A 57671-nucleotide genomic window follows, 5' to 3' on the forward strand; every position below is an offset into this window, starting at 1 on the left:
ATGGTATTTACCACGTAATATAATTTAATTTTATGCTAAAGAATCTAAAATTTGAATTAACACGTATATAAACTGAACAAACAGACACTTTATTAAATTTAAAATTATGACTGAAACAAAAAACAACAATGGTTTAAAAGTTTTGACCGCTCTTTTAGGTGTTGTGCTTTTAGCAACTATCATTTATACAGTAAGTCTTTATCAAGATAAAAAGAAGACAGAGGTTGTTCTTTCTAAAGAGAAAGAATTGGTGGTTGAAGATTTAAATAGCTTAAAATCAGAATATGATAAAGCTATTTTGGAAAGTAATGCTACTAACGAAGAATTGGTTAGCGCAAGAGATAATATTGCTAAATACATAGACTCGGTAAAAACTATGAAAGCGGATATTAGTTCTTTATCTAGATATAGAAGACAAGTTAGTGTTCTTAAAGCGGAGAGAGAGCAGTTGTTAAAGCAAGTTGATTCTTTAACTCGTTCTAATAGTATGATCGCTATGCAGCGTGATAGTACTTATGTTGAGTTGGAAAAACAAACAGTTTTCAACGATTCTTTAGTAGTGCAAAACACAAATTTGGCTCAAGTAGTTGAAAAAGGGTCTGCATTGAATTTATCTAAATTTAATGTTGATGCAGTTAAGGAGCGTAACAGCGGAAAATTAGTTTCTACTCAACGTGCCAGAGCTACTGACAAGTTTAAAATTTGTTTTACCGTAGCGGATAACGTAATTGCTCAAGCTGGTGATAGAGAGTTCTTCTTAGAAGTTTTAGATCCACAAGGTAATGTTCTTGGAGGTGGTAACTCAATGACCAACGATAACGGAGCATCAATTACTTATAGTAAGCAAACAGGATTTTACTATGAAAACAAATCTTTAGATGTATGTGATTACATTAGTAAGCCAGCTGGTGATTTTAAAGATGGAAATTACATGGTAAATGTATATGACGATCAGTTGAAATTATTAGGAACTTCTAAGTTCATGTTGAAGTAATTTTTCCTATAATTATATAATACAAAAGGCGACCAATTTGGTCGCCTTTTTTTGTTTATTGGTTTAGTTTTTAGTCTTTTAAACTACCCACCATATTTTCAGGTTTTACCCACTCGTCATAATCTTCAGCAGAAACGTAACCTAAATTAACAGCTTCTTCTTTTAATGTAGTGCCGTTCTTATGTGCGGTGTTTGCGATCTCTGCAGCTTTGTAATACCCAATTTTGGTATTTAAAGCAGTGACCAACATTAAAGAGTTATTCAATAATTCTTTGATTACACCGTGATTTGGCTCAATACCGGCAGCACAATGCTCTTCAAAACTTACACAGGCGTCGCCAATTAGTTGTGCAGACTGAAGAATGTTTGCTGCCATCATTGGTTTAAAGACATTCAATTCATAATGTCCCTGTGTACCACCAACGCTTACAGCAACGTCATTACCCATAACTTGAGCGCAAACCATTGTCATTGCTTCACATTGAGTAGGGTTCACTTTACCTGGCATTATTGAACTACCTGGTTCGTTGGCAGGAATAATGATTTCACCTATTCCTGAACGAGGTCCAGATGCCATCATTCTAATATCATTTGCTATTTTGTTCAATGACACTGCCAACTGTTTTAAAGCTCCGTGGCTTTCAACAATGGCATCATGTGCCGCTAGTGCTTCAAATTTATTTTCAGCGGTTATAAAAGGCAACCCTGTGAAGTCTGCAATATATTTTGCTACAAGCACATCATAGCCTTCCGGTGTGTTTAATCCAGTTCCAACAGCAGTGCCACCAAGTGCTAATTCACTTAAATGTGCTAAGGTGTTGTTCAATGCTTTTAAACCATGGTCCAATTGAGAAACATAACCGGAAAATTCTTGACCTAAGGTTAGGGGAGTGGCATCCATTAAATGGGTGCGACCTATTTTAACCACATCTTTAAATTCTTTTGATTTTTTATGTAATGTATCTCTTAACTGAGTTACACCAGGAATGGTCACTTCTACAATCTTTTTGTAAGCGGCAATATGCATACCGGTAGGGAAAGTATCGTTAGAAGATTGAGATTTGTTGACATCGTCATTCGGTTGAATGGTTTTTTCTCCCTCGCCAATTACTTTACCGGCAATTTCATGGGCTCTATTGGCAACTACTTCATTAACGTTCATATTACTTTGCGTACCAGAACCAGTTTGCCAAATAACCAATGGAAATTGGTCATCGTGCTTTCCTTCTAAAATTTCATCGCATACCTGGGCGATCAAATCTCTTTTTTCGGCAGCTAAGACACCAAGCTCACAATTGGCATATGCGGCGGATTTTTTTAAATAAGCGAATCCGTAAACTATGTCCAACGGCATAGATGCCGATGGTCCTATTTTAAAATTATTACGCGAGCGTTCTGTTTGTGCACCCCAGTATTTGTCTTTGGGTACTTCAACATTGCCCATGGTATCTTTTTCGATTCTGAACTCCATAATCTTATATTTTATATGAATCTTAAATAAACTTTTATATACAGCATCAAAAATAAGGTTTACATTTATTTTTCTTACGACAAGATTAAAGGGAAATGTGAAATTAATTTTGCAGAACGTTTGCAAAAAATAATTGGTTTATGGTATCTTTGTCATATATAAGCAAGAAGATATGTTTGATTTTGACCAATATTTAGGATTTTTAGCTTTTTTGACCATCTTGACAATAGGGTTTTGGCTAATGATGTTTTTGTTATTATTTGTTGTGCCTTACTGGTTAGGTGGTAACATTATAGAGTTATTGAAAGAAAGACGCGACAAGAAAAAAGCTGCGCGAAAAGCATAAAAGATATTATTAAATAAAAAAGGAAGCCAATTGGCTTCCTTTTTTTATACCATTTATGGGTAACTGCTTACCCTTCAATTTCTTCGTCACCTTCATCATTATTATTTCCTCTGCCATTTTTATTTCTTTCTTTTGGTTGATTAAAGCGGTATACAAAGCCCATGGTTATCTGGCGTTGTCTCCATTGAAACTCACTGTCAGACGTAAAGAATTCCGTTTCCGTATAAGAAGTTCTTTTTCTGGAATTTAATAGATCGCTAACGTTCAGGGAAATTGTTCCATTGTCTTTTAAAATATCTTTACTGAACGCTAAATTTAAAGAGAATATACCTCCATTTTCCGTTTGGGCGGTTGATGATGGGCCTCTATAAAACACATTGGTCTGCCAGTCAATTTTTGCAGGTAAAGATACTTTAGAGCTAAATCTGGCGAACCAGCTGGTATTTGTGGTGCCATAATCTATACCGTTGAATGCGCCATCCGTCTTAAATTGAAAGAAGTTGAAACTGGAATTTAAACGTAACCATTTTGCAGGACTATATAGCATACCGGCTTCAACACCTATTCTATCATTTGTAGATAGGTTAATAGGAATTGATCTAATTATTTCAATTCCATCTGTGGTGGTTTCACCAGTTTCTTCTTGTATACGTTCAAATGAATCTGTTTCTCGTTGGTAATACACAGATGATGTAAGGGTTAGCTTATCCCATCTCTTTAAGTAACCAACATCAAAAGCATTGGAGAACGCAGGATCAAGATCCGGGTTTCCTTGAAAAATATTTGTTCTACTAGATCTTGAAGGAAAAGGGTTTACGTACCTTCCTCTTGGTCTATTTATCCTTCTATTATAGCCTAATGAAATATTTTCATTTTCACCCAGTTCGTAAATGACGTTCACAGTTGGGAAAAGCCCTAAATAGTTTTTATCGAAATTTGCATCAACATCTACTCCTAATTGTTCCTCTAACTCAGAAGAGTCATATAAAGAGGTCAATTCTCCTTTTAACTGGGTGTTCTCTAAACGTAATCCTAAAAGAAAAGAAAATTTACCGTATTTGTTACCATATTGGGTATATACGGCATTTACATTTTCAGTATAGGCAAATAAGTTGGTCAGGTCTTGGTTGATATCGAACAGACCGGTGGTTTGGTTTAAAGAGTCTAATCTATAATCCGTTTCTGTTTTTTCAAAAGTACCTCTATACCCAGCTTCAAATTGTGCATCGCCCATAGGTAATACATAATCTGCTTGTACTAAATATTCATTTTGGGTTTCTTTTTCAAAGACATTTTCCAAGACTATTAAATCATCATTAGGCAACGTATTGTTTTCTTGTATGATGTTGGTCTTATCTTCTACCCCGTTAGAGTATTGAGCGTCTACCGTTAGTTTTTGTCCATCATCATCAAGATTATTAATATAATTCAAAGAAAATTGATAGTTCTCATCATCTTCACCTTCATCTTCAGTTCTAAAGGTTTCACTATCTAGTGTGCTATTAATAAACCTTTGGTTGGTATTTTCAGTTTCATCTTCACTTTTAGAGGTTCTATAAAATACACTTCCTGTAATTGAAGATTCCTCTGTAATAAAATACTCAAGTCCCAAATTAGTGTTGAATCCTTTTCTAAGTCTAAAATAGTCTCTGTCCTCTATAATCCTATCATATGATCCAGAAGTATAGGTGTTATCATAAAATGCATTTCCTGGGGCATCTCTATAGTTATACCCTGTTGTGTTGAACAAATTAAATTTGTCTGTACGTAAATTGGCATTAACGGATATACCACTATTTACTGGGTAACCGATCGTAGTGTTTACAGAACCGTTAAAGCCCAGTGTTTTTTCCTTTTTAAGAACAATGTTCAAAATACCTGCGGTACCTTCTGCGTCATATCTTGCAGAAGGACTAGTAATCACCTCAACCTTTTCAATGGCATCTGCAGGAAGTTGTGTAAGAGCATCTGTAGATCCAAAACCCGCTAATGCTGACGGTTTGCCGTTAATAAGAATTCTAACATTCTCATTACCCCGTAAACTTATGGCGCCTTCAACATCTACATCAACAGAGGGTACATTATTCAAGGCGTCGGTAATAGTTGCGCCACTATTGGTTAAATCCTTACCAATATTATAGATCTTTTTGTCTAAACGTACCTCTACGGTAGTTTTTTCGCCAACGACTTCAACGGCTTCTAGTTGAGCTACATCTAAAGCAAGTTTAACCGTACCCAAATCTGTAGATTCGGTCAATGTTTGATTTGGTAATTTGTAAGTTTTGTATGAAATGTATTCTATGGAAATATTGTACTTGCCTGGTGTGGTTTCAACCTGAAAGTTACCATCAATATCTGTAATGCCACCTGTAATTTTATCAGGGTTATTTACACTTTGTAGTACCAGTGTAGCATATTCTAAAGGAAGATTATCGTCTTTGTCTACGACTTTACCGCTAATGATAATTGGACCTCTTTCCCGTTCTCCTCCGGGTCTTTGACTGTATATATAATTAAATGATAGTGTTAAGAGTAGGAGTAAAGGGTAAAGTTGTCTCATTAAGTCAGTTTTTGGATTTCTTTCGTTTTTCTTTTTTCTTCTTTTTATTCTTCTTCAAAGTTTTTGAAACACCATCTTTTTGTAATGCAACAAAAGCTTCATACTTTTCTAATGGCAGACCGGCTTTTAATTCCTCATCTTGCCTTTTAGTTATATTTTCATATACTTCGCCCATTTTTTCTGGCGGAAGTTTTAATATTTGAGCCTCTATACGCTCTTGTACATATTTTTTAAGTACAGAGCTTAATACGGCCTGTTCAAATTCATTTAGTTCCAATGCCTCTGTAATTCTGGGCATTTCACCATCTACCAGTTCTTCGGCAGTTTTTGGTTTGGGCTCTTCGGCCGGAGTTTGTGCTTGGGGAATAGAACTTCTTTGACTTCCATAACCATAACCTCCTCTAGATCCATAACCATATTGCGACCCATAACCATATTGTGCGTAAATTGCTGTAGTGCCAAATAAGGCAACCAACAATGTCAATACATTTAGTCCACTATGCTTTAATACTTTTTTCATGTCTTTAGATTATAAAGTTATACTATGGTTTAACCGAAAATGGTTAATTGTTTGTTAAGATAATATACTTAACAATTATAATAAATTCTATTTCAACAAAGAGTTAATATTTGAAGCCGGTCTACCAATAACCGCGCTATTTCCATTAATTACAATTGGTCTTTCTATTAATTTTGGATGCGTGATCATGGCATCGATCAACTCTTCATCGTTTAATGATAAATGTTTGAATTTCTCTTTCCAAACGGTTTCTGACTTACGTATTAAGTTAATTGGTTTAATGTCCAAACAACTAATAATATTTCTAAGTTCATCTTTTGTTGGTATATCTTCTAGATATTTTACCACTTCAAATTTCTTGCCAGACTCTTCTACAACTTTTAAACCTTCTCTAGATTTGCTGCATCTAGAATTGTGATATATTTTAATCATATTACTTTTAGCTTTATGTTAAAACCCTATCTATTAAATATAATAAATAGGGATTAATAATTTATTCTTCTTCTTTTTGTCCCATCATCATTAGAAAGGCTTTCAGAAACTGGTCAATGTCACCATCCATGACATTGTCTACGTTACCTGTTTCTTCTCCGGTTCTTACATCCTTAACCAATTTGTACGGATGCATAACGTAGTTTCTAATTTGAGAGCCCCATTCAATTTTCATTTTAGAGGATTCAATCTCTTGGCGAGCCTCCATTTTTTTACGTAGCTCAATTTCATATAGTTGAGATTTCAGCATTTTCATCGCCGTGGCCCTGTTATCATGCTGGCTTCTACTGTCTGAACAAGATATTTGAATTCCTGTTGGGTGGTGGGTCAATTGGACTTTAGTTTCAACCTTGTTTACATTTTGCCCACCAGCACCACTGGATCTTGCAGTGGTAATGGTAATATCTGCAGGATTGACATCTACTTCTATACTGTCATCTACTAACGGATATACATACACGGAAACAAATGAGGTATGTCTTTTGGCATTACTATCAAAAGGTGATATACGTACAAGACGATGAACGCCATTTTCTCCTTTTAACCAACCAAAAGCAAATTCACCGTCAATTTCCAAGGTTACGGTTTTAATGCCGGCAACATCACCATCTTGATAATTGAGTTCTTTGATTTTGTAACCGTTCTTTTCGGCCCACATCATATACATACGCATGAGCATAGCTGCCCAGTCGCAACTTTCGGTACCACCTGCCCCTGCCGTAATCTGCAGTACCGCTGGTAATTCATCACCCTCTTCTGAGAGCATATTCTTGAACTCCATTTTTTCAATGGTGTTCACTGCTTTCTCATATTGCTTTTCAACTTCGGCTTCAGAGACTTCGCCTTCTTGCTGAAACTCAATCAATACTTCTAAATCTGCAACCAATAGCTGGGCGGCATCATAATCATCTACCCATTGTTTTTTAGACTGAATGAATTTCATATGTGCCTGTGCCTCTTGCGGATTGTCCCAAAAGTCAGGAGCCAAGGTTTTTTCTTGCTCGTTTTCTATTTCAATTAATTTGGCATCAATGTCAAAGATACCTCCTTAACGCACCAAGGCGATCTATAAGACCTTTGTAGTGGTCTGTACTTATGTTCATACAATTTTAATTTTGAGTAAAAATAATACTCTTTTAAGTAATGTTTAAAGATATTTTTAGATTAACTATTGCTGGCTTTGCAATGTGACCGAGTGTGTGGTCTTATTTGTGCCCAAAGAATAAATAATACCTTTTAATGGAGCACAATCGTTATAATCTTTACCGTGGCAGACTTTTATGTGGTTCATGTCCGCTAAAATATTATTGGCAGGGTCAAAACCTTTCCAGCCTATTCCTGGTATATAGCATTCTACCCAGGCATGCATTTGTGAATCTCCTTTAAAACCATGGGTTTGGTCTAGGTATCCGGAGACGTACCTTGTTGGTATGCCATTAATTCTTGCCAAGGCACAGAAAAGATGTGCAAAATCTTGGCAAACGCCTTTTTTATTAGTTACAACGTCATTTAACATTGTACTTACATCTGTAGCTCCTGTTGAAAATTCAATGAAATTATATACCCAATGGTTTAGGTTTTCTAGATTTTTGAATAAGGAAATAGTTGAATTAAAGGCGTATAGTTGCTCTTGTGCAAAACTTAGGTTTGTAAATGTAGTCGCTTTTAAAAAGCGTTCGTAATTAATTCTAAAATCAAGTTTTTGTAACTCGGCATGTGCTGCTGAAACGTTAGGGTTGATTTTAAAATCAAAAGGGTCAATATCTTCTTTGGTCAGTTTGAATTTTGCTTCAAAAGTTACCTTCTTGAATTTTTTCTTCGGATGTATTCTTAGGGTTTTAAAGCCATAACCGTTAATGGAATTTTCGGTAATGGCAAATAATGAATTGTTGAATTCTATCTCTACATTATGTTGGCTATCGTTCTCTACCGGTATAATAAGAAACTGCCAATATGCATTATGTACCCAATCGTCATAAATATTTTTAGCCCTATATGTAATCTCAATATCTCTTGGCATAAGAGCGCAAAGATACCTTATTTAAATGGGCTAATAATTAAAAAATTCCTCATCTACCTTGTCGCTGATATCAACTAGACTTTCTAAAATATTTTCAATGAAAGATTTTATGTCTTGATCTATTTCCTCAATATATTTAAATTCATATTCTGATCTTACCCTGCCGATTAAAAAAGCCGTAGAATTTTTGTTATACCGTTTTTCGGGGTTTAAAATTTTTACATGTTGATTTACCTGGTTCAAAGAATTCATTACCGATCTTGGGCAATTAGGGTTAAGAATTAAGAACTCTAATGTAGTTATGCTTGTAGGGGTTTTTTTGTAGAACCTACGCATCATATCATAAGATTCGGCGCATTTTAGTAATGTGGTCCATTCAAAACTTTTACTGAACTTTTCATTTTCACCACCTTGAGAAAGTAATGCATCATTGTATTTAGAATTGATCATTCTAGTAATTTGTGTAGCCCTTTCAATGTTTATGCCCATTGATATTATGGCATAAGTGGCATCATGTAAGAGTGTACCGCGTATTTTTCCACGAAGTATATCTGTCATTTCAGCAACCTGGGTAGTGAAATCATGTAGACCATTTTTAACAAAAACTTCTTTAGGGTAGTTGACGACAAAATGATAGAATTTATTGATCGCTTCATAAAGCTCAGTTGAAATTAAATCCCGTGCGCTATTTGCATTTTCCCTTGCAAACTTAATATTGTTTATGATAGATGAGCTATAAGTGGGGTCTAGGCCAATTTTATAGAGTACATCTTCTTCTTTTAAAAATTTTTCTGAATCCTCTTCGGGATCTCCGACCATAAATAACATAGAACGTAAAACAAATTGACGATCTTGAGATTTTAGATTTGGAGCATCTAAAGAAGAGAAATAATTTACATTTAAATATCTTGCTACGTGTTCAGAACGTTCAATATAACGTCCCATCCAAAATAGATTATTGGCAACTCTTGCTAACATATAGAATTTTTATTTTTTTAATACCCAGGTGTCTTTTGATCCGCCTCCTTGAGAAGAGTTTACAATTAGATTTCCTCTCTTAAGTGCTACGCGTGTTAACCCGCCCTTGAGAACAAATTCTTTGTCTTTCCCGAGAACGGTAAACGTTCTTAAATCAACATGGCGTTGTTCAAAAGATTCGGTATCGTCTATATAGGTAGGGTGAACGGACAATGACATTATAGGTTGGGCTACATATTTTCTTGGGCTGGCCTTTACCTCTGCCTTTACCATTTCAATTTCTTCTTTACTTAGCTTGTTTCCTATAGAAATACCGTAGCCACCGGCTTCATCAACAGGTTTAATAACTAGTTCATGAATATGTTCCAATACATATTTTAATTCATCGGGTCTGCTGCAATGATAGGTATGTACATTGTTTAAGATAGGTTCTTCGTCTAAGTAATATTTAATAATTTCTGGCATATAGGTGTATACGGCTTTATCATCAGCTACACCAGTGCCAGGGGCATTGGCCAACGTAACATTCCCTTTTTTATACGCGGCAAATAAACCGGGTACGCCAAGAACGGAATCTGGATTAAACTCCAGAGGATCTATGAACTGGTCATCTATTCGTCTGTAAATAACATCAACCTTTTCTGGACCCTTTATTGTCTTCATGTAAACAAAATCATTTTCTACAAATAGATCACGACCTTCTACAAGTTCCACGCCCATGGTCTTGGCTAGGTAAGAATGCTCATAAAATGCAGAGTTGTACATACCAGGTGTAATGACTACTACATTTGGTATGTCCACGCCCTTAGGTTTTACGGATTCTAGTAGTTCTAAAAGGTTTTCTGCATAATTGGTTACCGTATGTGTCTGGTAATGATTGAACACACCAAACAATGCCTTTTTAAGTGCTGTTCTGTTGCAGATTACATAACTTACCCCAGATGGACATCTAATGTTATCTTCAAGTACATAATATTTACCGTCTTTATGTTTAATGACATCTGTACCCGAAATGTGATTATAGATTCCTCCTGGTGGATTTACACCGTTCATTTGATCTAAGTAATTGGCTGAAGATGTAATGAGTTCTATGGGTACAACCTTATCTTTTAATATTTTTTTATCATGATAAATATCCCACAGGAATAAGTTCAAAGCCTTACTTCTTTGTATGGAGCCGCGCTCTATAATATCCCAGTCTACGGGATCAATAATTCGTGGAAATAAATCAAAGGGAAAAATCTTCTCTTGCACGTTGTTTTCCCCGTATACTTGAAAAGTAATACCTTGATTAAAAAATGAAGACTTCGCTTTATTGTTTAGCGTAACGTAATCTTTAATAGAATGTTCACCATAGAGGTTGAATAACTTTTGATAAACCTCTTTTACCTTTCCTTTCTTATCATGAATTTCATCATATAAATCTGGGTTTCTTTGATAAGAAGAAAAAATTTGATTTTCAATGTTCTCCATAGAATTAGTTTTGTTAAAAGGTACATGATAAAAAGCGATTATTAGGTGTAATATTTACAATAATTGGTAGTATTTTTCCTTATTCTGTAATTATTAGGTAGCTTTTTTAACAAGTATGATATTTATAATATAGTTGGGCATTCCTGTTTTTCATTCGTTGGTTTTTCTCTACTTTTAGTGAAAACTATTAGAGAATGAGAAAGCACTATGTACTTTTGGTTGGATTACTATTGTTATCCATTACTGCAATAACCGCACAGTTTAGCGATCAAAAGAAGAATTTTGATAAATATGAGGGGTTCTATAATTTCTACTATGATGAGGCCAATGATAAAATCTTTTTGGAAGTAGATCGGTTGGATAAGGAATTTCTTTATGTATACTCTTTAAGTAGTGGAATAGGAAGTAATGACATTGGCTTGGACAGAGGTCAACTGGGAGACGAGCAGGTAGTATATTTTAAAAAGGCGGGCAATAAATTACTGTTGGTTCAACCAAATTTAAAGTATAGGGCCATAACGGATAATGAATTGGAACGAAAATCCGTTGAACAAGCGTTTGCCAAATCTGTTCTGTTCGGCTTTCCTATTGTTGAAGATAAAAACGGTACCTATATAATAGATATCACTGATTTTTTAATGCAAGATGCACATGGCGTCTCTTCAAGACTAAAAAGAACTGAGCAGGGTTCATATAGTCTGGATAAATCTAAAAGCGCCTTTGCCTTGGAAAGAACTAAGGCTTTTCCCAAGAATTTAGAGTTTGATGTTTTAATGACTTTTAAGGGCGAGGCGAAAGGTGGTTACATTAGAAGTGTAGCTCCCAATGCGAATTTAGTGACCGTTGCCGAGCATCATTCTTTTATTGAATTGCCAGATGTTAAGTATAAAAAACGAGCTTTTGATCCAAGATCAGGTTCTTCTCCATTTAACTATTATGATTATGCGACACCTGTGGAGCAAAATATTCTAAAGCAGTTTATAAGAAGGCATCGTTTAGAGAAAAAAGATCCTACTGCAGAGGTGAGTGAGGCCGTAGAACCTATTATTTATTATTTGGATAATGGAACACCAGAACCTGTAAGGTCCGCTTTATTGGAAGGTGGTCGTTGGTGGAACCAAGCTTTTGAAGCTATAGGTTATAAAGATGCCTTTCAAATAAAAATGTTGCCAGATGATGCGGATCCTTTAGATGTTCGTTACAACGTTATTCAATGGGTTCATCGTTCTACCAGAGGTTGGAGCTATGGTAGTAGTATAACAGATCCAAGAACTGGTGAAATTATGAAAGGGCATGTTAGTTTAGGAAGTTTAAGAATAAGACAAGATTATTTGATTGCCCAGGCTTTAATGAACAAACCATTTGCCGAAAGAGATGATAATTATGAGCCAATGTTAGAAATGGCCATAGCAAGAATAAGACAATTATCTGCACATGAAATTGGGCATACTTTAGGTTTTGCCCATAATTATGCCGCCAGTACTACGGGCAAGGCTTCCGTGATGGACTATCCTCATCCGCAGTTTACTTTGAACAATGGAAAGGTTGATTTTTCAAGTGCCTATGAAACAGGTATTGGAGCATGGGATAAAGTTACCGTAGCATACTCTTATCAGAACTTTCCTGAAGGGGAAGAAAAAATAGGCTTGAACAATATTTTGGATAAGGCCAAAGCAGATGGGCTACGTTATATAACGGATCAAGATGCCAGACCACAAGGTAGTGCCCATGTCTTGGCTCATTTGTGGGATAACGGCACCAGTATCAGCAAAGAATTGGACGAAATGCTGAGTATTCGTAAAGTAGCCATTAATAACTTTTCTGTAGATAATATTCAAGAAGGTACACCTTACTCTGTATTGGAAGATGTTTTTGTACCGCTATATTTCTTTCATAGGTACCAAACAGAAGGTGTGGCAAAAGTCATTGGTGGTTTAGAATATAATTATGCGGTAAAAGGTGATGGCCAAGAGGTAGTTGCCGTTGCGGATAAGTCTTTGCAACAAGAGGCATTAAAGAGTGTGTTACGGACTTTGGATGCTGCAGAAATAGCTATACCAAAAGAAAAATTGAGCTTGTTTCCTCCTAGGTCATTTGGAACCCCTAGAACAAGGGAGTCTATAAAAGGTAAAACCGGTGTTTCTTTTGATGCCCTGTCGGCAGTGGAAACAGCTTCGGATATGACTTTAAAATTTTTATTGCATCCGGAGAAAGCATCAAGACTTATTCAGCAAAAAGCAATAGATACGGATAATGTTGGTTTGGCTGATGTTTTAGATGAATTGATAGCATCAACCATTAACAAAAAGCAGAAAGATACATATTTGAACGAAGCGCAAACGATAATTAATTTTAGGGTATTGTATCATATCATGAATTTGGCAGGGCACACCAATGTGCATCCACAGGTAAATGCCATAGCGTCCCAAAAAATAAATGAACTGAATATGCAGTTAATGAAAGATTCTGGGGCTAATGCAATTAGTGCGGAAATGGTTAAGAGAATAAAATCATACAGAGAGCACCCGGAACAATTCAAAATGATACCTTCGCCAAAGATTCCTGATGGTTCGCCAATTGGAATGAGCTGTTTTCACTAATTAAATCGTTAGAACTTTATTATGCTTATTAATCTTATCAGTGATACGGTAACCAAGCCTACACCCGGAATGTTAGATGCTATGATGACCGCTGAGGTGGGTGATGATGTTTTTAAAGAGGATCCTACCGTAAATGCCTTAGAGGAAAAGGTGGCAAAACTTTTTGGAATGGAGTCAGCACTGTTTTTTCCTAGTGGTACCATGACCAACCAGACCGCTATAAAATTACATACGCAGCCTGGTGAGCAATTGATCTGTGACAAGTATGCCCACATTTATAATTATGAAGGTGGTGGTGTTAGTTTTAATAGTGGGGTGTCTTGCAGACTGGTAGATGGTGATAGGGGTACAATGACAGCGGAACAAGTGGCAGCGGCAATAAATCCACCCGATTTTTACCATAGCCCGTTAACCACATTGGTATCCATAGAAAATACAGCAAATAAAGGTGGGGGTACTTGTTGGAATTTTAGTGAACTGCAGGCAATTAAAAAGGTTTGTGCTAATAATGGTTTAAAGTATCATTTAGATGGAGCAAGATTATGGAACGCTATGGTTGAAATGGAAGAGACTCCGTTGCAGTATGGAGAGCTTTTTGATACCATAAGCGTCTGTCTGAGTAAAGGGTTAGGTTGCCCTGTAGGGTCTTTGCTATTGGGTACTAAAGAACAAATGAACAAGGCGATCCGTATTCGTAAAATATTTGGTGGTGGCATGAGACAATCGGGTTTTTTGGCGGCGGCGGCTATTTATGCTTTGGACAATCATATAGAAAGACTGGCAGAAGATCATAAAAAGGCAAAAGAAATAGGAGCGGCATTAGCTGCAAAATCTTTTATAAAAAAGGTAGAGCCTATTGAGACCAATATTGTCATTTTTGAAATTGATGAATCATTTATGACAAGCGATCAATTTGTTCATAAATTAAAAGAAAAGAATATTTTAATAATTGGTATGGGGCAAGGGAAATTGAGAATGGTTACCCATTTGGACTATACTAATGATATGCATGAAGAATTGCTTAAGCAGCTAGCGTCTTTTTAATATGTTACTCTAAACTGTTTGTAATATTCAATATACCATTTTCCATACCGGCTTCTGAAGTGTAAAGTCCGCTACTACCAACAATTTTGCCTGTAGAATTTTTTAATTCAACTAAAAATTTACCATCCGTATTAGTTCTTCTTTCAAAGAATTTTCCGTTAGATTTTTTCAGTGCCTTAATGTCTTTTATGGTGCTATCTGTTTCATTTTCACTATTAAAGGGTATGCTCTTTAATAATACTTGCCCGTTGCCAGACTTCAAAACAAATTGATATAGGCCGTCTTTATCTTTAACAATTTTAATCATATCCTTAAAGATAAATAATATTTTCTCTGCTTTTCAGTGACTTTTTAAATAATAGTGTGTCTTAATTATTGAGGCGTTAAACTCACAGGTTTTAAAATAGCATTCGACACTAGGTTAAAACCAGTTTACAGGAAACCTCAAATAAATAATTATAAATAACCAATTATTAATTTTAAACACTATCAAAATGAAAAAAGTATTATTTCTAGCAGTGGCATTTTCTGCTTCGTTTGCAATGGCACAAGACTTGCCGTCAAATCCAGAACCAGGTAAATGCTATGTACGTTGTACAACACCAGATGTGTATGTAAATGAAACGACTACGGTTACAACCAACCCTTCGTACAAAATTTTAAAAACGATTCCTGCTACATTTAAAACAATAACAGAACGTGTATTGGTGAGAGAAGAAGAAAAAGTGCTTACTGTTGTTCCTGCTAAGTGGGGAACAGAAACGGTAACCTATGTATCTAAAGGAGGTGGAAATTCTTTACAGGTGATCCCTGCTTCTTTTTCTCCCAGTACACAAACTATAGAGATCAAGCCTGCATATGCACAGTGGGAGTTGGGCGTAGCGGCACCTGATTGTGAATCTGGTAATCCAGATGATTGTAGATACTGGTGTTACAAAGGATACCCTGCACAATTTGAAACAGTTTCTACGCAGGTATTGGCTAATGATGCCTCTACAACGAGTTCTCCATTAGGTTCTAAAAATGGATCTTACACAAAAGAAGTTTTGATCTCACCTGCTACCGTAGTTGAAAAAATTATTCCTGCAGTTTATAAAGAAATTACTAAAACGGTATTGGATAAAGATGCTTACACGGTAGAAGAGATTATTCCGGCTAAAACTACAACGATTACCAAAGAGGTATTAAAGGAAAAAGGTGGTTTAACTACTTGGAAAGAAGTGGAGTGCGCTTTGGTTGAGTACCAAGCTTTACCAATTAACTGGGATTCTGGTAGTGCTACATTGACTTCTGCGGCAAAAAGTATTATCGATAATAGATTGTTACCAGTATTAGCTCAAAACCCTGGTGTTAAGGTTGAATTAGCTTCTCATACAGATTCACAAGGTAGTTCAGTGTCTAACCAAGACTTATCTGAAAGAAGAGCGAAAGCAGTAGCTGATTATTTAATTACTAAAGGTGTTAATTCAAGTCTTTTAGTAGCTAACGGTTACGGTGAAACAAGATTGTTGAACAGATGTAGTGATGGCGTTTCTTGTACGGCTAGAGAGCATGCAGTGAACAGAAGAACTCAATTTAGATTGATCAACAATTAATGAATAGGTTGTTTTTTTGATTGAAAAGGGCTTACACTAGTAAGCCCTTTTTTATGCTTTTAACTTAGGTTATAATAGTAACCTAATTGTTTCAAAAGGTGCTAAGCTGTTTGTAAGTTAGAAGTAAGTAATTATTGTAGTTGAGGTTTGGTTGTCTCCCTAGACTTGCCAATCGCATGGTAATTATGAAGTTTAATGGTATATATCTATTTAGGGTATACATCTTTCATATTGAAATAGGTTAATTGTTTTAAATGTTATTGCTTGGAATTGATGTATAACAAAAATGGCTCATGTATTTACATGAGCCATTTTTTATGAAATAAAATTTATCTTACTTATTTTTTTCTAAAAGTTTAAGATGAGAATCAACTACGCCGTTCATGCTATAACCAGAAAGAGCGTCTAATTCTTTTCCTTTGTAATCTATTACTTTAAATAATGGAAATACCTTCTTTTTGTTGAGTTTTGTTAGTAGCTCTTTGTTGTGCGCCAATTGTTTTTCAGTTAACAAATCCTTATTTCTTGGAACATCTATATAGAGCAGTATATAGTTGCTTGACAGTTCTTGAAACTCAACGGTGTCGAACAAATCGGTTTTCAACATTTTGCATGGAGGACACCAATCGCTACCCGTGAAATAAACGAGTACATTTTTTTTCTGCTTTTTGGCTTTTGAAATAGCGGTATCATAATTAGTAAGCCATTTAGAATCATTTGCATTTTTAATATCCATTTGGGCGGTGGCCAAAAACGGAATCATTAATAATAAAAAAAGATACTTCATGAATTTATATTTTATAATGTCAATTGCAAATAACCTGCCAATCTTACTTAAATAACGAATCCATACCAGGAATATTGGGCATACCGTCTTTAGCAACAGCAGCTAATTCAGTTTCATTTACGTTAGTAGCGTTTTGTATGGCCTTGTTTAATGTTAGTATCAAATAATCTTCTAATTGCTCTTTGTCCTGTAAAAGACTGTCATCTATTACTATGGACTTAACTTCTCTATTTGCGGTTATGGTCACCGAAACCAAGCCATCACTTGATTTTTCTTCAAGGGTAACCGTATTCAATCTTTTTTTGGTCTCTTCAACTTTTTTTTGGGTTTCTTTGAGTTTTCCCATCATACCCATCATATCTCCGAACATAGTTTGTGTTTTTAATTTTAAATGTCAAAAATACTAAAAATAGGAGCATTTCAGTTTTTGCTTATAATAAAACGGGGGTCTACGAATTAGTCTTATTTTTGCCGTCTTATTTTATAATGTAGTAGGTATGAATATTAAACATCCGCCGCAGGCGCAAAAAGTTCCTAAAGAATTAATTATTCATGATGATGTAAGGGTAGATAATTATTATTGGTTAAATGATAAGGAAAACAAAGAGGTTATTACTTATCTAGAAGCTGAGAATGCATATTATGATGCAGTAACTGCGCATACCAAAGATTTTCAAGAACATTTGTTTCAAGAAATGAAAGCTAGAATTAAGGAAGATGATTCTTCTGTTCCCTATAAATTAAATGATTATTGGTACAGTACTCGCTACATAATAGGTGGTGAATATCCATTGTACTCAAGATTTAAGAACGATTTTAGTGCCAATGAAGAAATTATGTTCAACGGTAATGAAATGGCCAAAGGACATGATTATTTTAATCTTGGAGGTATTGCTATCAGCCCTAATAATAAATTGGCTGCGTTTGGTGTAGATACTGTGTCTAGAAGACAATATACCTTACAGGTCAAAAACTTGGAAACTGGTGAGGTTTTAGAAGATAAAATTGAAAATACAACAGGTGGTGGTGTATGGGCAAATGACAATGAAACTTTGTTTTATACCCGAAAAGACCCGGTAACACTTAGATCGGATAAGATTTATAAGCATAAGCTAGGAACGCCTACCTCCGAAGATGTTTTGGTTTTTCATGAGCAAGATGATACGTTCAGTACATTCATATACCGAACCAAATCGAAGAAATATTTGGTTATAGGTTCTTTTAGTACTTTAACGTCTGAATTTCAAATTCTCTCTACAGATACTCCTGATGGTGATTTTGAAGTGTTTTCACCCAGGGAAAGAGGTTTGGAGTATACTATTTTTCATTATGAGGATAGCTTTTACATTCTTACCAATAAAGATAAGGCCGAGAATTTTAAATTAATGCGTACTTCTGAAAACCAAACGTCTTCAGAACATTGGCAAGAGTTTATTCCTCATCGAGCAGAAGTTCTTTTAGAAGACGTAGATATTTTTAAAGAATACTATGTACTCTCTGAGCGTGAAAACGGACTGAACAAAATTAGAATTATTAGGTGGGATGGTACAAATGAGTATTATTTACCATTTGAAAGTGAAACATACACGGCATATGTAGGTAACAATCCTGATTTTGATACCGAAATACTTAGGTATTCTTATAATTCCATGTCTACACCTAGTTCTGTGATAGATTTTAACATGCGAACTAAGGAAAAGGAGGTGAAAAAGGAACAATCCGTTTTAGGAGGAACTTTTGAAAAAGAAAATTATAGAGAAGTTCGTTTATGGGCAACGGCTAGAGATGGGGAGAAAATACCTATGTCCGTTGTTCATAGAAAGGATACTGTTTTAAATGAGGATACACCAATTTTACAATACGCATATGGTTCTTATGGTTCAACAATTGATCCTTACTTTTCTACGGTAAGGTTAAGTTTGTTAGATCGTGGTTTTGTATTTGTAATAGCTCATATTAGGGGTGGGGAGTACCTTGGTAGAAGATGGTATGAGACCGGTAAATTATTGCAGAAGAAAAACACTTTTACTGATTTTATTGATTGTTCAAAATTTTTAATCGAACAAAAAATGACCAGTGCAAAGCATTTATATGCAATGGGCGGTTCTGCCGGTGGTTTATTAATGGGGGCAATTATAAATATGCAACCTGACATTTATAATGGTGTTATTGCTGCTGTACCGTTTGTTGATGTGGTAACAACAATGTTAGATGATTCTATTCCGCTAACCACAGGTGAGTATGATGAATGGGGTAACCCAAATGAAAAGGTATTTTATGATTATATGAAATCTTATTCGCCTTATGATAACGTGGTGGCTCAAAAGTATCCTAACATGTTGGTCACTACTGGTCTGCACGATTCTCAAGTGCAGTATTTTGAGCCGGCCAAATGGGTTGCCAAGTTAAGGGAGTTGAAGAAAGATGATAATCAACTACTATTAAATACTAACATGGATGCTGGTCATGGTGGTGCTTCTGGTAGATTTGAATCGTTAAGAGAAGTTGCCAAAGAATATGCATTTCTTCTTGATTTGGAAGGAAAAATCACATAGTGGAAAAAAAATGGTAGCTTTGCGTCAGAAATTTCAAGAAATTTCTTTTTATAAAATAACTAAACATTGATATCCCCCTTATGAAAAATGAGATCAGGGCTTACAACAATATTTTAGAACTAGTAGGTAATACACCTTTAGTTAAGTTAAATAGAATTGCAGAAAATCTTACCGGTAACTTTTACGCAAAGGTAGAAGCTTTTAATCCGGGTCACTCTTCTAAGGATAGAATTGCGATTCATATTATAGAGCAGGCTGAAAAGGCAGGTATTCTAACCGAAGGTAGTACTGTAATAGAAACAACTTCAGGAAACACTGGCTTTAGTATTGCAATGGCAAGTATCATTAAAGGATATGATTGTATACTGGCGGTTAGTTCCAAGTCATCACCGGACAAAATAGATATGTTGCGCTCTATGGGTGCTAAGGTATATGTTTGTCCCGCACATGTAAGTGCAGATGATCCAAGGTCATATTATGAAGTTGCTAAAAGGTTGCATAAAGAAACAAAAGGTTCTATATACATCAACCAGTATTTCAATCAACTGAATATGGAAGCCCATTATAAATCTACGGGTCCAGAGATCTGGGAGCAAACAGGTGGGCAAATTACGCACTTGATCGCATGTAGTGGTACAGGTGGTACAATATCAGGAACGGCTCGTTTTTTAAAGGAGCAAAACCCCAATATTAAAGTTATTGGTGTTGATGCTTATGGATCGGTATTAAAAAAGTATCATGAAACAGGAGAATTGGATACCAATGAAATCTATCCTTATAGAATAGAAGGTCTAGGTAAAAATTTAATTCCTGGTGCTACTGATTTTAGTACTATTGATGAGTTTGTAAAGGTTACGGATGCGGAAAGTGCACACACTGCTAGAGAAATATCAAGAACAGAAGGAATTTTTGTTGGGTATACCAGTGGGGCGGTAATGCAGGCCATTAAGCAATTGGACGAATTAAATACATTTGACAAGAATAGTAATGTTGTTTGTATATTTCCTGATCATGGTTCTAGATACATGAGCAAAATTTATAGTGATCAGTGGATGGAAGATCAAGGTTTCTTGAATACGAATACCGTAGAGGAGACGCAAGAAATACAATACGTTAAGTAAAAAATAAATAGATATAATTTTATAAAAAAGTGGGTTTATAGCCCACTTTTTTGCGTAGTAAATAATTTATGAATCTTTATCAAAATTTTTTACTTTTGCAGACAGATCCAAATTAAACAATGAAAGACTTATTTGATAGAATTTTAGCTAATAAAGGCCCTTTAGGTAAATGGGCTTCACAAGCAGAGGGATACTTTGTTTTCCCTAAATTGGAAGGTCCTATTTCTAATAGAATGAAATTTCAAGGTAAAGATGTTATTACCTGGAGTATCAATGATTATTTAGGCTTAGCGAATCTTCCGGAGATTAAGAAGGTTGATGGTGAGGCTGCAGCTGAATATGGTTCTGCATACCCAATGGGTGCAAGAATGATGAGTGGTCATACAGAGTTTCATGAGCAATTGGAGCAAGAATGTGCTGCTTTCGTTCAAAAGGAAGCTTCTTACTTGCTGAATTTCGGGTATCAAGGTTTTATGTCTGTAATAGACGCCCTTGTTACAAAAGATGATATTATAGTTTATGACGTTGATTGTCATGCTTGTATAATTGACGGTGTACGTTTACACATGGGTAAGCGTTTTACCTTTGTTCACAATAATGCGGAGAGCCTTGAAAAGAATTTAGAACGTGCAACCAAATTGGCCGAACAAACCGGTGGAGGTATCTTGGTTATATCTGAAGGCGTTTTTGGTATGCGTGGTGAGCAAGGTATCTTAAAAGAAATCGTAGCCTTAAAAGAAAAATTCAAGTTTAGGTTATTGGTAGATGATGCACATGGCTTTGGTACTTTAGGTGAAACCGGTGCAGGTGCAGGTCAAGAGCAAGGTGTGCAAGACGGTATTGATGTTTATCTTGCCACTTTTGCAAAGTCAATGGCAAGTATTGGTGCATTTGTTGCTGCCGATCAAGAAATTATTGATTATTTAAAATATAACCTACGTTCGCAAATGTTCGCTAAATCATTACCAATGGTTTATGTGAAAGGAGCACTAAAACGTTTAGAAATGTTGCGTACCCAGCCAGAGCTGAAAGCTAAACTTTGGGAAAACGTGAATGCGTTACAAAACGGGTTAAAAGAAAAAGGGTTTGATATAGGTACAACTACTAGTTGTGTTACTCCTGTTTATCTAAATGGAAGTATTCCAGAGGCAATGGCTTTAGTGAAGGATTTACGTGAAAATCATGGTATTTTCTGTTCTATTGTTGTGTATCCGGTAATACCTAAAGGTCTTATACTTTTACGTTTAATACCTACCGCTACCCACACCTTACAAGATGTTGAAGAAACATTGGAAGCTTTCTCTTCTATTAGAGAGCGCTTGCAGAATGGTACATATAAAAGATTATCTGCTGCAGTTGCCGCTGCAATGGGAGAATAATCTACAACAGTCGTATATAAAAAGGTCCGAAATCAAATTTGATTTCGGACCTTTTACTTTTTTTAAGAAAGTGATTTTCTATACGTTCTTCTACGTTTATAGATTACCGGGTCAAAATGTTTCCACATTTGCTTTATTGCAATGTTCTCCTCTAATTCTGGAGTACGGTAGCACATGTCTATGCCTTTTTCTTTGAATGTTTTGTAGTACTCGTTGAAAATTACTGCAGTAACTCCTTTGTTTTGGTATTCTGGTCGTATTCCTATTAAATAGAAAATAACATCCTTACTGTTTTTCTTGGCCTTCAACAAGTGGTATAATCCAAACGGAAACAACTTACCTTTAGCTTTCTGCAGTGCTTCTGAAAATGATGGCATTACAATGGCAAAGGCGATGAGTTTATCCTCTTTATCTTTAATGAATTTTATGTACTCTGGGTTAATAAAGCTTATATATTTCTTTTTGAAATAAGCCTTTTGTATTTCTGTTATGGGAACAAAAGAAGAAAGGTTGGCATAGGTTTCATTAAATAAATCGAACATTTCATCTGCTAAGGGCATAACCTCTTTAGTCTTTGTGAAATTAACCTCTTTAAGACCGTACCTTCTTTTAACTAGGTCGTTCAATTTGGTAAAGAGTGCTGGATCTGCATTACCTGCAGGAAATTTATTTTCCATGTATTCCTTTTCCTTTACAAAGCCAAGACTCTCATAATGGTCTTTGTAATAAGGATGGTTATACCAAGTTATCATGGTGCCAATATGATCAAACCCTTCTATAAGTACTCCAACTTTATCTAAGTTTGAAAAACCTACAGGACCTTCCATAAATTCCAATTGGTGCTGATTACCAATTTCTGCTACTTTGTCTAAAAGTGCTTTAGATACATTTTGATCATCTATAAAATCGAACCAACCAAAACGCATTTTTTTTACATTTTGTTGGTCAACTTCTAAGTGATTGACAATAGCGGCTACACGACCAACTATTTTATCACCGTCCATGGCAAGGAAGAACCATGCCTCTGCATCTTTAAAAACAGGATTTTTTTCTTTATCAAAACTTTCAAGTTCGTCATTTATAATGGGGGGTACCCAATATTTGTTGTTTTTGTATAACGAAAAAGGAAAGGTTACAAAACGTTTTAAATCTTGCTTTGATTTGGCTTCATGTATCGTAATCATTGGACTTCTTTAGAAGTGCCAATATTAGTGATATTAATCTACATTATAAAGGGGTGCGTAATGAAATATTGAAGAGTAGAATGTAGTGTTAAAAGTCGATCTCGCTACTTTCTTTCTTTTTCTTCTTTTCCGCTTTCTTAAGTTTTTTGAGCTGTTTTTTAGAAGGCCCAAGGTTTACGTCTTCTGCACCGCTACCTTTATTTTTCTTATCCTTCTTTTTCTTTTTCATGGCTTTTTTGTCAATGGCACCACCATTTTGATCCGCTTCTTGATCTTCAATTGGTTTTAAGCTGTCTTTATGGAAATCCATTCTGTAAGAACCGCCAATTCCAAAAAATATACGTGTAGGTGTATTTTTTAGACTAGCTCCCATATTAAAATCGAACTGCAGGTTTTCTTTTAATAAATGGGCAATACCTCCACGTATCAATACATCTGAGTACCGATCGCTATCAATGCCTTGGTGTTCTACAAAAACACTCCATTTTGGGTTTCTAAATGCATGGGATAATGATATGGTATAGCTGAGCTCAGGGTCATCTGTGCTTATACGGTCATATGCGGTGTTGGTAATTAATACGAACCTTGGAGTCAAACGACTTTGGGTAGCGATCATACCACGATAAGAAATGGTTGGTTCACCTATATAAAAAGGATTATCGCCTAAAACAAAATTTGCTCCACCGTATAAAGAAACTGCGGGCAGTAAATTCTTAAATTGAAATTTATGATTGGCTCTCCAGCTATAAAGGTTGGGTTTGTTGGCTTCAGGATTTTTAAATGGGTCATAGATCAAGTATTTTAAACCTAATCTATTTCTAGAAAAATCTCTTCGCTTGCCCTCTAGGTCAAAATTCAAAAATGTTATCTTTTGATCTTGAAAAGTACCTTCGTAATTAAGTTCTAATCTTTCGAATAACAAACCATATCGTAATGAAACATCGGTTCCCCAAATATTCGATTCTGTATTTAAAATGGTGTGGTCTCTTTGTTCATAGAATAATCCCATTTCTGCCTGTACCACATTTTTGCCAACCGCGTAAGCGCTCACAGAAACTCCAGGTCTATTAGAATTTATTACATCTGTATATTGAGAAATTCCTATTAATGGTATTAGAAATAATAAAGCGAATACGTATTGATATGATTTAGAGTAGGCAAAAAGACTATTCATGAACACGATTTTATATATATTTTAATAATATGATTCTACATATACAACGTGATAATTGTATTTTTGATATATATAAGCAGTAATAAATGGCTTTTTTAAAAACTATATTAATTATTCTTTTGGTCTATTACCTTCTAAAAATATTAGCAAGGTTATTTGCGCCAAAAATTTTGAATTACGCAGCAAAGAAAACTGAATCTCATTTCAGACAAGCTTTTGATAATCAACGCCCATTTAATGAACAAGAAGATGAGAGTGTAATTATCAATAAAAAAACCACTAGAAAAAAGAAGGATTCAGAAAAAGTAGGTGAATACATTGATTTTGAAGAGCTAGACTAGTTATCTTTGCTTAAACACTACTTTTAGCAAATGAAGCAAGGCTTAAAATTCTTTTTCATCAATTTTTTTGTTGTCGTATTTTTCATCATCGCCGCCTTGGCTTATTTTAGTCCGGTTCTGCAGGGTAAGGTTATGTACCAGCATGATATTGCTCAATATACCGGTATGGCCAAAGAGCAGAACGATTTTAGAAAAGCTACAGATCAAGAACCGTATTGGACCAATAGCGCTTTTGGGGGCATGCCAACGTATCAATTAGGAGCAAATTACCCACATAATTACATTAAAAAATTAGACCGTTTAATTCGGTTTTTACCAAGACCGGCAGATTATCTATTTCTATATTTCATAGGTTTTTATATTCTACTGTGTTGTTTAAAAGTGGATTTTAAGTTAGCTGTAATTGGTGCACTTGCCTTTGGTTTCTCTACTTACTTAATAATAATTTTAGGTGCCGGACATAATGCTAAGGCTCATGCCATGGCATACCTACCTATGCTTTTAGGTGGTATTGTATTGGTTTTTAGAAAAAAATATCTGTGGGGCTTTGTTTTAACCGCTTTGGCCATGGCTTTGGAAATTACGGCCAACCACTACCAAATGACCTATTACTTTATGTTACTTGTATTGGTTTTGGGTGTGGTTTATTTGATATATGCCATTAAGGATAAAAAATTGAAGCATTTTTTCACTTCGGTCGGTATATTGTTGATAGCCGTAACTTTAGGTATTGCTGCCAATGCTACAGGGCTAATGGCAACTAAAGAATATGCTGATTGGAGTACGCGAGGTAAAAGTGAATTAACGATCAACCCAGATGGTTCATCTAAAGAAGACACTGGTGGATTAAGTAAAGCTTATATTACTAACTGGAGTTACGGTATTGCTGAATCGTTGAATTTATTTGTTCCTAGACTTTTTGGTGGCGCAAGTCAAGAAAATTTGGGTGAGAATTCAAAATCGTATAATTACCTAATTGATAAAGGTTTGGCCAGATCCAGTGCCTTGGATTTTGTTAGTGGTCTACCACTGTATTGGGGAGAACAACCAGGTACTTCAGGACCAGCTTATTTAGGTGCGGTGATATTCTTTCTATTTGTTTTAGGGTTGTTTTTGGTAAAAGGCAAGCATAAATGGTGGCTACTGTTTGGCTCTTTGTTGTCATTGATACTTTCATGGGGAAAGAATTTTAGTGTATTGACAGATTTTATGATAGATTACTTTCCGCTATACGATAAGTTTAGGGCGGTGTCTTCCATTCAAGTTATATTAGAGCTATGCGTACCTGTTTTGGCAATATTGGCATTGAAAAAGCTATTTAAGGATAAGGTGCCACATGCCGATAAGATCAAATCTTTGACCTTAGCTACAGCTACAATCCTAGGGCTTGGGGTTGTGTTATTTTTATTTAAAGGAGCTTTTCATTTTGTGGGTGCTGCCGATGATAATTTGAGAATGACAGGGTTAGAGGAGCTTCCGGAAATGCTTCGTTTAGATCGTAAAAGTGTTTATACAAGTGATCTATTGCGTTCTTTAGGGTTTGCTTTGGCAACCGCTTTATTGATCTGGTTGTATTTGAAAGAGAAATTGAAAATGAATTTCTTGATTATCGCTGTTGGTGTTTTAGTGGTGGTAGATTTGGTTGGGGTTGATTTACGTTATGTGAACAATGACAATTTTGTGTCTAAGCGTAAAATGCTTGAGCCATTTCAAGAAACTACCGCCGATAAAATTATTGCAAAAGATGATGGTGTTTTTCGTGTATTTGATCAAACCGACGGATTTGACTCTGCTAAAACGGCTTATTTTCATCAAAGTATAACGGGGTATCATGCTGCAAAACCTGCCGGTATGCAAGATTTGTTTAATTTCCACGTATATAACGGTAATCTGTCCGTCTTGAATATGATGAACATTAAGTATGTTATAAGGCAGGATCAAGAAGGAAATACCTTTCCTATTGAAAACCCTAATGCCAATGGTAATGCTTGGTTTATTTCTAAACTGAATGCGGTCAATAATGCCAATGAGGAAATAATGGCACTTGATAGTTTAGATACTAAAAATATTGCCGTATATAACGCTACTTCATTTACAGATGTTAAGCCAATGGAATATCAAGTGGATTCTACAGCATCTATTGAGTTAATAGATTATGAACCCAATCACCTAGTATATAATTCTAAGAACAGAAATGAAGGTGTAGCTGTTTTTTCTGAAATGTATTACAAAAATGGTTGGAATGTCTATATAGACGGAAAACAAAGTGATTATTTTAAAGTTGATTATGTATTAAGAGCACTTTCGGTACCTTCTGGGGAGCATAAAATAGAGTTCAAATTTGAACCAGAGGTTGTAGCTACGGGTAGTAAAATTACTTTGGCAAGTACTATTTTATTGGGACTGGTAATTGTAGGTGGCTTAGGTTTTTCTTTTTGGAGGTCTAAAAAAGAAGAAGAAGCATAATGAGAAAAGTGCTGGTCATTACGTACTATTGGCCACCTGCTGGCGGACCAGGAGTGCAACGTTGGCTAAAGTTTGTGAAATACCTTAGAGATTTTGGTATTGAGCCGGTACTATATATTCCTGAGAATCCTCATTACCCCATGTTAGATGATACTTTTTCTCAAGATGTATCCACTGATATAAAAATCTATAAGCATAAAATTAAAGAACCTTATCGCATTGCTTCACTCTTTTCAAGTAAAAAAACGAAGCGTATTAGCTCTGGAATCATCCAGACGAAAAACCAATCTTTTATAGAGAAAGTTCTTTTGTGGGTTCGCGGAAACCTTTTTATACCGGATGCAAGAAAGTTTTGGGTAAAACCATCTGTAAACTTCCTAAAAGATGTGTTGGCTAAAGAGGGTATTGATACTATAATAACTACCGGTCCTCCACACAGCGTGCATTTAATTGGCTATTATTTAAAACAGGGGAAACCTGTACATTGGGTTGCGGATTTTCGCGATCCTTGGACAACTATTGGCTATCATAAGAAATTGAAATTAACCAAATCGGCTGAAAAGAAACATAAACTATTAGAAGCTAAAGTTCTTCATACGGCAGACAAAATTATAGTTACCAGCAGTACTACAAAAAAGGAATTTGAAAACATTACAGGTCAACCAATAAAGGTTATTACCAATGGGTTTGATGGGGAGTTGCTGACTAATGATGGGTTAGATTCAAAATTTACCATTTCACATATAGGGTCATTATTAAGCGGTAGAAATCCCGTGAAATTTTGGTCGGTTTTGGCACAAATGGTAGATGAATTTCCTGCATTTAAAGAGGCATTAAGACTACAGTTTATAGGTGTTGTCAGTGATGAAATACTATCAACTATAAAAGAGGTAGGATTACAGGACTTTGTTGAAGTTATAGGATATGTTTCTCATCAAGAAGCTTTGGTATATCAACGAAAATCTCAAGTATTATTACTGGTAGAAATAGATTCTCAGGAAACCATTGGAATTATACCGGGTAAACTGTTTGAATATATGGCGGCCAAGCGACCAATTTTAGGAATTGGACCTAAGAATTGGGACGTAGAAAGTATTGTTGAAGAAACAAAAACTGGCTATATATTTGAACATTCTGATGATATTGAACTGAAAAACGTAATTTTAAGATGGTTTGAAAATTATCAGAAAGGGCAATTAAATATTATTGCTGACAACATTGAGCAATTTAGCAGAAGAGAGCTCACCAGAAAATTGGCTGAATACATCTAATGGGTATCGTACTAAAACAATCTCTAAATAATACAATTGTTACCTATATAGGTTTTGCGATAGGAGCTGCCAATACCTTGTTTTTGTACACCAATTTTATGCAACCAAGTAATTACGGTTTAATACAGGTTATTTTGTCCGTGTCTTCAGTTTTAATGCCCATTTTAGCATTTGGTGTTCCCAATAGTTTAGTCAAATTTTATTCAAGTTTTAAGGGTCAAAAGAATCAAGATTCATTTTTGACTTTAATGCTGATTTTGCCTTTGTTCTTGATCATACCGGTGGCAGTGGTTAGCTATGCCGCTAATGATATAATAGGAAATTTACTTTCTAGACAAAATGATGTGGTTAGGGAGTATGTGTGGCATATTTTTTTGGTAGGTATGGCAATGTCATACTTTGAAGTCTTTTATGCATGGGCGCGAATCCAAATGAAATCGATGTTCGGCAATTTCATGAAAGAGATTTTTTGTAGGGTAGGGCAAACCGTATTACTACTGCTATTGTATTTTAAGTTGATAGATATATCATTTTTTATTAATGCTTTGGTAGGCTTCTATATTGCGAGAACATTAATAATGAAATTATATTCTTACAGCTTACGTTCTCCTAAATTAGATTTTCATTTTCCGAACAATTGGAGGAATATTGTAAAGTATAGTGCTTTAATAATTTTAGGAGGTTCTACTGCTATTGTATTGATGGAGGTAGATAAGGTTATGTTGAATAATTTTTTGGAGCTTGAAAATGTGGCTTTTTATGCTGTAGCTGGTTTTATTGCATCAACCATTGCCGTACCCTCAAAAGCAATGCATCAAATTACATATCCGTTAACGGCAAATTATTTAAATAGTAGGGATATACCGGCTCTTACGCAATTATACCAAAAAAGCTCGTTAACACTGTTTATAGTCTCCGGCATACTTTTTTTATTGATTTTATTGAATCTTAATGAGCTTTATGAATTATTGCCGAATAAATATGCTGGCGGTTTTATGATCGTATTTTGGGTTGGTTTGGCAAAGGTGTATGATGCGCTTTTAGGGAACAACAATGCCATACTTTTTAATTCAGATTACTACCAGTCTATTTTGTTTTTTGGCGTATTGTTAGCGGTTTTGGCTATTCTTTTTAATCTCTGGTTGATTCCGAACTACGGTATAAACGGTGCGGCAATAGCTAGTTTCAGTGCCTTTTTTATTTATAATTCATTGAAATTGGGCTACGTAAAAGCAAAATTTCAAATGCAGCCTTTTACACATGAGACAATTAAAGTGTTGCTTTTGCTGATTATTATAGCAGTGATTTTTTCAACATTTTCATTTTCTTTTCATCCGCTAGTCAATATTGCGTTGAAAAGTATTTTGATGATTGCGCTTTATGTAGGTGTTCTATATCGATTTAAAATATCGGAGGATGTGTATGCATTCTTGAATAAATATTTAAAAATTTAATTACATCTTATTTTCGTTTTGCTTGGTCGATTTTTGAATGCCGTATTGTTGTTTGTATATTTTTACAATAATCAAGAATAAGTTTATAATCAATGGACCAAAAATAAGTCCTACAAAACCAAAAAGAGGTATACCAATTAGTACACCAATTAAGGTAATTAACGGGTGCGTGCTATCTAATTGTTTTAAAACGAAAAGCCGAATAATATTATCGGTCATACCTACTACCAAAATTCCATAAAGCAAAATTCCCCAGGCCTGAAAGTCTTCGCCGCTGGCAAGGCTCAGTACAAAAACTGGAAATATTCCTATAAATGTTCCTATAAAAGGAATCATGGATCCTATAGTTACGATTACAAACCAAAATAGTGGGCTCTCTACCCCAAAAATATAGAATCCGATAAGAGCGATAATTCCTTGAGCTAATGCAACCAGCGGTATGGCAATAGCATTGGAGCGTACCACACTATCAATCTCCTTTCCCAAAGTCATTAAATTTTTATTACTGAGCGGAATATATTCTAGAAGAGACTCCTTTAATTGTTTTGGACTCTTTAACATGTAGTACAATAGAAATAATAATATGCCCAATGAAATAAACACATTGAAAGTTCCACTGGCAAAACCTTGCATATTATCCGTTAACCAGCCTGATGCTTGTTTGGGGTCAATAGTAGATGAAATGTCATACTCTACATATTTCTCTACTTGAAAAAGTTGATCTTTAAACGCCTTGGTAACTTGTTCAGATTTGTCTGCCAAATTACTTAGTTCAGAGCTTAACATAAACCCTGCTGCGGTCAGCGGAACGAAGATTCCAATAAAGGATACTAAAATGAGTAGCATAGCTGCCCACATTCTTTTTATCCCTTTATTAATTAATTTGAGCATCCATTTTCTAAGTACTACATAGAGCGTAAGGGCTCCTAAAACTCCAGAAATATACGGAAGCATATATTTGATAATCAATCCGCCTAAAAAAATAATCAGCGACAATATGATAAGTTGTCTAAGAATCTTATGGTTGATTTTTTTCATTTCGGTTTTTGATGATGGATTGTTAACTGGGTGAAAATTAAACTTATATAGGTAGCATGGTTAACTCACTTAAGTATTTTAGTAGTTCTAAAGTATTTAAATGGATAACTAATAAAACAGAGTTAACTTTGGGCTTAAGATGATTTTGAAGCAGACGCATGTTGTTCAAGAACTAACTGGCGCAATTAGGTTGCAGGAATACGGAGTAGGGATATTTCAACAGATTTCCACAAAATCCGCTTTAAAGAAAGCACTTAAAAAAAATCTGATTACGGTAGATGGGGTAGTGGGCAGTACGGCAACTTTTATCAAAGGTGGGGAAATTATAATATATCACGCCACAGAGAAAGACAACAACACTAGATTGGTTCTTAACTTAAAAGTTATTTATGAGGATGAGTATATGGCGGTAATTAATAAACCAGCAGGAATTTTAGTAAGCGGTAACGGATTTAAAACCGTGGCTAATGCACTAGCTCAAAACCTTTCTCCCAGTACATTGTTTGATGCCGTAGGTCCAAAACCGGTTCATCGCTTAGATTATGCAACTACTGGATTGCTTCTTGTAGGGAAAACCAGTAGTGCAATTACCGCACTCAACAAATTATTTGAACATAAAGAAATTACTAAAACGTACTATGCCGTAACCATTGGTTCACAAATACCAGCTGGGGTTATTGATGATGCTATAGATGATAAACCTGCTAGTTCTAGTTTTAAGGTAGTAAAATCACTAAAGTCTGAACGTTTTTCATTTTTAAATCTGGTAAAGCTAAATCCGAGATCGGGGCGAAGGCATCAACTTAGAAAACATTCACTTTCTATTGGAAACCCCATTTTGGGCGATGCTACTTATTTTCTTGAAGGGTTGCAATTAAAGGGTAAAGGTCTGTACTTACATGCCGGCACCTTAGAGTTTATTCATCCTTTTACCCAAGAGAAAATGAAGATAGTTGCTAGTTTACCTAAAAAGTTTAGAAAATTATTTCCCGAGAAGGGATTATTGCATTAAAAAAGCGCCGCAATGAATGAATTCATTACGGCGCTTTACAACTAACCAACCTAAAAACTTATTTTAATTTCTTCTACTACTTCTAGTTGCAGAACTTGTTCTAGAGCTTGAGCTTCTAGAAGGAGCTTTACTTACAGATCTTGAACTAGAATTTCTACTTACGGTACTTCTAGAAGGACTCTTGGTCGCTTTTCTTGTAACAGTGCTACGCTGTGTTCTGGTATTTGTAGCTGTTCTAGTATTTGCACTTCTGCTAACGGGTTTCTTGTACGTTGTAGAACTTCTTTTTACCGTAGTACTTTTTGGTGTACGTGTAACTTCTCTTTTTGTAACCGTTCTATTTGGCGTACTACGATTTACTGTAGTACTTCTTTTAACTGTTCCGTTATTAGAACTTCTAGTAACCGTTCTACTTTGTGTAGTTCTACCACTATTGGTATTACTACGTCTAACAGTAGTAGATCTATTGACCGTGGAGTTTCTATTGTTTCTTGAAGTATTGCTAGCGGCAACCGATCTACCGGTTCTCAATCCATTGTCTCTTTTAGCCACCGATCTGTTACTTCTGTATGTATTGTTTCTTACTGCTACACGCTTATCGTTTCTATAAATTTTAGTTCTGTTATTTCTTACTTTATTATATCTATACTGCTTACCAACATTTACATAAGCCCTTCTGAAATTATTTCTATAAGGTCTGTAGTAAGAATATCTTACTGGTGTGTAATATCTTCTGTACGGACTATTGAATACCAAACTAAATCCTACTGCCGGTCTAACGAACCATCTATGGAAAGGACGGTACACATAGTTTCTGTTGTAAATATTGATATAACCGGTATGGTAATCATAAAAACCACGGTTGTTATAGTATACATACATACCACCTATACTACGTACTCTGTTGTTTCTGTAATTGATATTAACATCACCAATTTGATTAACACGACCATAATAGTCATAATAAATAGGCACATTTTCTACTTGAATTACAGCACCATAATCATCATATTGAGCAAATGGACTATAATCGTAACCTGAATTGAACGTTACTCCGTTTCTACTTCCTGTTACTTGGTTTTCAATATAAAAATCAAATTCACCATCTGGGTAAACAGAAAAAGTAATTCCGTTTTCTATAAAAATAAATGAGTTGTCATATCTATAAGTATTGCTGTTTGCAACCTTATCTTCGCTAATACCTGAAGCGAAAACACCTGTGGTGCTAAAAATCATCGCTGTAAAAAGGAGTACTAAGTTCTTCATAATATAAGGTTTAAATCTGCCCCTTGGAGCAGTTGTTCTAAATGTAATTATTTACATTCCCTTAGTACATTACAAACAGCGTGCCAAAAATCAAAACCATTGATTATAATATTGATAATCAATGGTTTGTGATATATTTAAATACTTTATTTTTGTAGTAAATTTAATTTATTTTCTCTTTTAGGTAGTTCGCCGTGTACGATTTTTTGCTTTTTACAACCTCTTCTGGAGTACCTTCGGCTAATAATTGTCCACCATTTTCACCACCACCTGGACCAAGATCAATAATGTAGTCTGCACATTTAATTAAATCAATATTATGTTCAATGACTACAATAGAATGTCCTTTCTTAATAAGTGCGTTAAATGATTTCAATAGTTTTTGAATATCATGAAAATGTAATCCCGTAGTTGGCTCATCAAAAATGAAGAGCGCTTTTTCTTTGGTACTACCTTTAATCAAAAAAGAAGCTAATTTAATACGTTGTGCCTCTCCACCGGAAAGGGTAGATGAAGATTGACCCAATGTTACATACCCCAAACCAACATCTTGTAAAGGTTTTAGTTTAGTGACTATTTTGGTCTGCTCTCCGGTTTCAAAAAACTGAATAGCATTGTCAATGGTCATATTAAGTACATCGTCTATATTGGCATTATTGAAATTGACCTCAAGTACTTCTTTTTTAAATCGTTTACCACCACAAGTTTCACATTCCAAATGAACATCTGCCATAAACTGCATTTCTACGGTGATTTCACCTTCACCTTTACATTTTTCACATCTACCGCCATCGACATTGAATGAAAAATGCTTTGCTTGGTAATTTCTGATCTTGCTCAGTTTTTGGCCAGCGAACAAACTTCTAATATCATCATATGCCTTTATATAAGTTACAGGATTGGAGCGTGAAGATCTCCCGATCGGATTTTGATCTACAAATTCTACATGTTTAATATGTTTGTACTTGCCCTCCACAGAAGTATGCTGACCTGCTTTTTCTCCATACCCACCAGTTTCTTTAAGTACTATAGGATATAACAGTTTTTTGACCAAAGTACTTTTTCCACTACCAGATACACCTGTTACTACGGTTAACATATCTAAAGGAAAAGTAACATTGATGTTTTTAAGGTTGTTTTCACGAACACCGTTTATAGTAATATGGTTTTTTGAAGTTCTACGTTCTTTAGGAACTTTAATCTCCATTTTACCATTTAGATACTGGGCCGTGAGCGATTTTGACTTAAGTATTTCCTTAAGTGTACCTTGAGCCACTACTTCGCCGCCATGTGTACCAGCTTCTGGACCTATATCAATAACCACATCTGCGGCCTTCATGATATCTTCGTCATGTTCAACCACTATAACGGTATTGCCCAGATTACGTAACGATAGTAAAACCTCTATCAAATTTTCAGTATCTCTTGGGTGTAGTCCAATACTTGGCTCATCTAAAATATACATGGAACCTACCAAACTACTACCTAAAGAGGTTGCTAGATTTATACGCTGACTTTCTCCACCTGATAATGTATTGGATTTTCTGTTAATGGTTAGGTAATTTAAACCCACCTTATCCAAAAATCCTAACCGTGTGTTTATTTCAACTAAAAGTCTTGCTGCAATGGTTGCGTCACTTTCATTTAATTTAAGGTCATTAAAAAACAGAATCAGTTTTTCTATGGATAACCCTACCAATGAAGAAATGGAAGCTCCGCCAACTTTTACATAATCTGTCTCTGGACGTAACCTTTTGCCATTACAAACATTACATTTGGTTTTACCTCTATATCTTGAGAGCATTACCCTGTTCTGTATTTTATAGCTTTTCTCTTCTAACATCCCAAAGAACTTATGTAGTCCTATAAAATGTGCATTACCATCCCAAACCAATTGTTTTTGCTCTTCAGAAAGTTCAAACCAAGGTTTATGAATTGGAAAATCAAATTTATATGCTGAGTTGACCAACTGATCTCTATAAAAACTCATGCTATCTCCTCTCCATGGGAAAATCGCATTTTCGTAAACCGATAATGCCGTATTTGGTACAACCAGATCTTCATCTATACCGATAACATCTCCGTACCCTTCGCACTTTGGACAAGCACCGTAGGGATTATTAAAGCTAAAGAGATGAACATTCGGTTCAAGAAATGTAATACCATCTAATTCAAACTTATTACTGAAAAGTGTTTGTTCGCCATCTGCCAGTTCCTCGATCATACATTCGCCCTTACCTTCAAAAAGGGCAGTATCTACGGCATTTGCCAATCTATTGTAAAAATCTTCGTCGTCTTTGGTAATGATTCTGTCAATTACAAGATCAAACTTTTTGCCAATATCCTTGGGAGCTTGATCTATTCGCATTACACTGTTATTATATTTAATACGTGCGTAACCTTGTTTTGAAAATAATTCCAATGATTTTATGGCATCTCTATCTTCACGAATGGTAATAGGTGCTAAAAGTAAGAGCTTGGTACCTTCGGTATAAGCTTTTACATGGTTAACAACATCTGTAACAGTATGTTTTTTTACTTCGTTACCAGAAACAGGGGAGTAGGTCTTACCAATACGCGCAAACAAAAGTTTTATGTAGTCATAAATTTCAGTGGTTGTACCAACGGTTGATCTAGGGTTGGTAGAATTCACTTTTTGCTCAATTGCAATAGCTGGGGCTATACCTTTAATGTAATCTACCTTAGGTTTATCCAATTTGCCCAAAAACTGTCGGGCATAGGATGATAAGCTTTCTACATAGCGTCTTTGACCTTCTGCGTACAAGGTGTCAAAAGCTAAACTAGATTTTCCAGAACCTGAAAGTCCTGTAATGACCACAAGTTTATTTCTTGGTATAACAACATCAATATCTTTTAGGTTGTGCAATTTAGCACCCTTGATTATAATGTTTTCTTTCGGATTTATTTCGGTAAGTGTAGGCATACAAATTTCTAAGAATACAAAGATACGCTTTGCCTTTTTTCTGAACTAAAAAATGCCGTTTATCTAAAAATGGAGTAAGAAATTTTCACATTTTTATAAGAGTATTTATTTTTTTATATCTTTGGGATCTCATTTTAATTCAACACGCCTATAACGCAACATTACTTTTTAAGTTAGAATTTAACCATTAGACCCTTATTCATTTTGAATTTGGGACTGCATTTTAACCCTACAAGTAACGTTATGGTAGTACAAGTTGAAGATTCCCAATTAGTAAAGCAATATATTCAAGGAGACGAAAAAGCTATTGAAGCTTTAATCAATCGTCATAATTCTAGGTTAACAGGATTTATCTATTCTAAAGTAGGTGACCGTGAACTTACCGAAGATATTTTTCAAGATACATTTATGAAGGTTATACGAACCTTAAAAAGAGGTGCCTATAACGAAGAGGGTAAATTTTTACCATGGGTAATGCGTATAGCTCATAACCTTGTTATAGATCATTTTAGAAAGCATAACAGAATGCCAATGTATAATAGCAAGGAAAGTTATAATATCTTTTCATTGTTAGGTGACGATAAATTGAATGCGGAAAAGCAATTGATAAAAGAGCAAATAGATACTGATCTATTGAGAATGATAAAAGAGCTACCGGAGGATCAACAAGAAGTTTTAGAGATGCGTATATATAAAGATATGAGCTTTAAAGAAATTTCCGATAATACGGGTGTGAGTATTAACACTGCGTTAGGAAGAATGCGCTACGCTTTAATAAACCTTAGAAAGCTTGTTGAGGCCAATAATATAGTTTTAACGAATTAATTGGTCTTAGGTCGAGTGGATCTACTATCTTCATCCATGTGTCGTTCTTTAGATGAACCTAAACAACAAATAGCATGGAAAAATTATACACTAAGAACCAGAATAACACTAAAGTAGTAAAGGCTAAACCAGAAACTATTCAGTTTTTACTGTCTTATTCTAAATCTTTAAATGTAACTGAGGCAAAAGGATTGCAGTTCGAAACTAATTTGAACTAAGAACAATCTTACATTATATATAAACCCTTAAGCTAAGCTTAAGGGTTTTTTCATTTCTACTACTTTTTTATTATCAAGTTTTGTTTGTTGTAGTATTTATTCTTGTAGGACAAATAATATATTACCTCTTCTAATATATATGTATTCTATTGTATTAGCAATACTTAAGGGCTTTCAGTGAGGTTTTTGAATTCTTACAATTTGCCCGCCGAACTATACTAAATACTATTTATTGTATGGAAATATACTTTTTCGATGTTTCACATCAAAAAAACGCGGTTTGACAACATACTTTTTCCTACAGCCCCCCTTTTCTCTAGTTTTATATCAGAAATAAAAAACAAACCAATTAACTAAAAAGATTTTCCCAATCTTAACCAATTAAAGAAAGTAACTCGTATGAAACTACAAATTGAAGACTCAGAATTAGTTAAGGATTATATCAACGGAAACGAAGGTGCCCTTGAAATTTTAATTAACAGACACAATCAGCGTATTACTAGTTTTATCTATTCTAAGGTTTTAGATAGGGATATTACAGAAGATATTTTTCAAGATACTTTTATTAAAGTGATCAAAACTTTAAAAAGAGGTAAGTATAGTGAAGAAGGTAAATTTTTACCTTGGGTAATGAGAATTTCACATAACTTGATCATTGACCACTTTAGAAGAAACAAAAGAATGCCAATGTTTGAAGGCAGTGATGACTTTAATATTTTCTCTGTAATTGGAGATGATAAGTTAAATGCCGAAAAACAACTAATTAAAAACCAAATAGATACTGATCTTAGACAATTGGTAGAAGAATTGCCAGATGATCAAAAAGAGGTTTTGTTAATGCGTATCTATAAGGATATGAGCTTTAAAGAAATATCAGAAAATACAGGTGTAAGTATAAATACAGCTTTAGGTAGAATGCGTTATGCTCTTATTAACCTTAGAAAAATCATTGAAAAAAACAATATAGTTCTTACGAATTAATAGAGGGTAAAAATTAAATAAACAATATTTCCAAATTTGCTGCGTTATTTTATTGTAACAACGTAGGAAGTATGGAAAAAATTTACTCAGATTACCAAGAACAGACAGGATTTAATAAAGTATGTCCTAAAACAATCAATTTCTTGTTGAGCTATTCACAAGCGCTCTTTGAATTTGAATACGAAGATTTAGAATTCGAAACATTTTTGAATTAATAAAAAAACCCGCAGTTAGCGGGTTTTTTTATTTTTATAATAATCATTTAAAACCGTTTTTCTACCAATGGTCTTGGTGATTATGTCTTTTTCAAGATCCCAGCCTCTAGCGGGTGAATATTCTCTACCATACCAAATAATCTGTAAGTGAAGATCGTTCCAAATTTCTTTTGGAAATAGCCTCTTGGCATCTTTTTCGGTTTGTACCACATTTTTACCATTGGTGAACCCCCACCTATATAGTAGCCTGTGAATATGTGTGTCTACCGGGAAAGCAGGAATTCCAAATGCTTGTGAGATCACTACACTAGCTGTTTTATGGCCAACAGCAGGTAATTCTTCTAAATCTTCAAGATTTTGGGGAACCTCACCATTATGTTTTTCTATTAAAATTTTTGATAATCCGTAAATACCTTTCGCTTTCATTGGCGATAAACCAACGGGTTTAATAATTTCCCTAATTTCATCTATGCTCAGTTTAATCATGTCATAAGGGTTGTCCGCTTTTGCAAAAAGTAAGGGGGTTATTTTATTTACCCTAACGTCTGTACTTTGGGCAGACATTAATACTGCAATTAATAAAGTATAAGGATCTTTATGATCTAAGGGAACAGGAATTTCTGGATATAACTCTTGTAAAGTATCAATTGTAAAAGCTATTTTTTCGGCTTTCGTCATTAAATGTTTAATTTTGATTGAGAATATTTAAACACAAATTTAAAAAATATCATAGATGAATACGTTAAAAGTTGGTGATAAAGTACCATCATTTTCTGCTAAAGATCAAGATGGCAATACTGTGAATTTATCAGATTATAAAGGAAAAAAACTAATAGTATTTTTCTATCCAAAAGCAAGTACACCTGGTTGTACCGCAGAGGCTTGCAATTTACGCGATAATTATGCGGAATTACAATCACAAGGTTATGAACTTTTAGGAGTAAGTGCCGATTCTGAAAAAAGACAAACAAATTTTAGAAACAAATATGAATTTCCTTTTCCATTATTGGCAGATGAGGACCATACGGTAATCAATGCTTTTGGCGTGTGGGGTTTAAAGAAATTTATGGGTCGCGAATATGATGGTATTCATAGAAAAACCTTTATAATTGATGAAGAGGGGATAGTCGCTAAAGTGATAGATAAGGTAAAGACCAAGGACCACGCAGCTCAGTTATTAGATTAATTTTGTAGACTTTTAAAACACTAAAAATGCCCACTATTGTGGGCATTTTTTATTTTTTGGAATCGAAGGTAGAAAACTTATTCAGCTTCTTGATCTTCGGTTTTTCTAGTAAATAATTGTTTTTGTTTTATAATTTCGGCAATACCTTCTGGTAACATTTCTTCCCAGCCATCTTCATTGTTCATCAACTTTTTAAGCACATCTCTAGAGAAAATATGCATAACGTCTGGTTCGTAATCAATGATATCCATAACCTTACCATTGTATTTAAAGAATTTGTACAATTCTTTCATACGAGGGTGAACCTTAACGTTGTTACTTGTCATGATCTGCCCGGTATCTGGGTTTTTCATTGGGTATAGGTATACCTGTAAATCTTTAAAGAATAGTTTACCAAAAGCCTCAAGTATGCCACCACTTAAATGACGATAATACTTTTCATCGAATATGTCTACAAGGTTATTTACACCCATTGTAAGACCAATTCTGTTTTTGGTATAATTGTTAAAGTATTCTACCAATTTATAATACTCCTGGAATTTGGAAATCATTACCGAATGACCAAGTGAACACAGTAATTCTGCCCTGTCCATGAAATCTTGTTCATCAATTTCACCAGAAGCTTTTAAGTTGGAAAGCGTTATCTCAAAAATGACAATGGTGTTATTTTGGTCTACACCTTTATCTCGTATAAAAATATCATAAGACTTCTCGAACATATCTAAATTAACCTTGGTTACGGGTCTAAAACTACCACGTAAAGCCAATATGTTCTTTTTGTAAAGTACGGCTGCAGGTAAAAGGTTGTTACCGTCAGGACCGAACATTACAGCATCTGTCATGTCATTTTTAATAAGTTGCAAACTCATTAAACGGTTATCCACTTCTTTGAAATTTGGACCGGAGAAGTTGATCATGTCTATTTCCAATGTATCCTTATCTATATGGTCATATAAATATTTCAACATTTTCTTTGGTTTATGATACTTGTAAAAAGCACCATATATTAAGTTTACACCAAGAATTCCTAGGGTTTCTTGTTGTAGTCTTGCTTCGTTCTGCTTAAAACGAATATGTAATATAATTTCGTCAAATTCTTTTTGCTTAGGGTCTAATTGGTATCTGATTCCAACCCAGCCATGACCTTTATATCGCTTAGAAAAATCAATGGTCGCTACTGTATTCGCATAGGAGAAAAATAATCGGTCAGGGTGGTTTTCCCTACTAATTCGCTCTTCCATTAACTGCATTTCGTAATCTAGCATGGTCTTTAACCTTGCTTGGGTTACATAGCGTCCGTCAGATTCTACACCGTAAATAGCATCACTAAAATCTTTGTCATAGGCACTCATTGCCTTTGCAATGGTACCAGATGCACCACCGGATCTAAAGAAATGACGGGCGGTTTCTTGCCCGGCGCCAATTTCTGCAAAAGTTCCGTAGATATCCGGATTTAAATTTATTCGTAAGGTTTTTGCCTTTATAGAAGGAATATTTTCAAAGACACTATCTCTTTTTAATACCGATGCCATTTTGTTAGCTGTTTAACTTTTAACAAAGTTATAAAGAATGGTTGTTACAAAGGGCAATAGCTCCAAAAAATTGGAAGAAGTTTTGGTAATTGTTTTTATTGCCTCTCAATTATGTTAATCTCTTTAATTTCCATCATTAATTTTATTAAAAAGGAATTAAATTTGTAGCACATGACCAATAAATTAAGTGTTACTTTTTTAGGAACGGGGACTTCTCAGGGTATTCCAATTATTGGTAGTACACATCCTGTTTGCTTAAGTAGTAATGAGAAGGATAAAAGGCTAAGGGTTTCTGTCTTACTTTCATGGAAAGAGTTTAACTATGTAATTGATTGCGGTCCAGATTTTAGGCAACAAATGCTAAGGCAGCATGTTAATCGTCTAGATGGTATTTTGTACACCCATGAGCACTCTGATCATACGGCTGGTTTAGATGATATTCGCCCATATTTCTTTAGGCAAGGTAATATTCCTTTGTTTGCTCATAGCAGGGTAGTGACCTCATTAAAAAAGCGATTTGATTATATTTTTGAAGAGAAAAATAAATATCCTGGTGCGCCAACGGTAGATATTAATTTGGTTAAAAATAATGAGCCATTCTCAATTGGTGATACATTAGTAACACCTATTAATGTTATGCATAACAAGGTGCAGGTATTTGGCTACCGAGTGGGCGACTTTACCTATTTGACCGATGTTAAGACCATAGCCCCAGAAGAATTGGAAAAGATTAAAGGTTCTAAGGTAGTGGTGGTAAACGCGCTACGTATTGAGCCGCATATTTCTCATTTTAACCTTGAAGAAGCACTTGCCTTTATTGATTTGATTCAACCGGAAAAAGCATATTTAACACACATAAGCCACTTACTTGGTTTTCATGATGAAATAGAAAAATCATTACCGAGTAACGTACATTTGGCTTACGATAATTTAACAATCACCATTTAATTATGAAGAATAAAATATTTCTTTACCTGTTTTTATTTGTATCACTAATATGTCTGTACTTATTTGTCAGTAGTAATAACATAGTGAAAGCAGGGTCTGAGAAAATCTCTAAGTTGGAAAAACAAGTTGAAGTTTTAAAAGATTCAGTACAAACATCATCTTTAAAGGTTTTGGATATGCAGTATTTTTCATTGGAAAACAATGATGATGCCTTGGCTTATTTTGATCACTTGGATTTAGAAAACCCTGCAGGTTATATTGCTGATAAACTGCTGGAAACCAATGCGCAAAAAGGTGATAATCCATTAGTTCCGTATGAAGGTATGCAGAACGATTTTAAGATCAATAAAATAAAAGTTCTTAACCATAAATGGATTTTAACCGATTTTTCCGATGGAAAATACTGGGGAGAACTTTTAATCAGATATGAGTTAAAAGATGATCTTGGTGTAGACTTTACACTAGTTGATCACTTGCTTTATACCCGTAGTAATTAAACCTTAGTTGAAATCCATTTTTTTAAAGAATAGAAGTTCTGTGGAGCTACGCCATGCCCGGCAGGGAATTCTTCAAAAACATGTTTTATGTTCAGTTTTTCCAATATTACCGGTGCTTTTCTAGCCCAATCAATAGGGATTACCTGATCCATATCACCATGTGAAGAATAGAAATTTAAATGGTCGAAATTATTTTCTTTATAAGTTTCAGCCAATATATTTTCATTAATGTACCCACTAAGGGCAATAATATTCTTTACTTTTTCAGGGTATGATAGGGCAACGGCATAACTTAGAATGGTACCTTGACTAAAGCCTAATAAGTTTACATTTTTTTCATCCAAGCCATAAGTGGAGCAAGCTTCGTCAATGAAATTTTTTATTTTGTCACGAGATGCTATGGCTTGGTCATCATCGCTCCATTTTCCTTTTTCGTTATCAAAATTTATGGCATACCATGCATATCCATAAGGTTGTAAGATATATGGGGCACGTACCGAGATAATACATAATTCCTGTGGCAGTTCAGAGGCAAATGAAAAAAGGTCATCTTCATTACTACCATAGCCATGCAGCATAAATAGTACCGGTGGTTTTTTGTCCGTCAATGAAGAAGGTTTTATAATATGTTCTAAGGATAGGGGGGCTGTTGTCATTTTATTATTGGATAAAGGTGAACCACTTTTGAAAATAAGGACCTACAATAGGCACAATTTGTTCTTTGTTGCTAAGGGCGCCAATAAAGCCGTATACCCATAGCACAATGTAACAAAGGTATAAACCATATAATGCATATTGGTTAAACCAAACGCTTGAGAAAATAGCAAATCCGTGGAACATTAAGTGTAATCCAAAAGCTTGGCGTGTATGTACTCTAGCAAACGTATGTTTTGGTTCATTGTTCATAAATAAAGCTATTATTGCTCCAATTATGGTTAAGTATGCTATTACTGCTATATTTTTTCCAGGTACATCGGTAGATTTCTCCATTACTTATTTAAAATGATTTGATTATTTCTAATGCTTCCAATGACTTTTCCTTTTAAGGTCTTACCTAAAGCTATAGCATTTTTACTAGAGCTGTAAATATGCTCATCAGAGAATTCAAAAGTATCTTCAGTTGTGAATAAGGTTAAATTGGCAGCTTTACCGGTTTCAATTTCAGGTTCATCCAACCCAAATATGGAACGTCCTTTGGTAAGTATAGCTATGGTTTCTTCTACACCAAATATATCATTGAGCGTACCAAATGCACTTTCTAAACCAATGGTTCCAAAATCGGCATTGTCAAATTCTACATGTTTAAGTTCAATGTTCAGGGGTATATGGTCTGTTGTTACCAAATCAATAGTTCCGTTTTTAACTCCTTTTTGTAATGCTTTAATGTCAGCAGAAGTACGTAAAGGTGGCATGACCTTAAATTGCGTATCAAAATTTTCAAGTTCACTGTCTGTAATCGTTAGATTATGCACAGCAACACTGCAGAACACTTGAAGTCCTTTCTTTTTTGCATCGGCAATTAATTTTACAGAGTTTGCAGAGGATACAGTTGGAATAAACAATTTGCCGCCAGTATATTCAAGAACAAAAAGATCTCTTGCAATTTGTAATTCTTCTGCTAATGTAGGTATGCCTTTTAAGCCTAATTTGGTGCTGGTAATGCCTTCATTGACAATTCCTTTTCCAGAGATGCTTTTATCCAAGGGAAAAGAGAATACCATACCTTCAAAATTTTGAGCATATTGCAGGGCTATCTTTAAAAGGTTGGCATTGCCCATTGGAGCTTTGTAATCATAAAAGCCAAGCGCCCCGGCATTTTTCATGTCATAAATTTCGGCAAGAACTTCTCCTTCTCCTTTTACGGTAAGATTCCCTAGCGGATATAAATTGGTTAGCTGATTTTTGGACGCATTTTTAAGGTATACGATATCCGATGCCGAATCTGGAGTTGGATGGCTGCTGGTATTTAAAACTACATCTGTAAATCCACTTTTTGCAGCTGTCAATAATCCGTTTTCTATGGTCTCCCTTTCCTCGTAACCTGGCTCGCCAAAATTTACACCACTATCAAACCAGCCGATGGAAACATGTAGGTTCTTTATGTCAATAACCTTTGTTTTGCCACTAGGCTCTATCGTGCTTTCAATGGCATCTATTATACCATTTTTAATCAGGATATCGCGTTTTTTTAAATGAAGATGATTTGTACTCCCATTTACTATCGTTACTGATTTTAAAAGTATGTTCATAGGGCTACAGAGGGTTCGTTATTAGCTTATTTTAAAAATCTTTGAAGTAACGTTTCTATTATAACAAATACCAATGCTAAAATAGCAAACCATTTCCAAAACTCGTTTATGGCATTGTTTTTTTGACTTTCTAAAAAGAAATTGGAAATGGATGTACTGCTGTTGTTTTCCGGTAATGGTGAATACAACAACTCACTTTCTTTTCTATTTTCATTAAAACTGATATGTCTAAGAATACTATCGTTATGAACAACTTTATAAATACCGGCATTTTTTGGATTTTCGGCAAAATTGATTTGTACTTTTTTAGGTAGTATACGTTGTTGAGGAATAAACTCATTTACGGAACTACTAATTTTAATAATATCGTCTTGTTGCAAGTTTAGTGGTATTTCTACAGAAATATCAGTACCAAGATTGGCATACAACGGTGGAATTTTTAAACTGTTTACTCCCATATTGTAAAAAGACGGAACTATTAACGGGGAATTTATGAAGTTTGAGTTGTTGGCATTTAATGTTGCAGAGAAGAAATAAGCATTAGAATCTCCTACCAAATAAGGGTCATTGTTTTGAAGCGCTATGGCAACAGGACCTTTGGTACTTATTTTAAAGTGTTCATTAACTTTTGGATACTGAAAATTGGACACCTTTTTATCAAAGACGTTTTGAAATAAGGGATGTCCCGTTTTTATTTCCGATATGGATAATTCCTGGGCTGATGAATTACCGTATTGTGTGGCATAATGTGCCGAAGATAGGTCGTTGTATGAATTGTTGTTGCCTTTTACAGCGGGTATAAGAGTAAAGCTACCTCCGTTTTTAGTTAAGGTTCTCAATGCTGTTACAAGTGAACTAGGTAGGTTCTCTATTTCATTTAGAACTACTAAATCTTGGTTTTCAATACTGCTGTAATTTAATTGATCTAGTGTACTGTTGGTAAATACAAACTCATCATCTGTATAAATACGTTCTAAGAACCCTGAAGGAGAATTGCCAATAGCCAGTACTTTGATCTTTGGGTTTTTATCAATATTAAAGTAAAATTCATTATCATAGGATAATCCATTATCTGAAATGGTGATCTTACCTAGAATAGTCTCTTTCGCATTCAATGTAAAACTAACTTCGGTCTTTTTAGATCCATTGAACTTTGCTGCTGTTTTAGCAATAAGTTTGTCATTGTCAAATAATGACACTGGTATTGATTCTTCTTCTGTATTTGTTGATAAATAGGCTGTTAGCTCAATGTTCTCATTGGTTCTGTTACTTATGAAAATAGAATCTAAAGAGGTATTTGCTATGAAGCTACTATACGGTTTTATGTATTTAATATGAAGATTATCAATAGGGTCGGTCTTAGAAATGGTACCCAATCTTTGTTGAAAATCAGATATAAGAACTAAGTTCTTTTGAGTTCCGGTGTTCTTACTAAAAAAGGTATTTCCCCTTAATATGATTTCATCGATTTTTAATTGTTCTGAAGAAACATTAATATTCAATAGCTCATTCTGTATTTCACTTATCTCTACATCTTTGAACACCTCTTTGTTAGTAAACAAGGTAAAGCGTGTGTCCGTTGGTGCGTATTTAATGAAATCTTGAATGGTATTTTGAAAAAGATTTCCGTTTTCAATTTGGGCGTTCATACTAAAAGAATCATCTAAGTAGAACACAGTTTCTTTTTCTTGTAATGCCGTATCTTTTGCAAAGAATGGTTGAGCAAAAGCCAATACTAAGGCAGCAAGCAACATCATTCTAGTTATGAGCAACAACCATTTTTTTAGGGTGCTGCTTTTTCTAGATTCCGATACTACTTGTTTTAAGAACTTTACATTTGTAAAGGCTGTTTTCTTAAATCTTCGTAATTGAAAAAGGTGAATTAATATAGGAATGAGTAGTAGTAAAAGACCCCAAAGAAGTTCTGGATATTTAAATTGCATTCCTGTTTTTGATTAATGCAAAGATAATTATTTTGAATTTAGAAGTTTGTTAGTTTGCCACTATTATTTTTATGAAGGTCGCTTAACAGAAAAAGAAATAATCTATTGCTGTTTTTTTATTCAATTCATTAAAAAAAGAGGTAATGTTCAGTTGATCTTCCTCATTGGCTACGGTAATTATGGTTTTACTGTGAGATAATTTGCGTAAAGCAGAGAAATGAACAAGGCGTACACCATAAATGTCCTTACCTATTTTCTTTTCGTTATCACAAACCCAATGAAAAGGTATATTTTTTTTAACCAGTAAATTGGCAATTGTTTTTCCTTTTTTTCCCGCGCCCCAAACTACAAGGTTGTCGTTTGCTTTAAATTCAAGCTTTAAGAAGTAATGTAGTTTTATATCTAAAAAGTAGTTTTGCGCATAATGTTCGCTAGTACGTGATGTTCTAATGTCATAATCTCGCCAATAGTGTAGGGTAGTGGTGCAGGGTAAACATTTTAAGCCCTTTTCATAAAAACGAAATGCCAAGTCATAATCTTCCGGGTATCTATTAGGCTTAAATGCACCGCATGCGTCAAAGTCAGACCTATGTACCATCCAACAAGGGGATGGAATTACACATTCCTTGTATATTTCCTTAAAATTATCGCCCGTTGCGGTTAGCTCGTTCAACCACTTTTCATAACGGTCATAACCGTTATTTACTCCTTTTTTTGAAAAATATTTCACTTTTCCTATGGCAAGAGTTTCTTTTCCATAAGTAGTCAATGATTCCGCCATAACCTTAATACGGTCTTTATCCATGTAGTCATCGGCATCCATCCTAGAAATATAATCACCCTTACTGTGTAGATAAGCTTTTCTTAGGGCCGTTATAATTCCGGCTTCATCATTGTCCAGTATTTTAAACCTAGCGTCTTTAGCAGCAAATGATTTGGCTATTGTTACACTTAAGTCATTAGAGTTGTCATTAACGGCAATTACTTCCCAATTGGTATACGTCTGTTTTTGAATAGAATCTAGACATTCTTCAAAATATTCGGCTACATTTTTAAAGGGAATTAAAATACTTACTAGTGGTTCATGCATTGTGGCAAGGTAATAAATAACTGAAATTCAACCTTTTCATTTTTTTAAAAAGAGCTAATAGTATTTAGATGAAAAATAAATTAGAAAAGGCTTTATTAGAAAAGAAAACCTTTATATATTTGCACCCGCATTCAGGGAATACCTGATGAGGCACTCAGGAGAAATGGCAGAGTGGTCGAATGCGGCAGTCTTGAAAACTGTTGAGGGTCACACCTCCGGGGGTTCGAATCCCTCTTTCTCCGCATAATGAAAGCTCAACAATTGATATTGTTGGGCTTTTTCATTTTAGATAGCTAGTTTTTTTGCATTGTGAATTCTTATTCTTGATATGTATTTGCAGTTTTTATGTCTAAAGTTTAAATCATGATGATTTAATCTTTGAGGGGTTTCTAGCAAAGGACTATTTCCATAAGATTATATTATATTTAGGTTTTTGAATAAAGCGCTCCTTATATTTGTTGCGTTTAAACCTACTGCTCTTTTAAAAAGAATGACAAAAGCCAAGATCCATCCTAGGGAAAAAGAAAGATTAGTTCTTCTTGATTCATATTCTATTTTAGATACCTTGCCTGAAAAAGATTATGATAACCTCACCCAACTTGCAGCGGAAATTTGTCAGACCCCAATATCTTTGATCACTTTGCTTGATGATAAGCGGCAATGGTTTAAATCTCACTATGGTTTAGAAACCTCTGAAACACCAATTGAAGATGCATTTTGTGCTCATGCTATAACTAGTGATGAACCAATATTTACTACGGAAGATGCAAGAGAAGATAGCCGTTTTCAAAATAATCCTTTGGTTACAGGTGATCCTAATATTGTTTTCTATGCAGGTATTCCATTAAAGAATGCTAACGGATTACCTCTAGGTACTTTATGTGTTATTGATAATAAACCTAGAAATCTTACGCAAAGCCAAAAAGAATCTCTCAACATTTTATCTGAGCAGGTTATTAATTTGTTGGAGCTTAGAAAGAATAAGTTAGAATTGGAACGTGCTCATAAAAAGCTGAAAAAATTCTCTAAAAAACTAGAGCGTAAGGTGTTTCAACGAACCAATCAACTTGAAATAAAAACGATTAAACTTGAGTTGATGATCAATGATCTAGAGTCGTTTAATCATATTTGTAGCCATGACCTTCAAGAACCGTTGCGCAAAATTCAAATGTTCATTTCTCAGATCAGTGATACCGAATTCAACAATTTATCGGAAGCGGGAAAGCATAAATTAGAAAGAATAGACTTGTCCGCCGGTCGTATGCGTAATCTAATTCAAGATTTAATGGCATATGGAGCAACGGAATCTATTGATAATAGCTTGACCACTGTTTCATTAAAAAACTTGGTCTTAGATGTAAAGGATATTTTGAGTGAAGAATTAAAAGAACATAAAACTTTGCTCAGAGTTCAAAAAGACTGTCCAATTACAGTGAGACCTGTACAGTTTAAACAATTGCTTTTTAATTTGTTTACCAATGCCATAAAGTTTTCAAAAAATGAAATCAAGCCAACTATAAAAGTACATGGCTTGGTGGTTAACGGAACGGATTACCCGGAACTTAATTTAAACGAAGACCGACAATATTCTCGTATTTTAATATCTGATAATGGTATTGGGTTCGATCAAAAATATGAAAACAAGGTCTTTGAAATCTTTCAACGCTTACATAGTGATGAAGAATATCAAGGTACCGGTATTGGGCTGGCAATTGTAAAGAGAATTGTGACTACCCATAGCGGACAGATAAGGGTAGAGAGCTCTCTTGGTAACGGTGCTGTTTTTGATATATTTATTCCCCTTGCGGATTAAAGAGATTTAAAATACTCTTTTACCTGAGTAATATGTCTTTCCTTAGATGCCTTACTTAGCCAACTGGCTTCAAATGCATTAATGGCCAATTGTTCTATTTGTTCCAAACTCAAATTCAGCGCTTTTGCGGTCTGGTAGTAGTTCTCGTTCATATATCCACCAAAATACGCAGGATCATCTGAGTGGATGGTCGCAAGAATCCCCTTGTCCAACATTTTGGCAACTGGATGCTCATCCATCTTCTGAATTACTTTTAAGGCTACGTTACTGGTAGGACAAAGGGTCAATGCAATTTTCTCATTCACCAGTCTTTTTATCAAAGCTTCGTCCGTTAGACAACGATTACCATGGTCAATGCGCTCAACATTTAAAATATCCAAAGCTTCCCAAATGTATTCTGCAGGACCTTCTTCACCTGCATGTGCCAAGAGTTTGTATCCATGTTCTGCAGATGCTTTAAACACTTTTTTAAACTTACTTGGCGGATTTCCCATTTCCGAAGAATCTAAACCAACACCATCTATAATTTCTTTAAAAGGAATAGAAGATTCTAGCGTGTTAAAGGCAGCATCTTCACTTAAATGACGCAAATAGCTCATTATGAGTTTGTAAGAAATATTAAGTTCGTTTTTTCCCTTTTCTAAGGCTCGATGAATTCCATTGATGACCACATCAAAGGCTACTCCACGTTCTGTATGGGTCTGGGGGTCAAAAAATACTTCTGCATGTTTTACATTTTCACTGTGAACTTTGGTTAAATATGCCCATGTAAGATCAAAGAAATCTTGCTCGTGCAACAATACTTGTGCACCGGCATAATAGATATCTAAAAACTCTTGTAAGTTATTGAATCTGTATGCTTCTTTTACAGACTCAATGGAATCGTAGGGTAAGTTGATGTTGTTTCTCTTTGCAATCTCGAACATCAATTCTGGCTCAAAACTACCTTCTAAATGTAGATGGAGTTCCGCTTTTGGAATTCCTTGAATAATAGTTTTAAGTTTAGATGATTCCATAGCGTAATAGTTTTGATTTCCTTTTTTAAGATATGTAAGTCCATTTAATGTAATAAACTTACTTATAAAACTTAATATTTATTTTTGTTGTTTGCTATAGCTATTGTTTTCAAATAGATCAGGCATTAATTTAGGTTGGCACTTTGATATAATAAGATAAACGGATTGCTTAAAGAACATAGGTATTAAAAATATCTTCAAGTTCTTTTTCAGGATCTGTACTTAGTCCTGACCGGGTGGTGGAGCTTTGTATAACGGTGCTTCTGCAAGCTGTTAACCATCCAAATCGATCTGGTAGGTCTAATTTACCTATGGGTCCGCTTGCTTCTTTACCCTCACATATCAGCTTCCATGCCTTTAAATATTCGTTTAATATCTCGTATTCTATTTCTGGAGAAAAAGCTTTTAATTTTTTCTCGTCGATATGATATTTAATATCTAAAAATTTTGTTCGTTTACAGAATAAAATCACCCCAACATTAAAGAACTCTTCTCTTTCTACCTTGGGCACTATTCTAACTATGGCAAACTTAAATGTATGTCTATCTTGCATCTTCGGCTTCTTTTGCTAATACATCAATCATTGATAGTTTAGTGTTTATAAATTGAATATAGGCAGCTCTCTTTTCATCCGCATTCAAAACGTCAGACTCGCTAGTTAACCAGTCTTCAGGAATGTTGGTTACAATTTCGGTAATCTTTTCCGGTGTTATGAATTTTTTAATTTCTGTAGCAGCTTTTGGTAGGGCAGTGGCCTGTTGTAATAGTACATGATCTTTTATGAACGGGAAGGTTCTTGATAAATGGTTTTCCCAGGTTTCCCAATTATGATGAAAATAAAAGCTGGCACCATTGTCTATGACCCATAACTCATTGTGCCAAAATAAGAGATTTGCATTTTTTGCCGTTCGATCTATATTGCTGATCAAGCTATCCAATACTACTACCTTAGATGCTGTTAATGCATCTGCCTTAGAAATTAATGGATCAAAAGTAATGGCGCCAGATAAAAAGTGCAATCCAAGATTTAACCCAACACTAAACTTTAATAAATCTTGAATTTCTTCATCCGGCTCGGTTTGTCTAAAGGAGTCCTCTAAATTCATAAATACCAGTTCAGGTACTTTTAAACCTATGGCACGTGCCAATTCTCCACCAATAAATTCTGCAATGAGCGATTTTTTTCCTTGGCCAGACCCTCTAAACTTCAGTACATATAGAAAATCATCATTTGCTTTTACGATGGCCGGCATAGAGCCTCCTTCCCGTAAGGGCTGCAAATATTGAACAACATCTACTGTCCTAATATCAATTGTATTCATATTGCTAAGATATAGTTTGTAACAATATCTATACCTCTGCTTATCTAAATAACATTGACAACTTCTTCTAAGACATAATGGGTAACCCCAACAATAACAGCAATTATAGAAATAATCAGAAATTTAAAAAGTACTGATTTACTATTACCTTTAAGTTTGTTATTTAGAAATACAACATCGAGCAAAATAAATATAACGGCAATAATACAGCCAATGATTGTGCCAACCTGTACCAATGCCCATTCATAGACCATACTTGACAACGAGAATTTAGTATGGTCTGATTCTGGTGCCGGTCCTAAAACTATGCGCATGTGAAATAAGCCTAAAAGTATAGCTACAACAAGCCAAGCAAGGTAACTTAGTATTCGTTTGGTCATATCACTTAAACGTTAGTAGACGTGCAATGGTATTATTCTACTTTATTTTCTAATGGAGAAATCATAATATGTGCCCTGTGAGTGCCAGGGTCCATGATCCAAGGGTGATTGGGGGCTGAGGGTGTCTCCGGTAAACCGATCGATTTAGATGTGGCAAAAGGAGTATAAATAACGTAACGTAGTTTAGCACCTTCAACTTGTGATGTTTCAGGGTCAAAGGTTGTATTTGGACCATAATAAATGTGCAAAGTAGAACCGGGAGTTATTTTTATTTTACCAGATTTTACTTCTGCTTCGCGTATGGCAAAAATTTCGTCTGAAGATTTGCCTTCGTTACGTAAGGTTCTTCCCCGTGCCATAAAAGGTTCTAGGTCTTTATGATAACATGCGGCATTGAAACCGTTTTTCTTTGGGTCGTCTGCAAGTACAATATACTCGCTGTCACCTTCCTTTAGCGTAACAAATTCACCTGCCATATTGTAACCGATAACTTTAGTATTTTCCCTACTATCTTTTGGTGCCGTCATTAATGCCGTAGCAATTAAATCTTGATCGCTTTCAATAGATTTTAAATTTGATTTTTTAGCCGCAATTTCTTCGGTAGTCTCGGTTGAATTGTCATTAGAAGTCCCTTTGTTTTTATCTGAAGTATTACAAGATATTACAAGACCGCCAAGTAGTACTGTAGCTAGAAGTTTGTTCATGATTTAAAGGTTTTTGTTCTTTTTGATACTTTAGAAAGTTCTTTTCTAAATTTAGTTATTTTATTAACCTTCTGAACGTCAAAAGCTTTTAAATTATGTGCCAAATTTTTCTAACTGCATATGTAAAATAGGGTAGGGTTTACCTGTAGCATCTAACTCTGACCTGCTTTGTGTTTTAAATTGATAATGTTCGTAAAAACCTACAGCTTGTTCATTCTGTTCATTAACATCTACTTTGTCTATTTTCAAGTCTTTAATGGCATATTGTAATAACAATGCCCCAATACCTTGGTCCCTATAATCTGGATGTACGAACAACATTTCAAGATTACTTTGGTCAACACCTAGAAAAGCAATGATTTCCTTTTCATGGTTTCTATAGGCACGAAGGTTTACGGCATCTAAATAGGTGTTTAAGATCAAAGGTTTAAAATACTGGATATCCTCTTCATTTAAAAAATGATGTGTAGCTCTGACGGAAGCTTCCCAAACCTCTACAACTTGTGGGTATTCCCACTTTTGGATAAAATCAATTTTATTCTTCACAATTAAAAAATAGAAAAACAGTTGATAATTTGTTTTAAGAAGTCATTATTAATCATACAAACGTATAACTTCTCCGTTTCCTCTACCTTTTACACTACGTACATAACCATTTACTACTTTAGGCATAGGAATGGGGTTGTGTCCCGGAAAATAATCTTTATACTTCTCATAGGCATTTTCTACCATACCAGACGATACCACATTTACTCTGATCTCATTTTCCAATTCAAGGGCAACCGCCTGTACAAAGCTATGAATACCACCGTTTACCATAGCTGCACTAGTTGTTTTTACTACGGGATCATCGGCTAAAATACCGGTAGTTAACGTGATGGAGCCTTTTTTGTTTAAATAATGTTGTCCTATGCGAACCAAATTTACTTGCCCCATTAGTTTGCTTCTTAAACCTATATAATAATCTTCTTCCGTTAGGTTGTTGAAATTGTCCCATTTTGCCTCTCCAGCAATACAAATGATGGCGTCTAATTTTCCTGTTTTTTCAAACATGGATGAAATGGAGCTGCTATCTGCAATATCTACTGTGACATCACCGGTTGTACGGCCGGCAATAATAACTTCATTATCATTTTTAAAGTGAGAAACTACGGTTTTACCAATGGTTCCGTTGCCTCCTATTATTAAAATTTTCATACTATGTTGTTTTTAGGTAATTATAGTTAAAAGCCATAAGTTATGATGTTATAGCCTTATTTTTACCTCTCATAATTCTAAACGCCATGTTTTATTATGTTATGTAGTGTACATACATTTTTCTATGAGTCTTAATCTGAAATAATATTAGGTTTATGTTTAATTTCAAAGTTGCAAGAATTGGCAATAAAACACATTTTATTAGCTTCTTCATGTAATTCTTTAGCTTCTTGCATTCTGTTTTTATCCGAAATTCTAACGGTAGGGTTAAGGGTAACTTCTGTAAACCTTCCGCTACCGTTATTATCTTCCGCCATTGTTCCCGTAGCATTATCCTCATAAGCAGTTACTATAATTTTATGTACGGAACATAAATGTAAATACCATAGCATATGACAAGCTGTTATTGAAGACAGAAAAAGATCTTCTGGGTTATATTTTGATTTGTCGCCCAAAAATGATGGATCAGAAGACCCATGAATTGCATCATATTTACCAACGGATTTAATTTCGTGATTACGGTTGTAAGAGGTATAGTTTAAAGTTCCGTTTCCCTCGTTACCTGTCCACTCAACTTTTATTTCGTATTTGTGACTTTTCATTTTAAAGTGCTTGTTGTTTACTTGTCTATGGATACCGAGTTCCATTTTTGGTTCAGGATGTTGCTCAAAAGATCAATATAATTCCATCCTATTTTTCTTGCAGATAGTAACGATAAACTATCTTGATTATTTCTGTGGGACCTTGAGGGGCCGGTCATATTCGGTTTCATATTAAGGTCAAATAAATAATATTTTCCTGTACTGTTAGATCTGCAATCTATTCTAATGGGAGCTTTAATATCTATTATCTCTGCAGATTTAACGCAATGTTCATAAACTTCTAGAATTTCATTACTCTGTAACTCTGCATCACTTAGTACTTTACTGTTTTCCATAACAGCTACTGTTCCATTATAAGGGGCAATACCATTATCATGATTATATCTTTCTACAGCAGGTAAGCACCATGGTCTATCATAAAACAATTCTTTGCCGTTTACCATGTAATTCCCTTTTGGCATTACGGTAATTGTTATTTCCTTTCCAATTAAAAATTCTTCAATGTAAACAGCGGTGCCATAGGTATTGTTTGAAAACATTGCATGTAACCTATCTAAAAGATCTTTGTAGTTGTTGATTTTCGTTACACCTTGACTTCCTCTTCCTCTTATCGGTTTTAATACCAAAGGAAATTTTAAGTCCAATGAAAGGTTATTGTAATCTTCATTGGTAATGAGTTGATTTTTAGGGATAGGTATATTGTTGGTAGCTAAAATATAATTGGTATACATTTTATCATCAAAAGTATCTACTAAGGATGGTGTTTGCCCTACAATATAAAGATCTTCGTTATAAAATTTTTCTATGTTGTGATGGTTATAGAGCACCGTATTCAGCCAAAAGATTTTTGCTCCTTTATTCAATGCATTTTTAATACCATCATCTGTGTCTGGAAAAACCCAATCCTTGTCAATATTTTCATTTGGATGTTCTACAGGTGTAATTACATGATATTGGTTTTTTAATAATGCAAAAGCTATATCCGCTCCACTATCTGCATAGCCTCCAGGTTTCATAGGTTTTTGAATACCTTCTTTAATAGGAGGTAATTGGGCTTGGTATAATATCGCTATTTTATCCATAGTATAAATTTAACTAAACTATCTATTTCATTTTTATGATTATTTAGATTTAAGAGTTGTCCTTTGGATTTCAAAGTTTTTTAATTATGCGATATCAAATTAGAAAATCTGTGAAATACTATATAAAGGCTAAAGGCTATAATGTGAACTTGAAGACTAATAATTCAATGAAAAAGAATAGCCGAGAAGTTAAGTTTATTGGGAGTTAAACAAGTATTCTGAAATTCTAAAAAGCAATTATTAAAATTGGCGACCGGTAATCTCTATTTACTGATTCAGTACTTTAGCTCTACCCTTTTTTGCATACTGTTCTTCAAATTATTTTTGTTTCAATTGAAGCAATACCTTTTTTCCATTTTCATTTTCTGGATTCAATTCTATTGATTTCTCATACATTTCAATTGCTTCAGCTTTTCTATTTGCTTTTAATAATGCTTCTCCATAACTATCATATGCATTAGAACTATCTGGAAATAAAATTGTAGTTAATCTAAAAACTTCTAAAGCCTTATCTAATTCTTCGTTTCCTAAAAATGTATATCCCAATGTGTTCAAATCTTGCTCTGAACGATTGTTCAACTTAGTTTCAATAGATAATTCTATGGCATTATCTAACGTCTTTTGTAATAGCTCATTTTGTTGCCTTTCGTCTAGTGTTTTTGAATAAGCTTTTATAATTGCATTGATGACTAAAGAGGGATTATCTTGAAATACTGCATGACCACTTCCTTTGGCGATAATGTTTGTAACATTTTCCTTATTGTCGTCAAGTTCTTCGTGAAGTTTTCTCCATCTAGTGGAAAGTGCCTCAGGTAAACCTGGTAAAGAGTTTTCAGGAAAAATATTTAGTAATGGTATACTTTCTGGGAAATCTATATTTCTTGCATATCGCATGGTTTCATTGTAATTGGCATTCAAAAAATAGTCTCCTGAAGGTTTAGGTATTGTACTAATATCAACATTGTTATCTCTCATTTTCAATAATTCATCATTCCAAAAATTGTTAAGCGTTACATCAATTAAGACCACGGATTTTACTTTTTTAGGATGTTTGTTTGCATAGAGCAAATTGTACAGCCCACCATACGAGTGGGAAACTAAAATGATTTCATCATCGTACCCCAACTTTGAAAGACCTGTTTCCAGTTCTTTAATTCCATTTTTTATTCCAAAATCCGAATCGTTTTTCAAGTTTGGATTTAATTCACTTTGTCCAAAACCAGAGCGGTCATAAGTAATCAATGTTGTACCCGTAACTTTATGGATTTTTTCTAAAATGTTGTCCCAGACAGAACCATCATTACCAGCACCCGCTTCAAAAAGAATGGGAGTTCCTTTTCCTTTTATAATGTTGAAATGCATTTGGTAGCCGCCAATGTCTACTAGGGTACTTTCTACTTGGGCTTGTATTGAAAAGGATAGGGTTAAAACTATTAAGATAGAAAGATAAAAATGTTTCATTATGCTTTGTGTTTTTGATTATGGATGATGGTGAAAAGTAAAGTACTATAATTATGAATTAAAATAGCGCTAACATTTTAATTTAACTATTTGTTAATGAGTATCTAATAGTTTTTTTATTGAAAAGAACCACTTTAATTTTACGCTATGATTCTATTTCATAAGTCAAAATTTTTAGTCCTTCTTCAAATGATTCCGTTTTGATCAAATTCCATTTTGCTCTAGTTGTGGAGTTTCCAAAAAGCGGAATTCCGTTGCCTAGAATTATTGGATTTAATTTTATCTTCATTTGATCAATGAGTTCATTGTCCAATAGCCATCCTGC

Annotated in this window: 53 protein-coding genes, 1 tRNA gene and 1 pseudogene (1 of these 55 only partly in view); 21 read left to right on the forward strand and 34 right to left on the reverse strand. The window is 34.6% G+C overall.

What is annotated here, in order from left to right:
- Positions 1-106: 106 nt before the first annotated feature.
- Complete coding sequence (locus CSC80_RS10955; protein ID WP_058103210.1) at positions 107-994, forward strand: hypothetical protein; 888 nt, start codon at positions 107-109, stop codon at positions 992-994.
- 70 nt (positions 995-1064) lie between these two features.
- Here the strand turns inward: CSC80_RS10955 and fumC are convergent, their stop codons facing one another.
- The 8 genes from fumC to CSC80_RS11000 all read right to left on the reverse strand — a co-directional run bounded on the left by fumC (position 1065) and on the right by CSC80_RS11000 (position 10854).
- The gene (gene fumC / locus CSC80_RS10960; RefSeq protein ID WP_058103209.1) at positions 1065-2465 is read right to left on the reverse strand and encodes a class II fumarate hydratase; all 1401 of its coding nucleotides are present in this window, start codon (positions 2463-2465) and stop codon (positions 1065-1067) included.
- 413 nt (positions 2466-2878) lie between these two features.
- Positions 2879-5371, reverse strand: coding sequence for a TonB-dependent receptor (locus tag CSC80_RS10970; protein ID WP_099191815.1), 2493 nt, complete (start codon positions 5369-5371; stop codon positions 2879-2881).
- 4 nt (positions 5372-5375) lie between these two features.
- Complete coding sequence (locus CSC80_RS10975; RefSeq protein WP_236973378.1) at positions 5376-5891, reverse strand: hypothetical protein; 516 nt, start codon at positions 5889-5891, stop codon at positions 5376-5378.
- A gap of 87 nt (positions 5892-5978) precedes the next feature.
- Positions 5979-6323, reverse strand: a complete 345-nt coding sequence (gene arsC, locus CSC80_RS10980) for an arsenate reductase (glutaredoxin) (RefSeq protein WP_099191817.1) — start codon at positions 6321-6323, stop codon at positions 5979-5981.
- Positions 6324-6384: 61 nt separating this feature from the next.
- Positions 6385-7486 (reverse strand): peptide chain release factor 2 gene (prfB, locus tag CSC80_RS10985; RefSeq protein ID WP_232231219.1). Its coding sequence is split into 2 segments (ribosomal slippage): positions 6385-7419 and positions 7421-7486, totalling 1101 coding nucleotides; the frame shifts between segments, so codons are not numbered across the junction.
- 65 nt (positions 7487-7551) lie between these two features.
- Entirely contained in the window at positions 7552-8403 is an 852-nt protein-coding gene (locus CSC80_RS10990; protein ID WP_099191819.1) for a transglutaminase family protein, read from the reverse strand.
- A 30-nt stretch (positions 8404-8433) separates the two neighbouring features.
- The gene (locus CSC80_RS10995; RefSeq protein ID WP_058103203.1) at positions 8434-9381 is read right to left on the reverse strand and encodes an alpha-E domain-containing protein; all 948 of its coding nucleotides are present in this window, start codon (positions 9379-9381) and stop codon (positions 8434-8436) included.
- A 9-nt stretch (positions 9382-9390) separates the two neighbouring features.
- Positions 9391-10854 carry a circularly permuted type 2 ATP-grasp protein gene (locus tag CSC80_RS11000; protein WP_099191821.1) on the reverse strand — a complete coding sequence of 488 codons (1464 nt, stop codon included), beginning with the start codon at positions 10852-10854 and terminating at the stop codon, positions 9391-9393.
- Between the two features lie 194 nt (positions 10855-11048).
- On the opposite strand from CSC80_RS11000, the gene CSC80_RS11005 reads away from it, so the two are divergent.
- Together CSC80_RS11005 and CSC80_RS11010 are read left to right on the forward strand one after the other, a co-directional pair.
- On the forward strand, positions 11049-13454 hold the full coding sequence (locus CSC80_RS11005) for a zinc-dependent metalloprotease (protein ID WP_099191823.1): 2406 nt from the start codon (positions 11049-11051) through the stop codon (positions 13452-13454).
- 21 nt (positions 13455-13475) lie between these two features.
- Positions 13476-14498, forward strand: a complete 1023-nt coding sequence (locus CSC80_RS11010) for a GntG family PLP-dependent aldolase (RefSeq protein WP_099191825.1) — start codon at positions 13476-13478, stop codon at positions 14496-14498.
- A 4-nt stretch (positions 14499-14502) separates the two neighbouring features.
- On the opposite strand, the gene CSC80_RS11015 is transcribed toward CSC80_RS11010, so the two are convergent.
- Positions 14503-14805: a YegP family protein gene (locus tag CSC80_RS11015; protein ID WP_099191828.1), complete on the reverse strand. Its 303-nt coding sequence runs from the start codon at positions 14803-14805 to the stop codon at positions 14503-14505.
- 187 nt (positions 14806-14992) lie between these two features.
- Between CSC80_RS11015 and CSC80_RS11020 the strand changes: the two genes are divergently transcribed.
- Positions 14993-16093 (forward strand): OmpA family protein, encoded by a 1101-nt coding sequence (locus CSC80_RS11020; protein WP_071341885.1) that lies wholly within the window; start codon positions 14993-14995, stop codon positions 16091-16093.
- 334 nt (positions 16094-16427) lie between these two features.
- On the opposite strand, the gene CSC80_RS11025 is transcribed toward CSC80_RS11020, so the two are convergent.
- Both CSC80_RS11025 and CSC80_RS11030 read right to left on the reverse strand, forming a co-directional pair.
- Complete coding sequence (locus CSC80_RS11025) at positions 16428-16880, reverse strand: thioredoxin family protein (RefSeq protein ID WP_058103197.1); 453 nt, start codon at positions 16878-16880, stop codon at positions 16428-16430.
- Between the two features lie 43 nt (positions 16881-16923).
- Positions 16924-17250 carry a YbaB/EbfC family nucleoid-associated protein gene (locus tag CSC80_RS11030; protein ID WP_071341887.1) on the reverse strand — a complete coding sequence of 109 codons (327 nt, stop codon included), beginning with the start codon at positions 17248-17250 and terminating at the stop codon, positions 16924-16926.
- A gap of 127 nt (positions 17251-17377) precedes the next feature.
- Between CSC80_RS11030 and CSC80_RS11035 the strand changes: the two genes are divergently transcribed.
- From CSC80_RS11035 to CSC80_RS11045, 3 genes are all read left to right on the forward strand, one after another.
- On the forward strand, positions 17378-19435 hold the full coding sequence (locus tag CSC80_RS11035) for a S9 family peptidase (protein ID WP_099191830.1): 2058 nt from the start codon (positions 17378-17380) through the stop codon (positions 19433-19435).
- Positions 19436-19515: 80 nt separating this feature from the next.
- Positions 19516-20556 (forward strand): cysteine synthase family protein, encoded by a 1041-nt coding sequence (locus CSC80_RS11040; RefSeq protein ID WP_058103194.1) that lies wholly within the window; start codon positions 19516-19518, stop codon positions 20554-20556.
- Between the two features lie 119 nt (positions 20557-20675).
- Positions 20676-21935, forward strand: a complete 1260-nt coding sequence (locus CSC80_RS11045; protein WP_074673329.1) for an aminotransferase class I/II-fold pyridoxal phosphate-dependent enzyme — start codon at positions 20676-20678, stop codon at positions 21933-21935.
- A 62-nt stretch (positions 21936-21997) separates the two neighbouring features.
- On the opposite strand, the gene CSC80_RS11050 is transcribed toward CSC80_RS11045, so the two are convergent.
- Together CSC80_RS11050 and CSC80_RS11055 are read right to left on the reverse strand one after the other, a co-directional pair.
- On the reverse strand, positions 21998-23119 hold the full coding sequence (locus CSC80_RS11050) for a hypothetical protein (RefSeq protein ID WP_058103192.1): 1122 nt from the start codon (positions 23117-23119) through the stop codon (positions 21998-22000).
- A gap of 88 nt (positions 23120-23207) precedes the next feature.
- A complete protein-coding gene (locus tag CSC80_RS11055) occupies positions 23208-24293 on the reverse strand; it encodes a transporter (protein WP_099191832.1) in 1086 nt (361 codons plus the stop codon).
- 86 nt (positions 24294-24379) lie between these two features.
- On the opposite strand from CSC80_RS11055, the gene CSC80_RS11060 reads away from it, so the two are divergent.
- Genes CSC80_RS11060 through CSC80_RS11075 form a run of 4 tightly spaced genes read left to right on the forward strand, consistent with a single transcriptional unit; the run spans position 24380 to position 29825 of the window.
- Positions 24380-24634 carry a hypothetical protein gene (locus tag CSC80_RS11060; RefSeq protein WP_058103190.1) on the forward strand — a complete coding sequence of 85 codons (255 nt, stop codon included), beginning with the start codon at positions 24380-24382 and terminating at the stop codon, positions 24632-24634.
- A 30-nt stretch (positions 24635-24664) separates the two neighbouring features.
- Positions 24665-27100, forward strand: a complete 2436-nt coding sequence (locus CSC80_RS11065; protein ID WP_099191834.1) for a YfhO family protein — start codon at positions 24665-24667, stop codon at positions 27098-27100.
- Positions 27100-28371, forward strand: a complete 1272-nt coding sequence (locus CSC80_RS11070; protein ID WP_099191837.1) for a glycosyltransferase family 4 protein — start codon at positions 27100-27102, stop codon at positions 28369-28371. The genes CSC80_RS11065 and CSC80_RS11070 overlap by 1 nt, the downstream gene beginning before the upstream one ends.
- Positions 28371-29825 carry a polysaccharide biosynthesis C-terminal domain-containing protein gene (locus CSC80_RS11075; protein WP_099191839.1) on the forward strand — a complete coding sequence of 485 codons (1455 nt, stop codon included), beginning with the start codon at positions 28371-28373 and terminating at the stop codon, positions 29823-29825. Before CSC80_RS11070 ends, CSC80_RS11075 begins: the two co-directional genes overlap by 1 nt.
- On the opposite strand, the gene CSC80_RS11080 is transcribed toward CSC80_RS11075, so the two are convergent.
- Positions 29826-30863 (reverse strand): AI-2E family transporter, encoded by a 1038-nt coding sequence (locus CSC80_RS11080; protein ID WP_099191841.1) that lies wholly within the window; start codon positions 30861-30863, stop codon positions 29826-29828.
- A gap of 139 nt (positions 30864-31002) precedes the next feature.
- Here CSC80_RS11080 and CSC80_RS11085 point away from each other — a divergent pair, with 139 nt between their 5' ends.
- Positions 31003-31875 carry an RluA family pseudouridine synthase gene (locus CSC80_RS11085; RefSeq protein ID WP_099191843.1) on the forward strand — a complete coding sequence of 291 codons (873 nt, stop codon included), beginning with the start codon at positions 31003-31005 and terminating at the stop codon, positions 31873-31875.
- 63 nt (positions 31876-31938) lie between these two features.
- Here CSC80_RS11085 and CSC80_RS11090 read toward each other — a convergent pair whose 3' ends face one another.
- Positions 31939-33141 (reverse strand): hypothetical protein, encoded by a 1203-nt coding sequence (locus CSC80_RS11090; RefSeq protein WP_099191845.1) that lies wholly within the window; start codon positions 33139-33141, stop codon positions 31939-31941.
- A gap of 163 nt (positions 33142-33304) precedes the next feature.
- Positions 33305-36085, reverse strand: coding sequence for an excinuclease ABC subunit UvrA (gene uvrA, locus CSC80_RS11095; RefSeq protein WP_099191847.1), 2781 nt, complete (start codon positions 36083-36085; stop codon positions 33305-33307).
- 243 nt (positions 36086-36328) lie between these two features.
- On the opposite strand from uvrA, the gene CSC80_RS11100 reads away from it, so the two are divergent.
- The 4 genes from CSC80_RS11100 to CSC80_RS19495 all read left to right on the forward strand — a co-directional run bounded on the left by CSC80_RS11100 (position 36329) and on the right by CSC80_RS19495 (position 38324).
- Complete coding sequence (locus CSC80_RS11100; protein WP_058103182.1) at positions 36329-36910, forward strand: sigma-70 family RNA polymerase sigma factor; 582 nt, start codon at positions 36329-36331, stop codon at positions 36908-36910.
- 74 nt (positions 36911-36984) lie between these two features.
- Positions 36985-37128, forward strand: a complete 144-nt coding sequence (locus CSC80_RS19490) for a hypothetical protein (protein WP_167342518.1) — start codon at positions 36985-36987, stop codon at positions 37126-37128.
- A 399-nt stretch (positions 37129-37527) separates the two neighbouring features.
- On the forward strand, positions 37528-38109 hold the full coding sequence (locus tag CSC80_RS11105) for a sigma-70 family RNA polymerase sigma factor (protein WP_058103181.1): 582 nt from the start codon (positions 37528-37530) through the stop codon (positions 38107-38109).
- A gap of 71 nt (positions 38110-38180) precedes the next feature.
- The gene (locus CSC80_RS19495) at positions 38181-38324 is read left to right on the forward strand and encodes a hypothetical protein (protein WP_167342516.1); all 144 of its coding nucleotides are present in this window, start codon (positions 38181-38183) and stop codon (positions 38322-38324) included.
- 15 nt (positions 38325-38339) lie between these two features.
- Here CSC80_RS19495 and nth read toward each other — a convergent pair whose 3' ends face one another.
- Positions 38340-39002: an endonuclease III gene (gene nth / locus CSC80_RS11110; RefSeq protein ID WP_058103180.1), complete on the reverse strand. Its 663-nt coding sequence runs from the start codon at positions 39000-39002 to the stop codon at positions 38340-38342.
- 55 nt (positions 39003-39057) lie between these two features.
- Here nth and bcp point away from each other — a divergent pair, with 55 nt between their 5' ends.
- Positions 39058-39510, forward strand: a complete 453-nt coding sequence (gene bcp, locus CSC80_RS11115) for a thioredoxin-dependent thiol peroxidase (RefSeq protein ID WP_091605144.1) — start codon at positions 39058-39060, stop codon at positions 39508-39510.
- A gap of 77 nt (positions 39511-39587) precedes the next feature.
- Here the strand turns inward: bcp and CSC80_RS11120 are convergent, their stop codons facing one another.
- The gene (locus CSC80_RS11120) at positions 39588-41042 is read right to left on the reverse strand and encodes a hypothetical protein (protein WP_058103178.1); all 1455 of its coding nucleotides are present in this window, start codon (positions 41040-41042) and stop codon (positions 39588-39590) included.
- A gap of 171 nt (positions 41043-41213) precedes the next feature.
- Here CSC80_RS11120 and CSC80_RS11125 point away from each other — a divergent pair, with 171 nt between their 5' ends.
- Positions 41214-41990 carry an MBL fold metallo-hydrolase gene (locus CSC80_RS11125; RefSeq protein WP_058103177.1) on the forward strand — a complete coding sequence of 259 codons (777 nt, stop codon included), beginning with the start codon at positions 41214-41216 and terminating at the stop codon, positions 41988-41990.
- A gap of 2 nt (positions 41991-41992) precedes the next feature.
- Positions 41993-42487, forward strand: coding sequence for a hypothetical protein (locus CSC80_RS11130; protein WP_058103176.1), 495 nt, complete (start codon positions 41993-41995; stop codon positions 42485-42487).
- Here the strand turns inward: CSC80_RS11130 and CSC80_RS11135 are convergent.
- From CSC80_RS11135 to CSC80_RS11155, 5 genes are all read right to left on the reverse strand, one after another.
- Positions 42484-43143: an alpha/beta fold hydrolase gene (locus CSC80_RS11135; RefSeq protein WP_099191849.1), complete on the reverse strand. Its 660-nt coding sequence runs from the start codon at positions 43141-43143 to the stop codon at positions 42484-42486. The genes CSC80_RS11130 and CSC80_RS11135 overlap by 4 nt on opposite strands.
- Positions 43144-43147: 4 nt before the next feature.
- Complete coding sequence (locus CSC80_RS11140) at positions 43148-43477, reverse strand: hypothetical protein (RefSeq protein ID WP_058103174.1); 330 nt, start codon at positions 43475-43477, stop codon at positions 43148-43150.
- Entirely contained in the window at positions 43477-44736 is a 1260-nt protein-coding gene (locus CSC80_RS11145; RefSeq protein ID WP_099191851.1) for a dihydroorotase, read from the reverse strand. The genes CSC80_RS11140 and CSC80_RS11145 overlap by 1 nt, the downstream gene beginning before the upstream one ends.
- Positions 44737-44762: 26 nt before the next feature.
- Positions 44763-46679: a BatA domain-containing protein gene (locus CSC80_RS11150; protein ID WP_099191853.1), complete on the reverse strand. Its 1917-nt coding sequence runs from the start codon at positions 46677-46679 to the stop codon at positions 44763-44765.
- An 82-nt stretch (positions 46680-46761) separates the two neighbouring features.
- Complete coding sequence (locus tag CSC80_RS11155; protein ID WP_099191855.1) at positions 46762-47769, reverse strand: glycosyltransferase family 2 protein; 1008 nt, start codon at positions 47767-47769, stop codon at positions 46762-46764.
- A 157-nt stretch (positions 47770-47926) separates the two neighbouring features.
- Here CSC80_RS11155 and CSC80_RS11160 point away from each other — a divergent pair.
- Positions 47927-48011, forward strand: a tRNA-Ser gene (locus CSC80_RS11160).
- 248 nt (positions 48012-48259) lie between these two features.
- Complete coding sequence (locus CSC80_RS11165; protein WP_099191857.1) at positions 48260-49582, forward strand: ATP-binding protein; 1323 nt, start codon at positions 48260-48262, stop codon at positions 49580-49582.
- Here CSC80_RS11165 and CSC80_RS11170 read toward each other — a convergent pair.
- The 11 genes and pseudogenes from CSC80_RS11170 to CSC80_RS11220 form a co-directional block, all read right to left on the reverse strand.
- Positions 49579-50598 (reverse strand): adenosine deaminase, encoded by a 1020-nt coding sequence (locus CSC80_RS11170; protein ID WP_099191860.1) that lies wholly within the window; start codon positions 50596-50598, stop codon positions 49579-49581. The genes CSC80_RS11165 and CSC80_RS11170 overlap by 4 nt on opposite strands.
- A 169-nt stretch (positions 50599-50767) precedes the next feature.
- Positions 50768-51151, reverse strand: coding sequence for a DUF3037 domain-containing protein (locus CSC80_RS11175; protein ID WP_099191863.1), 384 nt, complete (start codon positions 51149-51151; stop codon positions 50768-50770).
- The gene (locus CSC80_RS11180; RefSeq protein WP_099191865.1) at positions 51141-51920 is read right to left on the reverse strand and encodes a HipA family kinase; all 780 of its coding nucleotides are present in this window, start codon (positions 51918-51920) and stop codon (positions 51141-51143) included. The genes CSC80_RS11175 and CSC80_RS11180 overlap by 11 nt, the downstream gene beginning before the upstream one ends.
- A gap of 44 nt (positions 51921-51964) precedes the next feature.
- On the reverse strand, positions 51965-52300 hold the full coding sequence (locus CSC80_RS11185; RefSeq protein ID WP_099191867.1) for a hypothetical protein: 336 nt from the start codon (positions 52298-52300) through the stop codon (positions 51965-51967).
- A 32-nt stretch (positions 52301-52332) separates the two neighbouring features.
- A complete protein-coding gene (locus CSC80_RS11190) occupies positions 52333-53004 on the reverse strand; it encodes a hypothetical protein (protein WP_099191869.1) in 672 nt (223 codons plus the stop codon).
- Positions 53005-53097: 93 nt separating this feature from the next.
- The gene (locus CSC80_RS11195) at positions 53098-53550 is read right to left on the reverse strand and encodes a GNAT family N-acetyltransferase (protein WP_099191871.1); all 453 of its coding nucleotides are present in this window, start codon (positions 53548-53550) and stop codon (positions 53098-53100) included.
- Between the two features lie 48 nt (positions 53551-53598).
- Complete coding sequence (locus CSC80_RS11200; protein WP_099191873.1) at positions 53599-54201, reverse strand: short chain dehydrogenase; 603 nt, start codon at positions 54199-54201, stop codon at positions 53599-53601.
- Between the two features lie 131 nt (positions 54202-54332).
- The gene (locus tag CSC80_RS11205) at positions 54333-54803 is read right to left on the reverse strand and encodes an OsmC family protein (RefSeq protein WP_099192312.1); all 471 of its coding nucleotides are present in this window, start codon (positions 54801-54803) and stop codon (positions 54333-54335) included.
- Positions 54804-54820: 17 nt separating this feature from the next.
- On the reverse strand, positions 54821-55885 hold the full coding sequence (locus tag CSC80_RS11210) for a carboxylate--amine ligase (protein ID WP_099191875.1): 1065 nt from the start codon (positions 55883-55885) through the stop codon (positions 54821-54823).
- A 318-nt stretch (positions 55886-56203) separates the two neighbouring features.
- Complete coding sequence (locus tag CSC80_RS11215) at positions 56204-57346, reverse strand: alpha/beta hydrolase (RefSeq protein ID WP_099191877.1); 1143 nt, start codon at positions 57344-57346, stop codon at positions 56204-56206.
- Positions 57347-57491: 145 nt separating this feature from the next.
- Positions 57492-57671, reverse strand: a pseudogene (locus CSC80_RS11220) (dihydrofolate reductase family protein) (its annotated part continues 21 nt past the right edge of the window); the annotation flags it as partial.

The sequence above is a fragment of the Maribacter sp. 6B07 genome (assembly GCF_002700155.1).
Lineage (GTDB): Bacteria > Bacteroidota > Bacteroidia > Flavobacteriales > Flavobacteriaceae > Maribacter > Maribacter dokdonensis.

Bases quoted from the DNA above. Each gene is read 5' to 3' on its own strand.
- CSC80_RS10955 (WP_058103210.1), top strand. From the start codon at position 107: ATGACTGAAACAAAAAACAACAATGGTTTAAAAGTTTTGACCGCTCTT.
- fumC (WP_058103209.1), bottom strand. From the start codon at position 2,465: ATGGAGTTCAGAATCGAAAAAGATACCATGGGCAATGTTGAAGTACCC.
- CSC80_RS10970 (WP_099191815.1), bottom strand. From the start codon at position 5,371: ATGAGACAACTTTACCCTTTACTCCTACTCTTAACACTATCATTTAAT.
- CSC80_RS10975 (WP_236973378.1), bottom strand. From the start codon at position 5,891: ATGAAAAAAGTATTAAAGCATAGTGGACTAAATGTATTGACATTGTTG.
- arsC (WP_099191817.1), bottom strand. From the start codon at position 6,323: ATGATTAAAATATATCACAATTCTAGATGCAGCAAATCTAGAGAAGGT.
- CSC80_RS10990 (WP_099191819.1), bottom strand. From the start codon at position 8,403: ATGCCAAGAGATATTGAGATTACATATAGGGCTAAAAATATTTATGAC.
- CSC80_RS10995 (WP_058103203.1), bottom strand. From the start codon at position 9,381: ATGTTAGCAAGAGTTGCCAATAATCTATTTTGGATGGGACGTTATATT.
- CSC80_RS11000 (WP_099191821.1), bottom strand. From the start codon at position 10,854: ATGGAGAACATTGAAAATCAAATTTTTTCTTCTTATCAAAGAAACCCA.
- CSC80_RS11005 (WP_099191823.1), top strand. From the start codon at position 11,049: ATGAGAAAGCACTATGTACTTTTGGTTGGATTACTATTGTTATCCATT.
- CSC80_RS11010 (WP_099191825.1), top strand. From the start codon at position 13,476: ATGCTTATTAATCTTATCAGTGATACGGTAACCAAGCCTACACCCGGA.
- CSC80_RS11015 (WP_099191828.1), bottom strand. From the start codon at position 14,805: ATGATTAAAATTGTTAAAGATAAAGACGGCCTATATCAATTTGTTTTG.
- CSC80_RS11020 (WP_071341885.1), top strand. From the start codon at position 14,993: ATGAAAAAAGTATTATTTCTAGCAGTGGCATTTTCTGCTTCGTTTGCA.
- CSC80_RS11025 (WP_058103197.1), bottom strand. From the start codon at position 16,880: ATGAAGTATCTTTTTTTATTATTAATGATTCCGTTTTTGGCCACCGCC.
- CSC80_RS11030 (WP_071341887.1), bottom strand. From the start codon at position 17,250: ATGTTCGGAGATATGATGGGTATGATGGGAAAACTCAAAGAAACCCAA.
- CSC80_RS11035 (WP_099191830.1), top strand. From the start codon at position 17,378: ATGAATATTAAACATCCGCCGCAGGCGCAAAAAGTTCCTAAAGAATTA.
- CSC80_RS11040 (WP_058103194.1), top strand. From the start codon at position 19,516: ATGAAAAATGAGATCAGGGCTTACAACAATATTTTAGAACTAGTAGGT.
- CSC80_RS11045 (WP_074673329.1), top strand. From the start codon at position 20,676: ATGAAAGACTTATTTGATAGAATTTTAGCTAATAAAGGCCCTTTAGGT.
- CSC80_RS11050 (WP_058103192.1), bottom strand. From the start codon at position 23,119: ATGATTACGATACATGAAGCCAAATCAAAGCAAGATTTAAAACGTTTT.
- CSC80_RS11055 (WP_099191832.1), bottom strand. From the start codon at position 24,293: ATGAATAGTCTTTTTGCCTACTCTAAATCATATCAATACGTATTCGCT.
- CSC80_RS11060 (WP_058103190.1), top strand. From the start codon at position 24,380: ATGGCTTTTTTAAAAACTATATTAATTATTCTTTTGGTCTATTACCTT.
- CSC80_RS11065 (WP_099191834.1), top strand. From the start codon at position 24,665: ATGAAGCAAGGCTTAAAATTCTTTTTCATCAATTTTTTTGTTGTCGTA.
- CSC80_RS11070 (WP_099191837.1), top strand. From the start codon at position 27,100: ATGAGAAAAGTGCTGGTCATTACGTACTATTGGCCACCTGCTGGCGGA.
- CSC80_RS11075 (WP_099191839.1), top strand. From the start codon at position 28,371: ATGGGTATCGTACTAAAACAATCTCTAAATAATACAATTGTTACCTAT.
- CSC80_RS11080 (WP_099191841.1), bottom strand. From the start codon at position 30,863: ATGAAAAAAATCAACCATAAGATTCTTAGACAACTTATCATATTGTCG.
- CSC80_RS11085 (WP_099191843.1), top strand. From the start codon at position 31,003: ATGATTTTGAAGCAGACGCATGTTGTTCAAGAACTAACTGGCGCAATT.
- CSC80_RS11090 (WP_099191845.1), bottom strand. From the start codon at position 33,141: ATGAAGAACTTAGTACTCCTTTTTACAGCGATGATTTTTAGCACCACA.
- uvrA (WP_099191847.1), bottom strand. From the start codon at position 36,085: ATGCCTACACTTACCGAAATAAATCCGAAAGAAAACATTATAATCAAG.
- CSC80_RS11100 (WP_058103182.1), top strand. From the start codon at position 36,329: ATGGTAGTACAAGTTGAAGATTCCCAATTAGTAAAGCAATATATTCAA.
- CSC80_RS19490 (WP_167342518.1), top strand. From the start codon at position 36,985: ATGGAAAAATTATACACTAAGAACCAGAATAACACTAAAGTAGTAAAG.
- CSC80_RS11105 (WP_058103181.1), top strand. From the start codon at position 37,528: ATGAAACTACAAATTGAAGACTCAGAATTAGTTAAGGATTATATCAAC.
- CSC80_RS19495 (WP_167342516.1), top strand. From the start codon at position 38,181: ATGGAAAAAATTTACTCAGATTACCAAGAACAGACAGGATTTAATAAA.
- nth (WP_058103180.1), bottom strand. From the start codon at position 39,002: ATGACGAAAGCCGAAAAAATAGCTTTTACAATTGATACTTTACAAGAG.
- bcp (WP_091605144.1), top strand. From the start codon at position 39,058: ATGAATACGTTAAAAGTTGGTGATAAAGTACCATCATTTTCTGCTAAA.
- CSC80_RS11120 (WP_058103178.1), bottom strand. From the start codon at position 41,042: ATGGCATCGGTATTAAAAAGAGATAGTGTCTTTGAAAATATTCCTTCT.
- CSC80_RS11125 (WP_058103177.1), top strand. From the start codon at position 41,214: ATGACCAATAAATTAAGTGTTACTTTTTTAGGAACGGGGACTTCTCAG.
- CSC80_RS11130 (WP_058103176.1), top strand. From the start codon at position 41,993: ATGAAGAATAAAATATTTCTTTACCTGTTTTTATTTGTATCACTAATA.
- CSC80_RS11135 (WP_099191849.1), bottom strand. From the start codon at position 43,143: ATGACAACAGCCCCCCTATCCTTAGAACATATTATAAAACCTTCTTCA.
- CSC80_RS11140 (WP_058103174.1), bottom strand. From the start codon at position 43,477: ATGGAGAAATCTACCGATGTACCTGGAAAAAATATAGCAGTAATAGCA.
- CSC80_RS11145 (WP_099191851.1), bottom strand. From the start codon at position 44,736: ATGAACATACTTTTAAAATCAGTAACGATAGTAAATGGGAGTACAAAT.
- CSC80_RS11150 (WP_099191853.1), bottom strand. From the start codon at position 46,679: ATGCAATTTAAATATCCAGAACTTCTTTGGGGTCTTTTACTACTACTC.
- CSC80_RS11155 (WP_099191855.1), bottom strand. From the start codon at position 47,769: ATGCATGAACCACTAGTAAGTATTTTAATTCCCTTTAAAAATGTAGCC.
- CSC80_RS11165 (WP_099191857.1), top strand. From the start codon at position 48,260: ATGACAAAAGCCAAGATCCATCCTAGGGAAAAAGAAAGATTAGTTCTT.
- CSC80_RS11170 (WP_099191860.1), bottom strand. From the start codon at position 50,598: ATGGAATCATCTAAACTTAAAACTATTATTCAAGGAATTCCAAAAGCG.
- CSC80_RS11175 (WP_099191863.1), bottom strand. From the start codon at position 51,151: ATGCAAGATAGACATACATTTAAGTTTGCCATAGTTAGAATAGTGCCC.
- CSC80_RS11180 (WP_099191865.1), bottom strand. From the start codon at position 51,920: ATGAATACAATTGATATTAGGACAGTAGATGTTGTTCAATATTTGCAG.
- CSC80_RS11185 (WP_099191867.1), bottom strand. From the start codon at position 52,300: ATGACCAAACGAATACTAAGTTACCTTGCTTGGCTTGTTGTAGCTATA.
- CSC80_RS11190 (WP_099191869.1), bottom strand. From the start codon at position 53,004: ATGAACAAACTTCTAGCTACAGTACTACTTGGCGGTCTTGTAATATCT.
- CSC80_RS11200 (WP_099191873.1), bottom strand. From the start codon at position 54,201: ATGAAAATTTTAATAATAGGAGGCAACGGAACCATTGGTAAAACCGTA.
- CSC80_RS11205 (WP_099192312.1), bottom strand. From the start codon at position 54,803: ATGAAAAGTCACAAATACGAAATAAAAGTTGAGTGGACAGGTAACGAG.
- CSC80_RS11210 (WP_099191875.1), bottom strand. From the start codon at position 55,885: ATGGATAAAATAGCGATATTATACCAAGCCCAATTACCTCCTATTAAA.
- CSC80_RS11215 (WP_099191877.1), bottom strand. From the start codon at position 57,346: ATGAAACATTTTTATCTTTCTATCTTAATAGTTTTAACCCTATCCTTT.